Here is a 45,393-nt window from a genome sequence, read left to right as displayed (position 1 = left end):
CCGACGGCGGGCGGCTTCACCCTGCGCGCCACGTCCTACGGCGGCGGCCGGTCCTTCACGGTCCAGTTCACCGGAACGGTGGCACCCAAGCCGGTGCCGGTCGCTGACGAGGTCGCCCGTACGAGTGACAAGGTGCTGGAGACCGTCGCGGGCAGCAGCTTCACCGGGGTGGAGCTGAAGACCCTGGCCAAGGGCAAGCCGGTCGCGGGCACGGTGCTGACCGCCGAGACGGTCGTGAAGGACCGGGCGACGGACAAGTGGGTCGTCGCCGAGGCCGGGCCGTTCTTCAAGGACAAGGACGGCAAGGAGCTGCGCAGCCTGGAGCTGCCCGCGACGGACAAGAACGGCCTGGTCACCCTGCCGGAGCTGTTCACCTCGGCCACGGCCGAGCCGGGCACGTACCACCTGCGGCTGCGGACCAAGGACGGCCTGGAGAAGATCTTCGACCTCACGGTCACCAAGGCCCCGGCGCCCACGCCGGCCCCGACGGACCCGCCGAAGGAGACCCCGAAGGAGTCCCCGAAGCCGACCGCGACCGTGGCCGCGACCCCGTCCCGCAAGGCCTGATCAAGGGCCTGGAAGGCCCGGGCACGGGCCGGAAAGGCCCGGAAAAGGGCAGGAGCCCCGCCGGAAGGCGGGGCTCCTTGGGTACTGCTGGATCAGAAGATCAACCCACGACGACGTTCTCGGCCTGCGGGCCCTTCGGGCCCTGGGTGACGTCGAAGGTGACGGCCTGGTTCTCCTCGAGGGAGCGGAAGCCAGACGCGTTGATCGCGGAGTAGTGGACGAAGACATCCGGGCCGCCGCCGTCCTGGGCGATGAAGCCGAAGCCCTTTTCAGCGTTGAACCACTTCACGGTTCCGGTAGCCATGAGCCCTCCTATGGGCCAAAGGGTCGCCCTGCTCCAGAACCTGCTAAGAAGTCTGAAAACTACAAAAGCCCGCGGTCACAAGCTCCGCAGGCTCCGTACTGCAAGGGAAACCAAACTGCAACTTGCTTCGAGCGTAGCACGCGGGGTCCGTACGAGACCAGAGGGAAAGATCACGTCACCCGGACGTTTGAGACCCGCGCGGATGCTGACGCCGGCCGGGGTCTAGTCTCACGACGTGGACGCCAATCGCCGCCGGCCCCGGGTCGGCCACATTCAGTTCCTGAACTGCCTCCCCCTCTACTGGGGCCTGGCCAGGACCGGCACTCTGCTGGACCTGGAGCTGACCAAGGACAGCCCCGAGAAGCTCAGCGAGAGCCTGATCGCGGGTGATCTCGACATCGCGCCCGTCACCCTCGTGGAGTTCCTGAAGAACGCCGACGACCTGATCGCCTTCCCCGATCTGGCGGTGGGCTGCGACGGCCCCGTCATGTCCTGCGTCATCGTCTCCCAGGTGCCCCTGGAGCAGCTCCACGGGGCCCGGGTCGCCCTCGGCTCGACCTCCCGGACCTCGGTCCGGCTGGCGCAGCTGATGCTGACCGAGCGCTACGGCGTGCAGCCCGACTACTTCTCCTGCCCGCCCGACCTCGGGCTGATGATGCAGGAGGCCGAGGCGGCCGTGCTGATCGGCGACGCGGCGCTGCGGGCCTCCCTGCACGACGCACCGAGGCTCGGCCTGGACGTCCACGACCTGGGGAGCATGTGGAAGGAGTGGACCGGGCTGCCGTTCGTCTTCGCGGTCTGGGCGGCCCGCCGGGACTACGCCGAGCGCGAGCCGGAGACCGTCCGGCAGGTCCACGAGGCCTTCCTCGCCTCCCGCGACCTGTCCCTGGAGGAGGTCGCCAAGGTGGCCGAGCAGGCGGCCCGCTGGGAGGCGTTCGACGCCACGCTGCTGGAGCGCTACTTCACCACGCTGGACTTCCGCTTCGGGGCCGACCAGCTCGCCGGCGTAAGGGAGTTCGCGCGCCGGACGGGTCCGACGACGGGCTTCCCGGCGGACGTCGACGTGACCCTGCTGACGCCCGTGCCCGCGGTGGCGCCGACGGCCTGAGGGCGGGGGCCGGACCGGCCCCTACGGGGTGGCGATGGGCGCCTGGAACCACTGGCTGTACCACTCCATGGTGCCCTCGCCCATGCCCCGGATGTAGCTCTTGGCGTCGTGCTGGCCGTCCTTGATCACCTGAAGGTTGGTCTTGATCGGGCCCCGGCCGTAATTCTTGATGAAATTCTTGATATTCGGCATAACCGTGGGCTCCAGTGTGCCCACCTGGAAGGCCAGATACACCTCCGGCCCGCCCTTCTCGATCAGTGCCGCGGCGAGCTTCTCCGGATTGTTCGCCGCCTTCTCCTCCTCGTAGTGCTTCCACAGGGGGGAGTCGGGCCGGGTGTCGGGGCCCGAGGCGATCACGGCCTTGAATTGGTCGGGCTTCTGCAGGACGAACTTCAGCGCGGCGAAACCACCCGACGAGGAGCCCATCCACCCCCATCCGTCACGGGACTTGAAGGTGCGGAAATTCTCCTTGACGAGTTGCGGCACGTCCTCCGACAGCCACGTGCCCATCTTCGCCTGCTCGGGGATGTCACTGCCGTCCTGGTAGTAGACCTTGCTCGGGTTCAGCACCGGCATCACCACGATGAAGGGCTGGCTCCTGCCCTCGTGGGACCACTTGTGGATACCCGTCTGCAGGCCGAGACCCGTTTCCGTCCAGTACGGCTTGGGGAAGCCCTTGCCGCCCGGCAGCGAGATCATCACGGGGAAGCCGCTCTGGCTGTACTTCGGATCGAAGTACTGCCGGGGGACCCAGACCCAGACCTGACCGGTGAAGCCCGACTTCCGGCCCACGAGGGTGGTCACGCTGATGGTCGTGCCCCCGTCGACGTCCGTCTCCTTGGCCCACTGCGCCTGCGGCCCGGTGGGGAGCTGCGTCAGCTCCCGGGCCTTGCGCTCCGCCTCGGTCGGCTGCTTGACCGAGGCACCCTTGGGGCGGGCCGCGGGGGTGTCGTAGCTGACCTTGTCGCCCTTGCCGGAGCAGCCGGTGACGAGGGTGGATATCAGGGCCGTGAGCAGGACAGCTGCCATGGCCGCCGGAGCGGTCTTGGGTCTCATGAGGGCCACCGTGCCATGCAACACGCCGCGGCGCGCAGCGGGGTGGCACTAGGGTGCGTGTCGTCGTGCATCCGCCACGTACCGGTCACGCGGCCGTCGTCCGGTGTGCAGACAAGGGGTCGTAGGACTGCTCGCAGAGCTCGTACAGGGGGAACCATGCAGCCGCTGGAGGCCGGGGAGCCGCGCGCGATCGGCCCGTACCGACTGCTGGGCCGGCTCGGCGCCGGCGGGATGGGCCGGGTCTACCTGGGGCGCAGCGCGGGCGGCCGGACGGTCGCGGTCAAGATCGTCCACCCGCACTTCGCGACCGACGCCGAATTCCGGATCCGGTTCCGCCGCGAGGTGGACGCGGCCCGCCGGGTGGGCGGCGAGTGGACCGCGCCGGTCCTGGACGCCGACCCGGACGCGGAGGTGCCGTGGGTGGCCACCGGCTACGTCGCCGGGCCCTCCCTGGACCGTGCGGTCGCCTCCTACGGACCGCTGCCCGAGCCGACCGTCCGGGCCATCGGCGCGGGGCTGGCGCGGGCCCTGGTGGCCGTGCACGGCCTGGGGCTGGTGCACCGGGACGTCAAGCCCTCCAACGTGCTGCTCACCCTCGGCGGGGCCGGCGGGGCCGGGGGAGACGCGGGCGGGCCCCGGCTGATCGACTTCGGCATCGCCCGGGCCACGGACGGCACGGCCTCGCTGACCTCGACCGGGGTCTCCATCGGCTCGCCGGGCTACATGTCGCCCGAGCAGATCCTCGGCAAGGGCGTCACGGGCGCCTCGGACGTGTTCTCCCTGGGCGCGGTCCTGGCCTTCGCGGCGACCGGCCGCCCGCCGTTCTCCGGCGACAACTCGGCGACGCTGCTGTACAAGGTCGTGCACGAGGAACCGGACCTGACGGACGTCCCGGCCCCCCTGGTGCCGCTGGTCGCGGAATGCCTGGCCAAGGCGGCGGCGGACCGGCCGGCGCCGCAGGACGTGGCGCAGCGGCTCGGGGACGCCCTGGGCGCGCCGGGCTGGCTGCCGGCCCCGCTGGTGGAGGAGGCCTCGCGGGCGGCCGTACGGCTGCTGGACCTGGACGCGGAGGACGCCGGGCCGGGCGGCGGCGGAGCGGGCGCGTCCGCGTCCTCGGCCCCGTACAGCCCGACCGCGTCCTCGGGCGGGTACGGCTCGGGCGGGTACGCCTCCGGCCCCTACGGCCCGGGCCCCGGCCCGGGCTCGTACGGCTCCGGCTCGTACGGCTCCGGCCCCGGCGGCTCCGGCTCCGGCTCCGGCGGCTTCGGCGCGCCGGACCCCTCCTACGGCGGCCCGGCCGGCGCCGTACCGGTGGCGGCGGGCCCGTACGGGGCACCGACCGAGACCGGTGGCCGGGCGGCCGGCCAGGTCCCCGGCCAGCGGACGGGCACCCCGGCCGACGCCGGCCCGGGCGGCGGCTCCGGCGGGGGCACCGGCGGCGGCCGCCAGGTGACGATGACCGCCGCGGGGCGCCGCTTCAGCTGCACGCTGGTCGTGGCGGGGGCGGCGGCCTTCGCCCTGGTCCTCGGCGGGCTGTGGCGGGCGGGCGTGCTGCCGGGCACGGGCGAGAAGGACCACAGCGGCGGCGACGCCGCGGCCCGGCCGCCGGTGACGGCCTCGTCGCCCGCGCCGCCGTCGGCCTCGGGACAGGGCTCGCCGGCCCCGTCGGCGTCGGCCCCCGCGCAGGACACGGTCCCGCAGGCCCTGATCGGCACCTGGAAGGGCACGGTGACGACGAACCTCGGGGTCCCCACGAAGTTCGAGATCACCATCAAGGCGGGCCGCAAGGGCGAGGCGGTCGGCCGGGACAAGGCGCTCCTGGATCTCTTCGGGACCACCTACGACTGCAGCGGCCAGTGGAAGCTCAGCTCCGCCACGGACCGTTCGGTGGTCCTGGACTCGACCGGCAACACCAACCCGCACCCCGGCATCTGCGCGGACGGCTCCGCCGACGAGCGCTTCACCCTCAACGAGGGCGGCAGCCTGCACTACAAGTCGGGCGACCGGGCGGCGGGCAACCCGGAGGGCGACCTGACGCGAAGCCCCTGAAACGGGACAAGCCCCTGGAACGAGGCGGCGGGGTGCCCTGGCGTAGGCTGTCGAGGTCGTAGCCCTTGACACGTGAAGTTTGTCGACCCCGCCGAAAGGTGACGCACCGGTGACCGACCAGGCCGCTCTCCAGTCTGTCCTCGACCGTGCCGCCGAAGGGGGCCGGATCACGCCGGAGGAGGCGCTCGACCTCTACCGCCACGCGCCCCTGCACGCCCTCGGCTCCGCCGCGGACGCCGTGCGCCGGCGCCGCTACGCGGGGACCGAGCACATCGCGACGTACATCATCGAGCGCAACATCAACTACACCAACGTGTGCGTCACGGCGTGCAAGTTCTGCGCCTTCTACGCGGCCCCCAAGGACACCAAGAAGGGCTGGAGCCGCGACCTCGACGACATCCTGCGCCGCTGCGCGGAGACGGTCGAGCTGGGCGGCACCCAGATCATGTTCCAGGGCGGCCACCACCCGGACTACGGCGTGGAGTACTACGAGAAGCACTTCGCCGCGATCAAGCAGGCCTTCCCGCAGCTCGTCATCCACTCCCTCGGCGCCTCCGAGGTCGAGCACATGGCCCGCATCTCCGGAGTCACGGCGGAGGAGGCGATCCGCCGGATCCACGCCGCCGGCCTGGACTCGTTCGCGGGCGCGGGCGCCGAGCTGCTGCCGGAGCGGCCGCGCAAGGCCATCGCGCCGCTGAAGGAGTCGGGCGAGCGCTGGCTGGAGATCATGGAGCTCGCGCACAACCTCGGCGTGGAGTCCACCTCCACCATGCTGATGGGCACCGGCGAGACCAACGCCGAGCGGATCGAGCACATGCGGATGATCCGCGACGTGCAGGACCGGACCGGGGGCTTCCGGGCCTTCATCCCGTACACGTACCAGCCGGAGAACAACCACCTCAAGGGCCGGACCCAGGCGACGGTCTTCGAGTACCTGCGGATGATCGCGATCGCGCGGCTGTTCCTGGACAACGTGGCGCACATCCAGGGCTCCTGGCTGACGGTCGGCAAGGAGGCCGGTCAGCTCTCGCTGCACTACGGCGCCGACGACCTCGGTTCGGTGATGCTGGAGGAGAACGTGGTCTCCTCGGCGGGCGCCAAGCACCGCTCCAACCGCATGGAGCTCATCGACCTGATCCGCAAGGCGGGCCGGGTGCCGGCGCAGCGCGCGACCACGTACGAGCACCTGCTCGTGCACGACGACCCGGCGAACGACCCGGTCGACGACCGCGTGGCCTCGCACATCTCCTCGACGGCGATCGAGGGCGGCACCGCCCACCCGGAGCTGAAGCTGCTCTCGGCCACCTGAGGCCCGGGATGCTGACGCTGCACACCGCCGACCTGGCCCTGCCGGGGCCCGCGGGGGACCCGGTGCCCGGCGGGGCGGTCCTGGTGCGGGGCGCGGTCGTCGAGGCGGTCGGCCGCTCCGAGGACCTGGCCGCGGCCTGGCCGGGGGCCCGGGTACGGCGCTGGCCGGGCCTGCTGGCCCCGGGACTGGTGCACGCCCGCGGGGTGGAACTCCTGGAGGAGACCTACCACCCGGACCCCCGGGAGGCGGAGGATCCGCTCCCGGCGCCCACCGCGCAGGACACCGCCCGCTGGGGCGGCAGCGCCCGCCGGGGCGTCCAGCGCCTGCTGGCGCACGGCGTGGTGGCCGTGGCGGGGACCCTCCGCCACCGCTGGGCGGCCGAGGCCGTGACCCGCTCGGGCCTGACCCTGCTGCCGGCGACGGCGACGGCTTCCCGTGCCCCGGGCGCGGACCCGGCTGAGGGCCCGACGGCCCTGGACCCGGCTCTCCCGGCCCTGGCTCCGGGGTCCTCCGCCCCGGTGGTCTCCCTCGATCCGCTGGCCGGCCTCGGCGCGGCCGTGCCGCTGCCCTTCCACGGCGGCCTGGTGCCGGGCGCCCCGGCCCGCTTCGCGGTGTTCGCGGTCCCGGACGAGCCGGCCCTGCGGGCGGCGGGCGCGGGCACCTGCGTGGCCACGGTGGTCGCGGGCCGGCTCCTGCACCGCCGCCGCTGACCCCGCCCGACGGCAGCCCCTGCGGTCACTGCGGCTACGGCACCGCCGGGCCGGACAGGTAGGTGCCGCTGCTGTCGTACGGCCAGGCGTTGGAGCGGCAGCCCAGGAGGCCCTTGAGCTGCTGCATCATCGCGGGGGCCGGCTTGCCCGGCCCGGGGCAGGTCTCGTGGCCGCGGCCGATCTCGTGGCCCACCTCGTGGTTGACGATCAGGGCGCGGTACTCGGCGACCGGCCCGTCGAACTGGGGCGAACCCTGCTGCCAGCGCTTGAGGTTGACCACGACGTCGTGGCCGGCCCGGCAGTTGGTCTCGCCGACCAGCTCGGGGGTGGTGACCTCGCAGAGCCGGTCGGTGGTGGTGGGAGTGGCGATCCGGACGGTGAAGTCCACCTCGCCCTGCCCGGTGAGCCGGAAGGCGTACTGCGGGTCCCGTATCCAGCCGCGCCGGTCGGCGAGGATCGCCTCGACCTCCCGGGCCGCCTGGTCGGGCTCCACCCCGGAGCCTTCCTCGACCTCGACGCGGTAGCGCCGCACCGTCCCGCTGCCATGGCTGTCGCCCGAGAGCCGGGAGGCGGTGAAGGTGCCGGGACCGGAGCGGGGGACCTCGCCCCGGGACGCCCGGGAGGCGCCGGGCCCGGCCGTGTGCGCGGCGCCCGGATCGTGGGACGGCGACCCGGGGGCCCGGGCCCCGGGGGCCTGGGCGGAAGGGGCGGCCGAGGGGCGCTGCTCCGTGTCCGTGGCCGTGTCCGTGGCCGTGCTCCGCGGCTCGGGGCGCAGGGCCGCCGCGGAGCCGGCGGACGGGGCGTCCTGCGGCGCCAGCAGGGCGGCGAGGCCGGCCGCCGCGCCGGCCGCGCAGGCGGCGGCGGTCAGCAGGGTCCGGCGCATCCGGCGGCGGCGCTCGGCGCGGCGCCGGGCGCGGGGGGAGCGGCGGTTCGCGGACGGGGTACTGCGGTGGCGATGGTGCATGTTTCCGCCGCGCGGGGTCGGGCCCGGGCGGCTTCCCCCAGTTTCGTTCGGTACGGGTGGGTCGGGAGGTAGGACGGGCAAAGGCGGCCGGGCGGTTCACTCCGGACCGAAGCCGGGCGCGGGCGGCGGGGGGCCGCCTGCCAGAATGACCAGGAGAACCACCCGGACCGACACGAGCGAGGCCGAACGCCAGTGACCCGCGCATCCCTGGACAAGCAGCCGCACGAAGTGGCCTCCATGTTCGACGACGTGGCCGCCAAGTACGACCTCACCAACGACGTGCTCTCCCTCGGCCAGGCCCGCCTGTGGCGCAAGGCCGTCGCCGCGGCCGTCGACGCCCGGCCCGGGCAGAAGGTGCTCGACCTCGCCGCGGGGACCGCGACCAGCTCGCTGCCCTTCGCCGCCACCGGCGCGTACACGGTGCCCTGCGACTTCTCCCTCGGGATGCTGCGCGAGGGCAAGAAGCGGCACCCCTGGCTGCCGCTGACCGCCGGTGACGCCACCCGGCTGCCGTTCCGCGACGACGTCTTCGACGCCGTCACCATCTCCTTCGGGCTGCGCAACGTCCAGGACACCGACGCCGCCCTGCGCGAGCTGTACCGCGTGACCAAGCCCGGCGGCCGGGTGGTCATCTGCGAGTTCTCCGAGCCGACCTGGGCGCCGTTCCGCACGGTGTACATGGAGTACCTGATGCGCGCGCTGCCCCCGGTGGCGCGTGCCGTCTCCTCCAACCCCGACGCCTACGTCTACCTCGCCGAGTCCATCCGCGAGTGGCCGGCCCAGCCGGAGCTGGCCCGCCTGCTGCAGAAGGCCGGCTGGGGCGAGGTCGCCTGGCGCAACCTGACCGGCGGGGTCGTGGCCCTGCACCGCGGTTCCAAGCCCCGGGGCTGACACGTTGCCGAGCACCACACCGCCGGACTACCAGGCCCTGCTGGAGCGGATCGCGGCCGATGTCGCCCCGCTCGTGGGCTCGGGCACCCCGGCCGAGTACATCCCGGCGCTGGCCGGCGTCGACCCGCGGCAGTTCGGCATGGCGGTCGCCGACCTCGACGGCCGGGTCCACGGCGTCGGCGACTGGCGGGTGCCGTTCTCCGCGCAGTCCGTCACCAAGGTCTTCGCGCTGGCGCTGGCCCTCGCCGAGGGCGGCGACAGCCTCTGGGAGCGGGTCGGCCGGGAGCCGTCCGGCAACCCGTTCAACTCCCTGGTGCAGCTGGAGTACGAGAACGGCATTCCGCGCAATCCGTTCATCAACGCGGGCGCGCTCGTCGTCACCGACCGGCTCCAGACCCTCACCGGCGACGCCAGCAGCGAGCTGCTGGAGTTCCTGCGGCAGGAGAGCGGCAACCCCGGCCTCGGCTTCGACGCCGAGGTCGCCGCCTCCGAGCACGAGCACGGCGACCGCAACGCGGCCGTGGCCCACTTCATGGCCAGCTACGGCAACATCGACAACCCCGTGCCGGCCCTGCTCGACCACTACTTCTGGCAGTGCTCGATCGAGATGAGCTGCGCCGATCTGGCCCTGGCGGCGGGCTTCCTGGCCCGGCACGGGATCCGCGCGGACGGCACGCGGCTGCTGACCCGCAGCGAGGCCAAGCAGGTCAACGCGGTGATGCTGACCTGCGGGACGTACGACGCGGCGGGCGAGTTCGCCTACCGCGTCGGCCTGCCCGGCAAGAGCGGGGTGGGCGGCGGCATCGTCGCCGTCGTGCCCGGCCGGTGCACCCTGGCCGTGTGGAGCCCCGGCCTCGACTCCCGCGGCAACTCGGTCGCGGGCGTGGCCGCCCTCGACCGCTTCACGACCCTGACGGGCCTGTCCGTCTTCTGAGGCGGCCCGACCGCCGTCCGATGCCACCACCGCCGCGGCCCGGGGCCGCGGCGGTGCCTCAGACCGCGTCCAGCGCCAGCCCGTAGGTGCGCCCCCGGCCCGTCCCCTTCGGCAGCGGCAGCGGCGCCTCGGCGGTCATGCCCAGGCGGTGCGCCACCGCGATCGAGCGGGCGTTGCCCTCGTCGATCACCGCGACGACCCGGCCGACCCCGGCCGTCCGCAGCCGCCGCAGGGACTCGGTCAGCGCCGCGGCGACGTAGCCCTTGCCCCAGTGGGCCCGGCCCAGGCGCCAGCCGATCTCTATCTCGCCCACCGGACCCCAGGCCTTCTCCGCCGGCCACGGCTGGGCCCCGGTGAAGCCGAGCACCTCACCGTCCGCGTCGAGCAGGGTCCACAGGCAGTACCCCAACCGGGCGTCGTGCAGCCGCTGCCGGGCGGTGAGCTCCTCGTACGCCGAGAGTTCGGCGGGGCCGCCCAGGAACTCCATGACGTCCCGGTCGGCGAACACCCGGTGCCAGGCATGGGCGTCCTCGTCGGTGGGAACGCGCAACTGGACGGCGGGGAGCGGCTTGGTCATCGGTGCGGCCCTTCTCGGTGGCGATCACGCTTCGCTGCATAGACTGCCCATGTCCTGTGCCTACGGCACGCAGAATTCCGAGCCCTCGGGAGACCCCGCAGTGACCGAGCCCCTGTCCGAACACACCGCGGATGTGATCGTCGTCGGGGCCGGGCCCGCCGGCTCCACCACCGCCTACTACCTGGCCAAGGCGGGTCTCGACGTCCTGCTGCTGGAGAAGACGGCGTTCCCGCGCGAGAAGGTGTGCGGCGACGGGCTCACCCCGCGGGCCACCAAGCAGCTCGTGGCCATGGGCATCGACGTCTCCGAGGAGGCCGGCTGGCTGCGCAACAAGGGGCTGCGCATCATCGGCGGCGGTCAGCGGCTCCAGCTCGACTGGCCCGAGCTCGCCTCGTTCCCGGACTACGGACTGGTCCGCAAGCGCGACGACTTCGACGAGACCCTCGCCCGGCAGGCCCAGAAGGCCGGCGCCCGGCTGTACGAGCGCTGCACCGTCGGCGAGCCCGTCCGTGACCCGCGCACCGGCCACATCACCGGCGTGCACGCCAAGCTCGGCGAGGAGAAGACCCCGGTCACCTTCCACGCCCCCCTGGTGGTCGCCGCCGACGGCAACTCCTCCCGGCTGTCCCTGGCCATGGGTCTGCACCGGCGCGAGGACCGTCCCATGGGCGTGGCCGTCCGGACGTACTTCCACTCGCCGCGGCACGACGACGACTACCTGGAGTCCTGGCTGGAGCTGTGGGACCGGCGCGGTCCGCAGGACCGGCTGCTGCCTGGCTACGGCTGGATCTTCGGCATGGGCGACGGTACCTCCAACGTCGGCCTGGGCATCCTCAACTCCTCCTCCGCCTTCCGCGAGCTGGACTGGCGCGAGGTCCTCAAGGCGTGGTGCGCGTCCATGCCCGAGGACTGGGGCTACACCCCGGAGAACATGACCCAGCCGATCCGTGGCGCGGCCCTGCCGATGGCCTTCAACCGCCAGCCGCACTACACCAAGGGCCTGCTGCTCGTCGGTGACGCGGGCGGGCTCGTCAACCCGTTCAACGGCGAGGGCATCGCCTATGCGATGGAGTCCGGGAAGATCGCGGCCGACGTGATCGTCCAGGCCCACGCCCGGGCCACCCCGGCCCAGCGCGAACTGGCCCTGCACAGCTACCCGAAGGTCCTCAAGGAGACCTACGGCGGCTACTACTCGCTGGGCCGCGCCTTCGTGAAGCTGATCGGCAACCCGAAGGTCATGAAGGTGGCCACCCAGCGCGGCCTGACCCACCCCGTGCTGATGCGCTTCACGCTGAAGATGCTGGCCAACCTGACCGACCCGACCGGCGGCGACGCCATGGACCGGATCATCAACGGCCTGTCGAAGGTGGCCCCGCGCGCCTAGCGGGCCCGCTTGCGGCGCCGGGGACGGTGGACGACCTCGTCGGACCAGGTGACGGGGACATCCCCGGCGAACAGGGACAGACCACCCGCCAGTTCGGCCCCGACGAGGATCTCGCCGGGGCGGTGGGTGACGTACTCGTGGCGGCTGCCGTCGTGCAGGGTCACCCACACGGCGCGGTGCCGTAGCGGGCGGGCCTCCTGCGGGCCCGTCCCGCCGTGCGCGGCGCCGTCGCGGTGACCGAGTTCCACCGTGCCGACCTCGACCTCCCGTATGTCCCGCCAGGCGGCGTGGAAATGGTCGGCCGGCAGGCACAGTCCGGCGGCGTCGGCCCGGACCAGCGGCCGCAGGGCCGCCAGGACGCATCCGGTGGTCAGGACGAGCCCCCAGACCAGCACGAGCAGCGAGATGCCCCAGCCGGCCAGCAGCATGGCCAGGTCGAACGCGTGGGACCACGGGCGGGTGGTGGTGAGCAGCCAGCCGCCGAACGCCAGGGAACCCAGGCCGAGGGCGGCGGGGAGGCCGACTCCCTCCGCGTAGACCTCGTACGCGTCGTTCGAGTGCGGTGTGTCCATGTGCGCCCACCCCTTTCGCATGGATGGTAGGGCCTGGGGGCGGACATGGCGAAGGGCCGGTACTCCGCCCCCGAGCGGGGGAGTACCGGCCCTTGGCGGACCGTCAGGGTGGCGTCGCGTCAGAGGATGCGGCGGGCGCCCGTCGGCGGGTCGTAGCTCAGGGACTTCAGTGCCACACCGGTGCTGGAGTTCTGCGCGCCGACGAACTTGCCGCCGCCCACGTAGATGGCGACGTGGTAGGCGCTGCCCGCGCTGCCCCAGTACAGGACGTCGCCGGGCTGCAGGGCGTCCAGGGAGACCTTGGTGCCCTTCAGCGACTGGTCCTGCGAGACGCGCGGCATGGTGACGCCGATCGACTTGTACGCGGCCTGGACCAGGCCGGAGCAGTCGTACGCGCCCGGGCCGGTGCTGCCGGAGATGTAGGCCTTGCCGACCTGCGCCTTGACGAAGGCCACCACGGCGGCGGCGGAGCCGGACGCGGGGGCCCGCACACCGCTGCCGACCTCCTCGGCGGTGCCCGAGTCGTCGGAGGCGGAGCCGGAGAGGGTGGTGCGGGCGGAGTCGCGGGAGGCGCGGGCGGAGGCGGTCTGCGCCTCCTCCTTGGCCTTCTTCTCCGCGTCGGCCTTCTTCTGCGCCTCTTCCTTGGCCTTCTTGGCCTCGGCGGCGGCGCCGGTGCGGGCGCTCTCCTCAAGGGTGTTCAGCTCGCCCTGGAGGGCGGCGGCCTTGGAGTTGTCCGCGGCCGTGGTGACGGCGGAGGAGACCTCGGCGCTCAGGTCCAGGTCGAGGACCGGCATCTCGAGGGTCTCGGTCACCGGCTCGGCCGAGGGGGACGCGCTCGCCGTGCCGGCCATCGCCAGGGTGCTGAGAACGCCACCGGCAACTCCGGCGCGGACCGCGAGCTTCGTGGCGCTACGACGGGGCTTCCGGTGGCTGGGTATGTGAGCGGTGTGGGACATGGGACAACCGCTATCAGGGGGCCGGGCCTCGCTTCAAGAAACGTGGTCTGCGCCACAGTTGTGCCGCAACGACGACAACCGGGCGCGTCGCGGAGCTTATTGACGCCGTAACGGGCGAATCGGACACCCCCGTGCAGGCCTGTGATCATGGGCTTTCTCTAATAAGTCCGTTTTGATCTGGCGCCTACCATTCCTTTACACGGATGGCCAAGCCCGGTTTTCCCGGCGCGAAGTCGACGTGACGCACGTCACAGAAACCTCCCGTCGTGTCGGCCCCGTGCCCCTGTCGTGGCCGGCCCGTGATCTGGTCGTGCGGTGTTCGTGAGGCTCCGGCGGGTCGTCACGGGGCGTCCGTCGGCGGGCACGGACCGTCGCCGCGCTCCGCTCGTGAACGGGTGCACGCGCGGCGGCCGCGTCCACGTCCGTACCGGGCTCCTCCCTCGACCGGGTGAGGCGAGTGTCCATATCACCTGTCCTGCGGAGATCCAAATTTGCCTGCAAGCCCCATGGTTTGGTAGGGCAAGACCCTTCCTACCTGCGGTAACGGCCTTGGATGTCACCTTTGGTGATCAAGTGGATGCTTCGCGTACGTAGATCACCACTCATCGGACTTGATGATCGTTCGTCAGGTGGTGGAGATCACAAACTCGGTGTTGTTACCCGTGTCGCAGATCACAGACCGGCGGGCATAGGATGCGCACCAGCCGGGCTTGTGAACTGCCTCACATGCAAGCCGGCGCGGCGGTCCAACGGTCAAGGACGACTGGAAGGAGCGAGGGAGCGTGAATGCGTACGCACCCATCCTCGTGCTCGGCGCCCTAGGCGCAGGGTTTGCGATCTTCTCCGTGGTCATGGCCACGCTGATCGGTCCAAAACGGTACAACCGGGCCAAGCTCGACGCCTACGAGTGCGGTATCGAGCCGACCCCGCATCCGGCCGGCGGCGGCCGCTTCCCCATCAAGTACTACCTGACGGCGATGCTCTTCATCGTCTTCGACATCGAGATCGTCTTCCTCTACCCCTGGGCCGTCACCTTCGACGCCCTGGGGATCTTCGGGCTCGTCGAGATGCTGCTCTTCGTGCTCACCGTCTTCGTCGCCTACGCGTACGTCTGGCGGCGCGGCGGCCTGGAATGGGACTGAGGGGCTGAATTCCCATGGGACTGGAAGAGAAGCTGCCGAGCGGCTTCCTGCTGACCACCGTCGAACAAGCCGCGGGCTGGGTGCGCAAGTCATCCGTCTTCCCCGCGACCTTCGGCCTGGCCTGCTGCGCCATCGAGATGATGACCACGGGCGCCGGCCGGTACGACCTGGCGCGCTTCGGCATGGAGGTCTTCCGCGGCTCTCCGCGCCAGGCCGACCTGATGATCGTGGCCGGCCGGGTCAGCCAGAAGATGGCGCCGGTGCTGCGCCAGGTCTACGACCAGATGCCCGAACCCAAGTGGGTCATCTCCATGGGCGTCTGCGCCTCGTCGGGCGGCATGTTCAACAACTACGCGATCGTCCAGGGCGTCGACCACATCGTCCCGGTGGACATCTACCTGCCCGGCTGCCCGCCCCGCCCCGAGATGCTGATGGACGCGATCCTCAAGCTCCACCACAAGATCCAGACGTCCAAGCTCGGCGTGAACCGGGAAGAGGCGGCCCGTGAGGCGGAGGAGGCGGCCCTCAAGGCGCTCCCCACCATCGAGATGAAGGGGCTGCTGCGGTGAGCCAGACCCAAGAGCCGGAGAACGGCCACCTGCCGGCCCCGCGCGGCTCCGCCGGCGAGGTCATCGGCGTCCGCAAGGGCATGTTCGGCGCGAACGAGGGCGGCGACACCAGCGGCTACGGCGGCCTGGTCCGCCCGGTGGTCCTGCCCGGCGCCTCCGCCCGCCCGTACGGCTCGTACTTCGACGAGGTCGCCGACGAGCTCGAAGGGGCCCTGGAGGAACACGGCCTGGTCCCGGAGAACGCGATCGAGAAGACGGTCGTCGACCGCGGCGAGATCACCTTCCACATCGCCCGCGAGCACCTCCTCCGCGTCGCCCGCACCCTGCGCGACGACCCGGCCCTGCGCTTCGAGCTGTGCACCGGCGTCTCGGGCGTGCACTTCCCGCACGACAAGGGCCGCGAGCTGCACGCCGTCTACCACCTGCGCTCGCTCACCCACGGCCGGCTCATCCGGCTGGAGGTCACCGCCCCCGACACCGACCCGCACGTCCCCTCGTTGGTCGAGGTCTACCCGACCAACGACTGGCACGAGCGGGAGGCGTACGACTTCTTCGGCCTGATCTTCGACGGGCACCCGGCCCTCACCCGGATCATGATGCCGGACGACTGGCAGGGCTTCCCGCAGCGCAAGGACTACCCGCTCGGCGGCATTCCCGTCGAGTACAAGGGCGCCCAGATCCCGGCTCCCGACCAGCGGAGGTCGTACAGCTGATGTCCACGTCGAACCACACGGCCCACGACGCCGGCCACGCGGCGTCCCGCGAGACCACCGAGGGCACCGTCTACACGGTCACCGGCGGGGACTGGGACGAGATCGTCCGCTCGGCGGCCAAGGCCGACGACGAGCGGATCGTCGTCAACATGGGTCCGCAGCACCCCTCCACCCACGGAGTGCTCCGGCTGATCCTGGAGATCGACGGCGAGACGGTCACCGAGGCCCGCTGCGGCATCGGCTACCTCCACACCGGGATCGAGAAGAACCTCGAATTCCGCAACTGGACGCAGGGCACCACCTTCGTCACGCGCATGGACTACCTGACGCCGTTCTTCAACGAGGCGGCGTACTGCCTGGGCGTGGAGAAGCTGCTCGGCATCACCGACCAGGTCCCCGACCGGGCCTCGGTCATCCGGGTGCTGCTGATGGAGCTCAACCGGATCTCCTCGCACCTGGTGTGCATCGCCACCGGCGGCATGGAGCTGGGCGCCACCACCATCATGATCTACGGGTTCCGGGACCGCGAACTGGTCCTCGACCTCTACGAGCTGATCACCGGCCTGCGCATGAACCACGCGTTCATCCGCCCCGGCGGCCTCGCCCAGGACCTGCCCCCGGGCGCCATGGAGCGGCTGCGCGAGTTCGTGAAGACGTTCAAGAAGAACCTGCCGGAGTACGACAAGCTCGCCACCGGCAACCCCATCTTCAAGGCCCGCATGCAGGACGTCGGCTACCTCGACCTCACCGGCTGCATGGCCCTCGGCGCCACCGGCCCGATCCTGCGCTCCGCCGGACTCCCGCACGACCTGCGCAAGTCCGACCCGTACTGCGGCTACGAGACCTACGAGTTCGACGTGCCGACCACCGAGACCTGCGACTCCTACGGGCGGTTCCTGATCCGCCTGGAGGAGATGCGCCAGTCCCTGCGGATCGTCGAGCAGTGCCTGGAGCGGCTGGAGCCCGGACCGGTCATGGTCGCCGACAAGAAGATCGCCTGGCCGGCGCAGCTGGCCATGGGCCCGGACGGGCTCGGCAACTCCCTCGACCACATCAGGAACATCATGGGCACCTCCATGGAGGCCCTCATCCACCACTTCAAGCTGGTGACCGAGGGCTTCCGGGTGCCGGCCGGCCAGGCGTACGCGGCCGTCGAGTCCCCCAAGGGCGAGCTCGGCGTCCACGTCGTCTCCGACGGCGGCACCCGTCCCTACCGGGTCCACTTCCGCGACCCGTCCTTCACCAACCTGCAGGCCATGGCCGCGATGTGCGAGGGCGGCCAGGTGGCCGACGTCATCGTCGCCGTCGCCTCCATCGACCCCGTGATGGGAGGCGTCGACCGATGACAGAGATCGGCCCCACGCGTCTGGGCATGCCGCAACTCCCGGCCCCGGACTACCCGGCGGACGTCCGCGCCCGGCTGGAGGCGGACGCCGCGGAGGTCGTCGCCCGCTACCCCGACAGCCGGTCCGCCCTGCTGCCGCTGCTGCACCTGGTGCAGTCGGAGGAGGGCCACGTCACGCGCACCGGCATGCGGTTCTGCGCCGAGGTGCTGGGACTGACCACCGCCGAGGTCACCGCGGTCGCCACCTTCTACACCATGTACCGCCGCAAGCCCTCGGGCGACTACCAGGTCGGCGTGTGCACCAACACCCTGTGCGCGGTCATGGGCGGCGACGCCATCTTCGAGGAGCTCAAGGAACACCTCGGCGTCGGCAACAACGAGACCACCGCCGACGGCAAGGTCACGCTGGAGCACATCGAGTGCAACGCGGCCTGCGACTTCGCCCCCGTGGTGATGGTCAACTGGGAGTTCTTCGACAACCAGACCCCCCAGTCCGCCAAGGCCCTCGTGGACGACCTGCGGGCCGGCCGCCCCGTCTCCCCGACCCGCGGCGCCCCCCTGTGCACGTACAAGGAGACCGCCCGGATCCTGGCCGGCTTCCCCGACGAGCGCCCCGGCGCGGTCGAGGCGAGCGGCGGCGCCGGCCCGGCCTCCCTGGTGGGCCTGCGCATCGCGCGCGGGGAGAACCCGCACCCGTCGATCGTGCACCCGCGCGGTGAGAGCAGCGCCGAAGGAGGGGAGTGATGACCGTGGATTCCAGGGAAAGTCATGGGGGTACCTCCCAGCCGGCGGCCGGGGGAGGGACGAGCCCGGACAAGCTCCTCGCGCCCGTCCTGTCGGCGTTCTGGGACGACCCGCGGTCGTGGACGCTGGAGACCTACCGGCGCCACGAGGGCTACGAGGGCCTGCGCAAGGCCCTGGCGATGACCCCGGACGAGGTCATCGCCTACGTCAAGGACTCCGGGCTGCGCGGCCGCGGCGGCGCCGGCTTCCCCACGGGCATGAAGTGGCAGTTCATCCCGCAGGGCGACAACAAGCCGCACTACCTCGTGGTCAACGCGGACGAGTCCGAGCCGGGCACCTGCAAGGACATCCCGCTGATGTTCGCCAACCCGCACTCGCTCATCGAGGGCATCGTGATCGCCTGCTACGCGATCCGCTCCCAGCACGCCTTCATCTACCTGCGCGGCGAGGTCGTCCCCGTGCTGCGCCGCCTGCACGAGGCCGTGCGCGAGGCGTACGAGGCCGGCTTCCTCGGCAAGGACGTGCTCGGCAGCGGCCTGGACCTCGACCTCACCGTGCACGCGGGCGCGGGCGCGTACATCTGCGGCGAGGAGACCGCCCTGCTGGACTCCCTCGAAGGCCGGCGCGGACAGCCCCGGCTGCGTCCTCCCTTCCCCGCGGTGGAAGGCCTCTACGCCTGTCCCACCGTGGTGAACAACGTGGAGTCCATCGCGTCGGTTCCCGCGATCCTGAACCGGGGCAAGGAGTGGTTCAAGTCGATGGGGACCGAGAAGTCCCCCGGCTTCACCCTCTACTCCCTGTCCGGCCACGTCGCCGGCCCCGGCCAGTACGAGGCCCCGCTCGGCATCACGCTGCGCCAGCTCCTCGACATGAGCGGCGGGATGCGGCCCGGGCACCGGCTGAAGTTCTGGACCCCCGGCGGCTCCTCCACCCCGATGTTCACCGACGAGCACCTCGACGTCCCGCTGGACTACGAGGGCGTGGGCGCGGCCGGCTCGATGCTCGGCACCAAGGCCCTGCAGTGCTTCGACGAGACCACCTGCGTGGTGCGGGCCGTCACCCGGTGGACCGAGTTCTACGCCCACGAGTCCTGCGGCAAGTGCACCCCCTGCCGCGAAGGAACGTACTGGCTGGTGCAGTTGCTGCGCGACATCGAGGCCGGCAAGGGCGTCATGACCGACCTCGACAAGCTGGCCGACATCGCCGACAACATCAACGGCAAGTCCTTCTGCGCCCTCGGCGACGGCGCGGCCAGCCCCATCTTCTCCTCGCTGAAGTACTTCCGCGAGGAGTACGAGCAGCACATCACGGGCAAGGGCTGCCCCTTCGACCCCAGGAAGTCGACCCTCTGGGCCGACACGGAGGTGAACGCATGACCGTCGCCACTGATGCGCCCTCCGGGGGCGGCGAGGCCCAGGTCCCGCCCGAGGAGCTGGTCTCGCTCACCATCGACGGCGTCCAGCTCTCGGTGCCCAAGGGCACGCTGGTCATCCGGGCCGCCGAGCAGATCGGCGTGGAGATCCCCCGGTTCTGCGACCACCCCCTGCTCGACCCGGCCGGCGCCTGCCGGCAGTGCATCGTGGAGGTGGAGGGCCAGCGCAAGCCGATGGCCTCCTGCACCATCACCTGCACCGACGGCATGGTGGTCAAGACCCAGCTCACCTCGGAGGTCGCCGACAAGGCGCAGCGCGGGGTGATGGAGCTGCTGCTCATCAACCACCCGCTGGACTGCCCGGTCTGCGACAAGGGCGGCGAGTGCCCGCTGCAGAACCAGGCCATGTCGCACGGCAACGCCGAGTCCCGGTTCGAGGGCCGCAAGCGGACCTACGAGAAGCCGGTCCCGATCTCCGCGCAGGTGCTGCTGGACCGCGAGCGGTGCGTGCTGTGCGCGCGCTGCACCCGCTTCTCCCACCAGGTCGCCGGCGACCCGATGATCGAGCTGCTGGAGCGCGGCGCCCTGCAGCAGGTGGGCACCGGTGAGGGCGACCCGTTCGAGTCGTACTTCTCCGGCAACACCATCCAGATCTGCCCGGTGGGCGCGCTGACCTCGGCGGCGTACCGGTTCCGCTCCCGCCCCTTCGACCTGGTCTCCTCGCCCGGCGTGTGCGAGCACTGCGCCGGCGGCTGCGCCACCCGCACCGACCACCGCCGCGGCAAGGTGCTGCGCCGGCTCGCCGCGGAGGACCCGGAGGTCAACGAGGAGTGGATCTGCGACAAGGGCCGCTTCGCCTTCCGCTACGCCCAGCGCCCGGACCGGCTGACCAAGCCGCTGGTCCGTAACGCCGCGGGCGTGCTGGAGGAGGCGAGCTGGCCGGAGGCGCTGGAGGCGGCCGCCCGGGGCCTGACGGCCGCGCGCGGCCGGGCGGGCGTCCTGACCGGCGGCCGCCTCACCGTCGAGGACGCGTACGCCTACGCCAAGTTCGCCCGGGTCGTGCTCGACACCAACGACATCGACTTCCGGGCCCGGGTGCACAGCTCCGAGGAGGCCGACTTCCTCGCCTCCGCCGTGGCCGGCCGCGGGGTCGACCTCGGCGGGGCCGGGGTCACGTACGCCGCGCTGGAGGCGGCCCCGGCCGTGCTCCTGGCCGGTATCGAGGCCGAGGAGGAGGCCCCCGGGGTCTTCCTGCGGCTGCGCAAGGCCCACCGCAAGCACCGCCAGCAGACCTTCGCGCTGGCGCCGTTCGCGACCCGCGGGCTGGAGAAGGCCGGCGGCACGCTGCTGGCCGCGGCCCCCGGCACCGAACCGGAGTGGCTCGACGCCCTGGCCTCCCGGACCGGGCTGGAGCAGGGCGGCGAGGCGGCCGCCGAGGCGCTGCGCCGGCCGGGCGCGGTCCTCGTGGTCGGCGAGCGGCTCGCCGGGGTGCCCGGCGCGCTGACCGCCGCCGTCCGCGCGGCCACCGCGACCGGGGCCCGGCTGGTGTGGATCCCGCGCCGGGCCGGTGAGCGGGCCGCGGTCGAGGCGGGGGCGCTGCCCTCGCTGCTGCCGCACGGCCGCCCGGCCACCGACCCGCGGGCCCGCGAGGAGGTGGCCCGCGCCTGGGGCCTGTCCGAACTGCCGCACCGCTACGGGCGCGACACCGGCCAGATCGTCGAGGCGGCGGCCGGCGGCGAACTGGGCGCGCTGCTCGTCGGCGGCGTGGAGATCGCCGACCTGCCCGACCCGGCCCGGGCCCGGCAGGCACTGGCCGAGGCCTTCGTGGTCTCGCTGGAGCTGCGCCCGAGCGAGGTCACCGCGCACGCGGACGTGGTGCTGCCGGTGGCCGCGGTCGCCGAGAAGCCGGGCACCTTCATCAACTGGGAAGGCCGGGTGCGGATGTTCGAGGCCGCCCTCAAGCCCGACCAGATGACCCGCCCGCTGGCCCCGCCGGACGTCCGGGTCCTGGACCGGCTCGCCGACGCCGCGGACCGGCGCCTGGGCCTGCCCGACGTGCACGCCGTACGCCGTGAGCTGGACGCGCTCGGACCGTGGACCGGTGAACGGGCCTCGGAGCACCGTGCGGACGCCCGGCCCGTGCCCCGGCCGGGCCGCGGCGAGGCGGTCCTCGCGGGCCACCGGATGCTGCTCGACCTGGGCCGGCTCCAGGAGGGCGACGAGGCGCTGGCGGCCACCCGGCACGAGGCCCCGGCCCGGCTGTCGGCGGCCACCGCCGAGGAGTCGGGGGTCAAGGACGGCGACGTCCTGGCCGTCACCGGCCCGGCCGGCACGGTCACCTTCCCGCTGCGGGTGACGGCCATGCCGGACCGGGTGGTCTGGCTCCCGATGAACTCCACCGGCGGCGGGGTCACCGCGGACACCGGCGCCCGCCCGGGCGAGCTGGTCCGCATCGGTCCGGCGGTCCCGCCCGCCGGCAGCAGCGACGCCACAGCGGAGGTGGAGGCGTGAACCCCGTACCCGGTCACTTCGTACCGCTCGCGGCCGAGGACCTTTCCCTGTTCGGCCGGGACGTCTGGTGGCTCGTCGTCCTGAAGGCCGCGTTCTGCTTCGCCTTCCTGATGGTCACCGTGCTGGTGTCCATCGTGTGGGAGCGCAAGGTGGTGGCCTGGATGCAGCTGCGCATCGGGCCCAACCGGCACGGACCCTGGGGCATGCTCCAGTCGCTCGCCGACGGCGTGAAGCTGATGCTCAAGGAGGACGTGGTCGTCAAGCGGGCCGACAAGGTCGTCTACGTGCTGGCCCCGATCGTCGCGGCGATCCCGGCCTTCATGGCGATCGCGGTCATCCCGTTCGGCCCGCCCGGCAACGAGATCTCCATCTTCGGCCAGCGCACCACGATGCAGCTGACCGACCTGCCGATCGCCGTCCTCTACATCCTGGCGGTCGCCTCGGTCGGCATCTACGGCATCGTGCTCGCCGGCTGGTCGTCCGGGTCGACGTACCCGCTGCTCGGCGGTCTGCGCTCGTGCGCGCAGATGATCTCCTACGAGATCGCCATGGGCGCGGCCTTCGCCTCGGTCTTCCTCTACTCCGGCTCGATGTCCACCTCGGCCATCGTCGAGGCGCAGGCGGACCGCTGGTACATCGTGCTGCTGCCGGTGTCGTTCCTCATCTACATCGTCACGATGGTCGGCGAGACCAACCGGGCGCCGTTCGACATGCCGGAGTCCGAGGGCGACCTGGTCGGCGGCTTCAACACCGAGTACTCGTCGATCAAGTTCGCGATGTTCATGCTCGCCGAGTACGTCAACATGGTCACCGTCTCGGCCGTCGCCACCACCCTGTTCCTGGGCGGCTGGCGGGCCCCGGCGCCGATCTCCACGTACTGGGAGGGCGCCAACCACGGCTGGTGGCCGCTGCTCTGGTTCGTGATCAAGGTGCAGCTGCTGCTGTTCTTCTTCATCTGGCTGCGCGGCACGCTGCCGCGCGTGCGCTACGACCAGCTGATGAAGCTCGGCTGGAAGGTGCTCATCCCGGTCTCCGTGGTCTGGCTGATGCTGGTCGCCACCGTCCGGGCGCTGCGCAACGAGCGCTACGAGTTCGGCGACATCGTGCTGTACGTGGGCGGAGGCGTGGTGGCCGTGCTGCTCCTCTCCCTCGTCGTGGACCTGTTCCGCGACCGCAAGGAGAAGGCCGGGGCCGCCCGGCAGTCCGGCGCGCAGCCGCAGGGCGAGGTCTTCGACCCGATGGAGGGCGGCTTCCCGGTCCCGCCGAAGCCCGGCCAGCAGGCCGCACCCGTACCGCGCCGCCGGCCGCGTACGGACCGGGAACTGATCGCCAGCGGCGGGGCGAACGCCGACAGCGACCGAGAGGAGGGCTGAGAGGTGTCTGACGAACAGTGGCAGAACCCCGTGGCCGGCTTCGGCGTGACCTTCAAGGCCATGTTCAAGAAGCGGCTCACGGAGCAGTACCCGGAGCAGAAGAAGACCACGGCGCCGCGTTTCCACGGACGCCACCAGCTCAACCGGCATCCGGACGGGCTGGAGAAGTGCATCGGGTGCGAGCTGTGCGCCTGGGCCTGTCCCGCCGACGCGATCTACGTGGAGGGCGCGGACAACACGGAGGAGGAGCGCTACTCCCCGGGCGAGCGCTACGGCCGCGTCTACCAGATCAACTACGCCCGCTGCATCCTGTGCGGGCTGTGCGTCGAGGCGTGCCCGACCCGGGCGCTGACCATGACCAACGAGTTCGAACTGGCCGACTCCAGCCGCGCCTCGCTCATCTACACCAAGGAGCAGCTGCTGGCCGGACTGACCGAGGGCATGGTCGAGGCCCCGCACGCGATGTTCCCCGGCACGGACGAGCAGGACTACTACCGCGGCCAGGTGACGGGCGCCGCGCCCGGCACCGAGCGGCAGGTGGCCGTCTCCAAGGGCGAGCAGCCCTCCGGAGAGGAGGTGGAGGCGTGAGCCCGCTGGCCGCACCGCTCGCCGCGGCGGCCTCCACCGGTGAGGCCGTGCAGTTCTGGATCCTGGGCACCGTGGCCGTGATCGGCGCGCTGTGCACGATCCTGATGAAGAAGGCGGTGCACAGCGCCCTGTGCCTGGCCGGGACGATGATCATCCTGGCGGTCTTCTACCTCGCCAACGGGGCGTACTTCCTGGGCGTGGTCCAGGTGGTCGTCTACACCGGCGCCATCATGATGCTCTTCCTGTTCGTGGTCATGCTGGTCGGTGTCACCGCCGCCGACTCGCTGAAGGAGACCCTCAAGGGCCAGCGCTGGCTGGCCCTGCTGTGCGGGCTCGGCTTCGGCATCCTGCTGGTCGCCGGTATCCGGCACGCCCAGCTGAACCACTCCAACGGGCTCGGCAAGGTCAACTCCGCCGGCCAGGTGGAGGGTCTGGCGGAGCTGATCTTCACCAAGTACGTCTTCGCCTTCGAGATCACCGGCGCCCTGCTGATCACCGCGGCCGTCGGTGCGATGGTGCTCACCCACCGCGAGCGCACCGAACGGGCCGCCACCCAGCGGGAGCTGTCCGAGCGGCGCGTGCGCGAGGGCGTCCAGCTCCCGCCGCTGCCCGCCCCCGGCGTCTACGCCCGGCACAACGCCGTGGACGTCCCCGCCCTGCTGCCCGACGGCACCCCGGCCGACCTCAGCGTCAGCCGGACCCTGCGCGAGCGCGGCCAGGTCCGCGACGTGTCGGGGCAGGCGCTGGAGGACCTCAAGGCCCTGGAGCAGCGTGCGGCCGAGCGCCTGGGCCGGGACAACTCCCGTGAGGAGGCCTCGAAGTGAATCCGGTCAACTACCTGTACCTCGCGGCGCTGCTGTTCACCATCGGCGCGGCCGGCGTGCTGATCCGGCGGAACGCGATCGTGCTGTTCATGTGCATCGAGCTGATGCTCAACGCCTGCAACCTCGCGTTCGTCACCTTCTCCCGGATGCACGGCAACCTCGACGGGCAGGTCATCGCCTTCTTCACGATGGTCGTCGCCGCCGCGGAGGTCGTGGTGGGCCTGGCGATCATCGTGTCGCTGTTCCGTACCCGCCACTCGGCCTCGGTCGACGACGCCAGCCTGATGAAGCTGTAAGGGGTCCCTGACAGTGGAGAATCTGATTGCGCTGCTCGTCGCGGCGCCCCTGCTCGGAGCGGCGGTGCTGCTCTGCGGCGGCCGCCGCCTCGACAAGACCGGCCACTGGCTCGGCACCCTGCTCGCCGCCGTCTCGTTCGGCATCGGCGTGGTCCTCTTCGCGGACATGCTCGGCAGGAGCGCCGACGACCGGGCCCTGTACCAGAAGCTGTGGACCTGGATCCCGGTCGAGGGCTTCCGGGCGGACGTCGCCTTCCAGCTCGACCAGCTCTCGATGACCTTCGTGCTGCTGATCACCGGGGTGGGCACGCTCATCCACGTGTACTCGATCGGGTACATGGAGCACGACGAGCGCCGGCGCCGCTTCTTCGGCTACCTGAACCTGTTCCTCGCGGCCATGCTGCTGCTGGTCCTCGCCGACAACTACCTGCTGCTGTACGTCGGCTGGGAGGGCGTGGGCCTGGCCTCGTACCTGCTCATCGGCTTCTGGCAGCACAAGCCCAGCGCGGCCACCGCCGCCAAGAAGGCCTTCCTGGTCAACCGGGTCGGCGACGTGGGCCTGTCGATCGCGATCATGCTGATGTTCACCACGTTCGGCACCTTCACCTTCGGGCCGGTGCTGGCGAGCGTCGGCAGGACCTCCGAGGGCACGCTGACGGCGATCGGCCTGATGCTGCTGCTCGCCGCGTGCGGCAAGTCGGCGCAGGTCCCGCTGCAGTCCTGGCTCGGGGACGCGATGGAGGGCCCGACCCCGGTCTCGGCCCTGATCCACGCGGCCACCATGGTCACCGCCGGCGTCTACCTGATCGTCCGCTCCGGAGCGGTCTTCAACGCCTCGCCGGACGCCCAGCTCGTGGTGGCGATCGTGGGCGCGGTCACGCTGATCTTCGGTGCGGTCGTCGGTTGCGCCAAGGACGACATCAAGAAGGCGCTGGCCGGCTCGACCATGTCGCAGATCGGCTACATGGTGCTGGCCGCCGGCCTCGGCCCGATCGGCTACGCCTTCGCGATCATGCACCTGGTCACGCACGGCTTCTTCAAGGCCGGGCTCTTCCTCGGCGCCGGGTCGGTCATGCACGGCATGAACGACGAGGTGGACATGCGCAAGTACGGCGGCCTGCGGAAGTACATGCCGGTCACCTTCGTGACCTTCGGCCTGGGCTACCTGGCCATCATCGGCTTCCCCGGCCTGTCCGGCTTCTGGTCCAAGGACAAGATCATCGAGGCCGCCTTCGCCAAGGGCGGCACCGAGGGCTGGATCCTGGGCGGGGTCGCCCTGCTGGGCGCGGCGATCACCGCGTTCTACATGACCCGCGTGATGCTGATGACCTTCTTCGGCGAGAAGCGCTGGCAGCCCGCCCCCGACGCGGACGCGGTGGCGAGCGCCGAACCGGCCGCCGAGCACCACGCCGGGCAGCTGCCCCACCCGCACGAGTCGCCGAAGTCCATGACGATCCCGATGATCGTGCTGGCCTTCGGATCGGTCTTCGCGGGCGCCCTGTTCAGCTTCCACAACTCCTTCGTGACCTGGCTGGAGCCGGTCACCTCCTTCGAGCACGGCCACCCGCCGATCGGCGCGGCGGCCATCACCGGCGCCACCGTCGTGGCCCTGGTCGTCGGCGTGGCGATCGCGTACGCCATGTACGGCCGCAAGCCGGTCCCGGTCGTCGCCCCGCGCGGCAGCGTCCTCACCCGGGCCGCCCGCCGCGACCTGCTCCAGGACGACTTCAACCACGTGGTGCTGGTGCGCGGCGGCGAGCACCTGACCCGCTCGCTCGTGTACGTCGACCACAGCCTGGTCGACGGAGTGGTCAACGGCACGGCCGCCTCGGTCGGCGGACTGTCGGGCCGGCTGCGCAGGCTGCAGAACGGCTACGCCCGCAGCTACGCGGTGTCGATGTTCGGGGGCACGGCGGTCCTGATCGCCGCGACCCTCCTGATGAGGGGGGTGTGAGATGAGTTTCCCGCTGCTCACCCTGACGGCCGCGGTCCCCGCGGCCGGCGCGGTCCTCACGGCGGCCGTCCCGGCCGCCCGCCGGACCGCCGCGAAGTGGCTGGCCCTGGTGGTCTCCCTCGCCACGCTCGCGCTGGCCGTGCTCGTCGCGGTCCGCTTCGAGCCGGGCGGCGCCCGCTACCAGCTCACCGAGTCGCACTGGTGGATCAAGGACTTCGGGGTCCGCTACGCCCTGGGCGTGGACGGCATCGGCGTGGTGCTGATCGCGCTCACCGCCCTGCTGATCCCGTTCATCATCCTGGCCGGGTGGCACGATGCCGACCCGTTGGAGAACAAGAGTCGTCGCTGGCGTCCCACCCAGGGATTCTTCGCCCTGATCCTGATGGTCGAGGCGATGGTCGTCATCTCCTTCGAGGCCACCGACGTCTTCCTCTTCTACGTCTTCTTCGAAGCCATGCTCGTCCCGATGTACTTCCTCATCGGCGGCTTCGGGGACCGCGCCACTTCCTCCCGATCAGCCGCTGCCGCGGCGGGGGGCACCGACGAGCACGCGGCCGCGCAGCGCTCGTACGCGGCGGTCAAGTTCCTCCTCTACAACCTGGTCGGCGGCCTGATCATGCTGGCCGCGGTCATCGGCCTGTACGTGGTCGCCGGGAACTTCTCGCTCCAGGAGATCGCCGCCGCCCGCGCCGCGGGCACGCTGGACATGGCGACGAACACCGAACGCCTGCTGTTCCTCGGCTTCTTCTTCGCCTTCGCGGTGAAGGCCCCGCTGTGGCCGCTGCACACCTGGCTGCCCAACGCCATGGGTGAGGCCACCGCCCCGGTCGCCGTCCTGATCACCGCGGTGGTCGACAAGGTCGGCACCTTCGCGATGCTCCGCTTCTGCCTCGGGCTGTTCCCGGACGCCAGCAAGTGGGCCACCCCGGTGATCCTGGTCCTGGCCCTGATCAGCATCGTCTACGGCGCGCTGCTCGCGGTCGGGCAGCGGGACATCAAGCGGCTGGTCGCCTACGCCTCGATCTCCCACTTCGGGTTCATCATCCTGGGCATCTTCGCGATGACCAGCCAGGGCCAGTCCGGCGCCACCCTCTACATGGTCAACCACGGCCTGTCGACGGCGGCGCTGATGCTGGTCGCCGGCTTCCTGATCTCGCGGCGCGGTTCCCGGCTCATCGCCGACTACGGCGGTGTGCAGAAGGTGGCGCCGGTGCTCGCCGGCACCTTCCTGATCGGCGGCCTCGCCACCCTGTCGCTGCCGGGCCTCGCGCCGTTCGTCAGCGAGTTCCTGGTCCTGGTCGGCACCTTCAGCCGCTACCCGGTGATCGGCATCGTCGCCACCTTCGGCATCGTGCTCGCCGCGCTCTACACGCTGGTGCTCTACCAGCGCACGATGACCGGCCCGGTGAAGGAGGAGGTCCGCACCATGCCGGACCTGCGCCTGCGCGAACTGCTGGTGGTGGCCCCGCTGATCGTGCTGCTCATCGGCCTCGGCGTCTACCCCAAGCCGCTCACCCAGATCGTCAACCCGGCGGTGGAGCACACCATGTCGGACGTCAAGCAGAAGGACCCCGCGCCGGAAGTGGAGGCGGCCAAGTGAGCACGACAGCGGTCCACGGCCTGTGGACGGCGGCGGCCGATCCGCTCGACCGGATCCCGGCCCCGCACATCGAGTACGCCCAGCTCGCGCCCACGCTGATCGTGGTCGGCGCGGCCGTGGTCGGCGTCCTGGTCGAGGCGTTCGTCCCGCGCAGGGCCCGCTACGTGACCCAGGTGGTCCTCGCCTTCGTCGCGCTGGCCGCGGCCTTCGCGGCGGTGGTGGCGCTCGCCGGCGCCGGGTACGCCTCCGGCAAGGCGCAGATCGCCGCGATGGGCGCCCTCGCGGTGGACGGCCCGGCGCTGTTCCTCCAGGGCACCATCCTGCTGGCGTCGGTGGTCGCCGTCTTCACCTTCGCCGAACGCCGCCTGGACCCGGCCGCCCACGGCAAGCGGATCGACTCCTTCGCCGCGCAGGCGGCGTCCGTACCGGGCAGCGACAGCGAACAGGCCGCGGTCAAGGCCGGCTTCACCACCACCGAGGTCTTCCCGCTCGCCCTGTTCGCGATCGCCGGCATGCTGATCTTCCCGGCGGCCAACGACCTGCTGACCCTGTTCGTCGCGCTGGAGGTCTTCTCCCTCCCGCTGTACCTCCTCTGCGCCCTCGCCCGCCGCCAGCGGCTGATGTCGCAGGAGGCGGCGGTGAAGTACTTCCTGCTGGGTGCCTTCTCCTCCGCCTTCCTCCTGTTCGGCATCGCCCTGCTGTACGGCTACGCCGGCTCGGTCTCGTACGCGGCCATCGCGGACGTGGTCGACGGCACGGTGGGCCGGATCGACCCGGCGCTGGCCGCCACCATGGGCAACGACGTGCTGCTGCTGATCGGCGGGGCGCTGGTGCTGATGGGCCTGCTGTTCAAGGTGGGCGCGGTGCCGTTCCACATGTGGACCCCGGACGTCTACCAGGGCGCCCCGACCCCGGTCACCGGCTTCATGGCGGCGGCCACCAAGGTGGCGGCCTTCGGCGCCCTGCTGCGGCTGCTGTACGTGGCCCTGCCGGGGATGCGCTGGGACTGGCGCCCGGTGATGTGGGGCGTGGCGATCGTCACGATGCTGGCCGGCGCCGTGATCGCGGTGACCCAGACCGACGTCAAGCGGCTGCTGGCCTACTCCTCGATCGCCCACGCGGGCTTCATCCTCGCGGGTGTGATCGCCACCTCCAAGGACGGCGTCTCGTCGGTCCTGTTCTACCTGGGCGCCTACTCCTTCGTGACCATCGGCGCCTTCGCCGTGGTCACGCTGGTCCGCGACGCGGGCGGCGAGGCCACGCACCTGTCCAAGTGGGCCGGCCTGGGCCGGCGTTCGCCGCTGACCGCGGCGGTCTTCGCCGTCTTCCTGCTCGCCTTCGCGGGCATTCCGCTGACCTCGGGCTTCGCGGGCAAGTTCGCGGTGTTCTCGGCGGCGGCGGAGGGCGGCGCGGGTGCCCTGGTCGTGGTCGGTGTGATCTCCTCGGCGATCGCGGCGTTCTTCTACATCCGGGTCATCGTCCTGATGTTCTTCAGCGAGCCGAAGGCGGACGGCCCGACCGTCGCCGTCCCCTCGTTCCTGACGATGACCACCATCGCCGTCGGCGTGGCGGTCACGGTGGCCCTGGGGCTGTTCCCCCAGTACTTCCTGGACCTGGCGGGCAGCGCGAGCACCTTCGTCCGCTGACCCCCACCGCACGGCCCGCAGGGCCCGGCTCCTCCGTGGAGCCGGGCCCTGCTGCCGTGCGGGGACGCGGCGGGTCAGCCGTGCGCGTGGGGGTGGGCCGCGGCGGCGGGACAGGTGACGGACGGGTTCCAGTTGTGGAAGGGGCCCGCCGGGTTCTTCTTGTACGCCCACATGTGGAGGTCGTAGTGCTTGGGCATGCCCGCCCAGTGGCCGGGCATGGGCCCGTCGAAGTCCAGGCCGAACATCTTCGGGCGGTCGTTCTTGGTGGTCAGGTCCTGGTCGCCGTCGGAGACCATCCATTCGACGGCGTACAGCTTGCGGCCGCCGCGCGGGCCCTTCTCGGGGCCGTAGACCAAGGTGGTGGGGCGCGCGGGGTCGGTGGAGCCCCAGTTGGACCACTTCACGTAGTGGTAGCCCATGGCGCCGGTGCCCTTGGGGTCGTTGAGGCAGTCGTCGCGGCGCTCGTAGCCGTCCTTGATCGCGGTCGCCTCGTCCACGTACCTGGCCGTCACCCGCAGGGCGGTCGCCATGTCCTGCATGGCCTGCCGGTCCCGGCGGTCGGGCGCGGGGCCGTCGACGGACTCGGCCGGCTGGGCGGCGGCCAGGGCTATGGACGCGGCTGCCGCGACGATCAGCGCGGCCTTCACGGGACGTGCGGGCATCGGGACTCCTTGGCCGGAGGGAGGCGGTGCGGGCTCCCCGGCCCGCCCCTTCCGTCCACCTTGTGGGGGACGGACCCGTACCCGCACGTGGCGCGCCCCCAAATGGGGGGCGCGCCCGGTGCGCTCCCTACCGGCCGCCGACGATGCGGCCGGTCACCTCGCCGAGCCCGACGCGGGTGCCGTCCGGGCCCGGGGCCCAGGCGGTCAGGGTGACCTCGTCGCCGTCCTCCAGGAAGGTGCGCTTGCCGTCGGCGAGCTCGATCGCGTCGCGGCCGTTCCAGGTGAGCTCCAGCAGGGAACCGCGCTGGGCCGTCTCGGGGCCGCTGACCGTGCCCGAGCCGAAGACGTCACCGGTGCGCAGCGAGGCCCCGTTGACGGTCATGTGGGCGAGCTGCTGGGCGGCGGTCCAGTACATGGTGGCGAACGGCGGGTGCGCCACCTCCTGACCGTTGATCGCGACGGTGATGCGCAGGTCGAAACCGCCCTCCTCGATGCCTTCGGCGGAGTCGTCCAGGTACGGCAGCAGCGGGAGGTCCCGCGCCGGCGGCGCCACCCGGGCCGCGTCCAGGGCCTCCAGCGGGGTCACCCAGGCGGAGACCGAGGTGGCGAAGGACTTGCCCAGGAAGGGGCCCAGCGGCACGTACTCCCAGGCCTGGATGTCGCGCGCGGACCAGTCGTTGAGCAGGAACAGCCCGAAGACGTGGTCGCGGAAGTCGCCCAGCGCGACGGGGGAGCCGAGCGCGGAGGGGGTGCCGACGACGAAGCCGACCTCGGCCTCGATGTCGAGCTTGACGGAGGGCCCGAAGACGGGCGCGGCGTCGGTGGGGGCCTTGCGCTGGCCGGAGGGCCGTACGACGTCGGTCCCGGAGACCACGATCGTGCCGGAGCGGCCGTGGTAACCGATGGGCAGGTGCTTCCAGTTGGGGGTGAGCGGCTCGCCGTCCGGGCGGAAGATGCGGCCCACGTTGGTCGCGTGGTGCTCGCTGGCGTAGAAGTCGACGTAGTCGGCGACCTCGTACGGCAGGTGCAGGGTGACGTCGGAGAGGGCGTACGTGTGCGGCTCGACGGTGGCCCGGTGGCCGGGGTCGGTGACCCAGGCGGTGAGCGCCCGGCGCACGTCGTGCCAGGTGGTGCGCCCGGCGGCCAGCAGGGGGTTGAGCGTAGGCGCGGTCAGCACTTCGGCGTACGGCGAACCGAGCGCCAGGGCCACCGCACCCGCGTCGATCACATGCCCGCCGAGCCGTACACCGATACGGCGCCGCACGGAGTCCTGCGTGGTGTCCCGCGCCGTCGAGAAGACGCCGTAGGGCAGGTTGTGCGGGCCGAACGGGTCGCCCTCGGGCACGTCCAGGGGGCTCTGCTGGGGCATGGGTGCCGCCTCGCTTTCCACACGATCCGGGGGTGTCCCGGGAGACAGGCCACACGTTACGTGGCGGGTGGGGTCTGTGGGAGGCCGGATTGGGGCGCGATTTGTAGGACTTGTCCGAGGGGGTCCGTATCCTTGCCGGGTGACTTCCGCCCTCCCCTACGCCTTGATCGCCACCGACCTGGACGGGACTCTGCTGCGCGCCGGGGACACCGTCTCACGCCGCTCGTACACGGCGCTCGCGACGGCGCGCGCCGCGGGCGCCCAGCACATCATCGTCACCGGCCGCCCGGTCCCGCAGGTACGGCACGTGCTGTACGGCCTTGGGTACCGGGGGCTCGCGGTGTGCGGCCAGGGCGCGCAGGTGTACGACGCGGCGCGCGGGCGGGTGATCCACTCCGTGGCCCTGGACCGGGACCTGGCGGAGGTCGCACTCGGGAAGATCGAGGCGGAGATCGGCGAGGTCTACGTGGCGGTCAACCGGGTGGGCGTGGACGTGGAGATGCGGATGGGCCCCGGCTACCGGATGCCGCACCCGCACCTGGCGACGGTGCGGGTCGGCCGGCGGGCGGAGCTGTGGGCGGCGCCGATCAACAAGGTGCTGCTGCAGCATCCGGAGCTGGACGACGACGAGTTGACCCGGGTCGCCCGGAGCGTGGTCGGCGACCTGGTGAACGTCACCATGGCGGGCGAGCACACGGTGGAGCTCCAGCCGCCGGGCGTGGACAAGGGCAGCGGCCTGGCCCTGGCCGCGGACCGGCTGGGCATCGCCGCCCCGGAGACCATCGCCTTCGGGGACATGCCGAACGACATCCCGATGTTCGCGCGGTCGGGGCACGGGGTGGCGATGGCGAACGCCCACCGCGAACTGAAGGCGGTCGCGGACGAGGTGACCTCGTCCAACGAGGAGGACGGCGTCGCGGTGGTCCTGGAGCGGCTGTACTCCTGAAGGAGGCGGACCGCGCCCTCGGCTCCCCGCCGGCGTGCGAGCGCACCGGGGCGGGCCGGATCCATCCAGCCCGTGCGGCGTTTGGACGCACCCGGCGCGGAGCGCCCGGACGGGGTCCGGGGCGGAGCCCCGGTCTCCGGTCGTGTCAGGTCGCGGTACGCGGCAGGCGCCGCTCCCAGGTGCGGTGGAACACCACCTCCTTGCCCTCCGGCGTGACCTCCTCGCAGACCAGCTCGTTCGTCGCCACGAACGCCCCCGCCTCGCACGCCAGCGCCGAGTGGGACGTGATCCGCACGTCCCACCCCCGCTTGGGCCGGTGCAGCCGGATCCGCCGGTCCGACCGCGCCCGCGCGGACAACGCGTCCGACTCCTGGATCTCGTACACGTCCCGCGCCTCCTCCTCGACCTCCAGGCCGTCCGGATGGACCCGGGTCCCGCCGGGGCGAGGGTCCACCTCCAGCCGCCGGACACCCTTGGCCACGTCCCGCACCACCACCCGCTCCGGCCCCGGCTCGTCCAGCGTCACCGGCACCGACACCCCCAGCGGCTCCGCCTGCTCGGGCGGCTCGAAGCGCACCCGCGCATCGGCCGCGGACCGCGCCCGTACCGGCAGCTCCAGCGCGCTCGCCCCCGGCACCAGCGTCCACCCGGCCTCCGACCCGGCCCGCGGCCACACCCACGGCCAGTACGCCGAGGACAGCGCCAGCCGGATCCGGTGCCCGGGCGCGAAGGCGTGCCCGATCGCGTGCAGCGCGAACGACACCTCTTCCTCCGCCCCCGGCGGGGTCCACGGCACCGCCCGGTCCGGCCCCCGGCGCGCCGACAGGTTCAGCACGCCCCGCGTGACCAGCGTCGAGGCGCCGTCGGGCGCCACGTCGCACAGCCGGGCCGCGACCTGCCCGTACGGCACGTCCATCCGCAGCCGCAGCGTCACCCGGGGGTGGCCCAGGATCTCCAGCGGGGCGTCGGCGGGCACGGCGAACTCGAAGCACGCCGACTTCGCGTCCTCCTCCCGCTGGTCCGGCGGCAGGTCCGCCTCGTTGCCGAGCGGGAGGAAGCGGCCCGCGTCCAGCCCCGTGTGCTGAGGCGACGCCACCCGTACCGGCTCGCCCCGCAGGCCGTACGCCACCGGGGTGACCTGCGGCGAGGGCCAGGCCGGGTCCGCGACCCAGCGGCCGGGCAGGACCTCGTACGTCGTCGCCGGGCGGTGGGCGTCGCTGATCCACGAGCGCAGCAGCGGGTCCGCCGCCACCCCCGTGTCCACCCCCTTGAGCCAGTGGTCCCACCACCGCAGCGTCTCCTGGAGGAAGCCGATCGCCGGTCCGGGCGGCTGCGCCCGGTCCGGGTACTGGTGCGACCAGGGCCCGACGATCCCGCGCACCCGCTCGGCCGGCAGGTGCTCGACCAGCCGCAGCACCGCGTCCCGGTAGGGGTCGTGCCAGCCGCCCACGGCCAGGACGGCGGCGCGCACGGCCCCGTAGTCCTCGCGGACGCCGCCGCGGCGCCAGTAGTCGTCCCGGGTCTGGTGCGCCAGCCAGGTGTGCAGCAGCGGCTCCACCGCCTCCAGGCGGCCCAGCCACTGCTGCCGCCAGTCCTCGCCCGCGTACCGCGGGTCCGGGGGCCGGGCGGTGAACGCCAGCACGGCCGCGGCCCACGCGTGCATGTCCACGGCGAGCAGCGAGCCGCCCGTGTAGTGGACGTCGTCGTCGAAGCGGTCGTCGGTGGCGCAGACCGTCACGACCGCCTCCAGCGGCTCCGGCGCCAGGGCCGCGATCCGCAGGGCGACGGCGCCGCCCCAGGAGATCCCGAACATCCCCACCTTGCCCGTGCACCACGGCTGTCGCGCCAGCCACTCCACCACCGCCACCCCGTCGGCCAGCTCCTGCGCGTCGTGCACGTCCCCCGGCCGTCCGCCGCTGTTGCCGTGCCCGCGCACGTCCACCCGTACGGAGGCGTAGCCGTGGCCGGCGTACCAGGGGTGGCGCTGGGCGTCGCGCGCGGCGGTACGGTCGGTGAGCCGGTACGGCGTGTACTCCAGCAGGGCCGGCACCGGCTCCTCGGTCAGCGGCCGCCAGATCCGGGCGTAGAGGCGGGTCCCGTCGGGCAGGGGGATGCGGACGTCGTCATGGGTGGTGCCGCCGGCGACGGGGACGAGGTGGACCATGCTTTCCGTACCCTTCGGTCAGGGTTCTGGACGAAACACGCTCTCCGGATACAGGTGAAGAATTGCGCCGTTCACGAACATACCGGGGCCCTTCGGGCGGAGCTCCCGACAGGACCGGACAGGCGCTCTCCGTGATCGAAAACGGACGGGATACGCTGGCTTGAGTGATGGCAGCGACACATCGACAATCCAGGTGATCGTCAACGTGATCGGCAGCAGACAGGAGTACCCCTCGTGACCGTCGTCGGGCCGTTCGGACTGAGCGTGCGGGACCAGGCTCTCGAGACCGATGTCCAGGCGGGACTGGCCGCCGTCGAGGCGGGTCTGCTGGAGGCCACCAAGAGCGAAGTCCCCTTCATCACCGAGGCCGCCCAGCACCTGGTGCGGGCCGGAGGCAAGCGCTTCCGCCCCCTGCTGGTGATGCTGGCCGCGCAGTTCGGCGACCCCTACGCGCCGGGCATCGTGCCCTCCGCGGTGGTCGTGGAGCTGACCCACCTCGCCACGCTGTACCACGACGACGTCATGGACGAGGCGGAGGTCCGGCGCGGCGTCGACAGCGCCAACGCGCGCTGGGGCAACTCCGTTGCCGTCCTGACGGGTGACTTTCTGTTCGCCCGCGCCTCACACATTCTGGCGGACCTCGGCCCGGAGGCCGTCCGCATCCAGGCCGAGGCGTTCGAACGCCTGGTCACCGGCCAGATCCTGGAGACCGCGGGCCCGCGCGACGGCCGCGACCCGGTGGAGCACTACCTGGAGGTCATGGCCGGCAAGACCGGTTCGCTCGTCGCGGTCGCCTGCCGCTTCGGCGCCATGATGTCCGGCGCCGACGAGCGCGTGGTCGACATCCTCACGCAGTACGGCGAGCGGCTGGGCCTGGCCTTCCAGCTCGCCGACGACGTCCTGGACGTGGCCTCCGACTCCCACGAGTCCGGCAAGACCCCCGGCACCGACCTGCGCGAGGGCATCGCCACCCTGCCCGTGCTCCGGCTGCGCGAGGCGGCCGCCCGCGAGGGCCGGGCCGAGGACCTGGACCTCGTACGCTTGCTGGAGGGCGACCTGACGGACGACGCCCGGCACGCCGAGGCCCTGGCGCGGCTGCGCGCGCACCCCGCCCTGGAGCAGGCCCGCCGGGACACCGTGCGCTACGCCGAGGACGCGCGGGCGCTGCTGGCACCGCTGCCGGAGTGCACCGCGAAGGCGGCCCTGGTGGAGCTGTGCGACGCGGTGGTGCACCGCGCCGGCTGACGGCCGGCCGACCGCCGGGTGAGAGCACGTACAGGCCCCTCCGCCCCCTCCCTACCCCTACGGGAGGAGGGCGCAGGGGCCGCGTCGTGTCATCCCAGGGTTGTACGCGGAGTTGGCTCCGCGGGCTGACGCCCCGACCCGTCCGGGTTTGGTCCCATGGATGTACCAACCCCACCGGATCGGGTGAGCGCGGCGACACGGGGGTCGTCGCCCCAAACACAGAGGGCAGGTCACTGACATGGCAGGCAGCACGAAGACTTCTCGCAAGGCCGCGCGGTACGCCGTACCGGTCGCGGTGGCGGGCGTGGCCGCGGCGACCGTCGCGATGGTCCCGGCCTTCGCGAACGCCGGCAGCCCGGACCTGCCGAAGATCACGGCGCAGCAGCTCATCGAGAAGATCGCGGCCTCGGACGTGCAACAGCTGTCCGGCACGGCCAGGGTCACCACCGACCTCGGGCTGCCGAAGATCGCGAGCGGGCTGCTGGGCGGCGCCGGGATGACCGGCGGCTCGGCCGCGCCCGAGGACAAGCTCGCGCAGCTGGCGAGCGGCTCCCACACCTTCAAGGTGGCCGCGGACGGCCCGGACCGGCAGAAGGTGACCTTCCTCGACGGCAAGGACGAGTACAGCCTCGTCCACAACGGCGCGGACGTCTGGGGCTACGACTCCAAGTCCGACGAGGTCTTCCACGAGAAGGACCCGTACGCCGGCCAGGGCGAGAAGGGCAAGGGCGGCAAGGACGGCAAGTCCGGCAAGGAGCACAAGACCGCGGACCGGATGCCGACGACGCCCCAGCAGTTCGCCGAGGAGGCCCTCAAGGCCGCCGGCCCGACCACCGAGGTGAGCGTCGGCGAGAGCGCGCAGGTGGCCGGCCGGGACGCGTACCAGCTGGTGCTCAAGCCCAAGCAGGCCGGTTCCACGGTCGGTTCGGTCCAGATCGCCGTCGACGCCAAGAACGGCGTGCCGCTGCGCTTCCAGCTGCTGTCCAGCCAGGGCGGCAAGCCGATCGTGGACGCGGGCTTCACCAAGGTGGACTTCGCCGCCCCTGCGGCCGGCACCTTCGACTTCACCCCGCCCAAGGGCGCGAAGATCACCGAGGGCGGCGGCGAGCACCGCGCCGGGGACCACGCCGGCAAGGACGCCGACAAGGGCTTCAAGGGCCTGGAGATGCTGCCCGGGTTCGACGGCCTGGCCGGCGCCGGCGGCAAGGGCGGCGAGACCAAGGTCATCGGTGAGGGCTGGTCCACCATCGCCCGCATCGACTCCGGCACGGGCAAGGGCCTGAAGGAGCTGGAGAACGACAAGAACGCGCCGAAGCAGGCCAAGGACTTCCTGAGCTCCCTCGGCGAGAAGGTCTCCGGGAGCTTCGGCGAGGGCCGCGTCCTGTCGACCCGCCTGGTCAACGCCCTGGTCACGGACGACGGCAAGGTCTACGTCGGCGCCGTCACCAAGGACGCGCTGGTGAAGGCGGCCGAGGCGAACAAGTAGCACGGGCGACCGTACCGCCAGGAGGAGCCGATGGGCCGGGACCGGGTGTCCCGGCCCATCGGCGTGCCGTACCGTGAACGGCATGTCGAGACACGTCACCATCCGCCTGGACGAGGAGTTCCACGACCGCCTCAAGGCGCGTGCGGCGGCCCTGGGGACGACCGTGTCCGCGCTGATCACCGAGGTCACGGAACGCGAACTGGACGAGGACCGCAAGGACTTCCTGTCCGGCATAGAGGAGTTCGCGGTCCACTGGGGCTACTTCCAGGAACGGTTCGGCAATTGAAGATCACGATGGAGTGGGCCTGGACCGCTCTGGCCCACCACCTCCCGTCCGACCCCGCCGTGTGGGACCCCTCCGGGGTGGAGGCCGCCGTCGCCCGGCACCAGAGCGACCTGGTGCTCGTACCGGAGCAGCCCGCCCCCGACATCGCGTGGCGGGCCGCGGCGTTCCTGCACACGCTCGCGGTGTGCCCGGCGCTGGAGTCGCCGATGAACGAGTTCTACGCGGCCGCCGCCACCCGCTCGTACCTGCGGGTGGCGGGCGCCGAGCAGCTCCCCTCGCCCGAGGTGCTCGGCGACCTGGTGGAGGCGGCCAAGCTGGGCCGCGCGGACGTGGCGGCCGTGGCCGAGGAACTGCGCGCGCACATACAGGAGCCGCCGCCGCTGGACGCGGCGACGGCTCCGGGTGAGGTGCCGGGCTGAGTCAGAAGGTGATCTTCCAGCTGTTGATGTAGCCGACGTCCACCGCGGCCACGTCCTTGACCTGGAGCTTCCAGACGCCGTTGGCGACCTCGCTGGAGGCGTTGACCGTGTAGGACGCGATCACGTTGTCGGCCGAGTCCGAGCTGGAGGAGTTCTTCAGCCGGTAGGCCGTCCCGTCCGGGGCGATCAGGTCGATCACCAGGTCACCGCGGTAGGTGTGGACGATGTTGACGTCGACCTTGGTGGTGGCCGGGGCGTTGCCCGCGACACCGGAGACCGTGATCGGCGAGGTCACCGCGGCACCGGGGGAGTCCGGGATGGTCACGTCCGTGGTGTTCTCGAACGAGGGGCCGGGCGGGACCGTGGTGCCGGCGCCCAGGTTCCAGATCGCGTAGGCGATGGCGTCGCTGTTGCGGTCCAGGGCGGTGTCGTTGATGTTCGCCGTGGTGTCGCAGGACGAGTGGTAGCAGCGGTCGAAGGCCTGGCCGGCGGTGCCGCCCCACTTCTGGGCCTGGGCCGCGGTCTTGGTGTAGTCGGCGCCGGTGAACAGGCCGCCGACGGGTATGCCGACGTTCTTGAACGGCGCGTGGTCGGAGCGGCCGTCACCCTCGGTCTCGATCTCCGTGGGGATGTTCAGGCCCGCGAAGTACGTCTTGAAGGTCTGCTCGATCGTCGGGTCGTCGTCGTAGACGAAGTAGCCCGGGTTCGGCGAGCCGATCATGTCGAAGTTCAGGTAGCCGGAGATCTTCGCGCGCTCGGCGCTCGGCAGGTTGTTCACGTAGTACTTCGACCCGACCAGGCCCAGCTCCTCCGCGCCCCACCAGCCGAACCGCAGGTGCTTGGTGGGCTGCAGGCCGGCCCGCGAGACCGCCAGGGCCGTCTCCAGGACGGCGGCCGAGCCGGAGCCGTTGTCGTTGATGCCGGGGCCGGAGGTGACCGAGTCCAGGTGCGAGCCGGCCATCAGCACGGAGTTGGGGTCGCCGCCGGGCCAGTCGGCGATCAGGTTGTAGCCGGTGGCGCCGGAGGAGGTGAAGGTCTGGATCGTGGTCGTGTAGCCGGCCGCGTCCAGCTTGGCCTTCACGTAGTCGAGCGAGGCCTTGTAGCCCGCGCGGCCGTGGGCGCGGTTGCCGCCGTTGCTGGTGGCGATGGACTGGAACTGCGCCAGGTGGGCCTTGACGTTGGCCACCGGGATGTCGGGCGGCGTGGGCGCCGCCGTGACGGCCGTCGGCGCGGCGAGGGCCGCGGGGGCGGTGGAGGCGAACAGGCCGGCGACCGCGAACGCGGTCACCGCGGCCAGCCGCCGGGAGACGGAGAGGCTCATGTGGGGGCTCCGTGATTCCGAACGGGGATGGGAACGGAACGTACGAGGTTGGAGCGTCAGTGCGAGCCCGATCGTCAGCGACGGTATGACAGACCGTCAAGGTCGCGATTCGGTCAGCGTAGTTCGCATAACGGACGATCCCCGCTACGCATGCTGCGTAGCGGGGACCGTGGGGCGGAGGGGGGCGGATCTACGCCGGTTCGCGCGCGGCCTTCGTCGGGGCGGGAGAGGCGGCAGGGGCGGACGGTGCGGTCGCCGTGGCGGCGGTCGCGGCCAGCGCGAGCCGGGACCGGTGGGCCGTGCGCAGGGCGTCCCAGGTGAGGACCGTCAGCGCGAGCCAGACCAGCGAGAAGCCGGCCCACCGCTCGGGCGGCATGGCCTCGTGGAAGTACAGGACGCCGAGGCTGAACTGGAACACCGGCGCGAGGTACTGCAACAGGCCGAGCGTGGACAGCGGGACCCGGATCGCCGCGGCGCCGAAGCAGATCAGCGGCACCGCCGTGACCAGGCCGGTCGCGGCCAGCAGGGCCGCGTGCCCGGTGCCCCCGGTGGTGAACGTCGACTCGCCCCGCGAGCCCAGCCAGAGCAGGTAGGCCAGGGCCGGCAGGAACTGCACGGCGGTCTCGGCCGCCAGCGACTCCAGACCGCCCATGTTGATCTTCTTCTTGATCAGCCCGTACGTCCCGAACGAGAAGGCCAGCACCAGCGAGATCCACGGCGGCCGCCCGTAGCCGACGGCCAGGACCGCCACCGCCACGATGCAGATGCCGACCGCCACCCACTGGGCCCGGCGCAGCCGCTCACCGAGGAGCAGGACCCCGAGGGCGATGCTGACCAGCGGGTTGATGAAGTAGCCGAGGCTGGACTCGACGACCGCGCCGTGGTTCACGGACCAGATGTAGACGCCCCAGTTCACGGTGATCACGGTGGCGGCCAGCGCGGTCAGGGCCAGCTTGCGCGGCTCCGCGAGCAGCTCGCGCATCCAGCCCCAGCGGCGCATCACGAGCAGGATCAGGGCGACGACGCCCAGTGACCAGGTCATCCGGTGGGCGAGGATCTCGACGGCTCCGGCGGGCTTCAGCAGTGGCCAGAACAGGGGCACCAGACCCCACATCCCGTACGCGCCGAATCCGTAGAGCAGGCCGGCGCGCTGCTCGGTGGTCTCTGCCTTCACGTGGCCTCCTGGGCGAGTTCAAGCCAACCTCACGAAGGTAGCGCCGGGAGGCCCGGATGTCATGCCCGTACAACGGAGACAGTCATGACATCTGCTCGACCGCACCGGGACGGGACGCGGAGGGGCCCGGAGCGCCGTGCGCGCTCCGGGCCCCTCCGCGTGGTGTCCGGGTGTCCGGGTGTCCGGTTCTCCGTGGGTGCCGGGGTGGTGCCGGTCAGCCCACGACGGTCCAGGTGTCGTTGCCGGCCAGCAGCGCGGCCAGGTCGCCCTTGCCGTTCTGCTCGACCGCCGTGTTGAGCTGCTCGGCCATCAGCGTGTCGTAGACGGGCCGCTCGATGCTGCGGAAGACCCCGATCGGGGTCTGGAACAGCGTGTCGGGGTCGGCGAGGCGGGAGAGGGCGAAGGCGGTGGTCGGGGACGCGGCGTGCGCGTCGTGGACCAGGATCCGCGCCTCGTTCTCGGGGGTGACCTCCACGACCTGGAGGTCGCCGGTGGCCTGGTCCCGGACCACGCCCTTGTGGCCGTCGGCCCCGAACCGGATCGGCTTGCCGTGCTCCAGCCGGATCACGGCCTCCTGGGCCTGCTCCTGGTCCTTGAGGACCTCGAAGGCGCCGTCGTTGAAGATGTTGCAGTTCTGGTAGATCTCGATCAGGGCGGTGCCGTTGTGGTCGGCGGCGGCGCGCAGGACCTCGGTGAGGTGCTTGCGGTCGGAGTCGACGGTGCGGGCGACGAAGGAGGCCTCGGCGCCCAGGGCGAGGGAGACGGGGTTGAAGGGGGCGTCCAGGGACCCCATGGGGGTGGACTTGGTGATCTTGCCGAGTTCGGAGGTGGGGGAGTACTGGCCCTTGGTGAGGCCGTAGATCCGGTTGTTGAACAGCAGGATCTTGAGGTTGACGTTGCGGCGCAGGGCGTGGATGAGGTGGTTGCCGCCGATGGAGAGGGCGTCGCCGTCGCCGGTGACGACCCAGACGGACAGGTCGCGCCGGGAGGTGGCCAGGCCGGTGGCGATGGCGGGGGCGCGGCCGTGGATGGAGTGCATCCCGTAGGTGTTCATGTAGTACGGGAAGCGGGAGGAGCAGCCGATGCCGGAGACGAAGACGATGTTCTCCTTGGCCAGGCCCAGCTCCGGCATGAAGCCCTGGACCGCGGCCAGGACGGCGTAGTCCCCGCAGCCCGGGCACCAGCGGACCTCCTGGTCCGACTTGAAGTCCTTCATGGACTGCTTGCCCTCGGCCTTGGGCACGAGGGACAGGAGTGGGCTGCCGGCCGGAACCGTGACCTCAGTCATTGATGGCCTCCTTCAGGACCTTCGCGAGCTGTTCCGCCTTGAAGGGCATGCCGTTGACCTGGTGGTACGACTGGGCGTCGACCAGGTACTTCGCCCGCACCAGGTGGGCGAGCTGCCCCAGGTTCATCTCCGGCACCACGACCTTGTCGTACCGCCCGAGGACCTCGCCGAGATTGCCCGGGAAGGGGTTGAGGTGGCGCAGGTGCGCCTGCGCGATGGGGGAGCCGGCGCTCCGCAGCCGCCGTACCGCGGCGGTGATGGGGCCGTAGGTGGAGCCCCAGCCCAGGACGAGGGTGCGGGCGTCGCCGGAGGGGTCGTCGACCGTCAGGTCGGGGACCTCGATGCCGTCGATCTTGGCCTGGCGGGTACGGACCATGAAGTCGTGGTTGGCCGGGTCGTAGGAGATGTTGCCCGTGCCGTCCTGCTTCTCGATCCCGCCGATCCGGTGCTCCAGCCCCGGCGTGCCCGGCACCGCCCACGGACGGGCCAGGGTCTGCGGGTCCCGCTTGTAGGGCCAGAACACCTCGGTGCCGTCGGCCAGCGTGTGGTTCGGGCCGGTCGCGAACCTCGTACGCAGGTCCGGCAGGTCCGCCGGGTCCGGGATCCGCCACGGCTCGGAACCGTTGGCCAGATAGCCGTCGGACAGCAGGAACACTGGCGTGCGGTAGGTCAGCGCGATCCGGGCCGCGTCCAGCGCGGCGTCGAAGCAGTCCGCCGGGGTCCGCGGCGCCACCACCGGCACCGGCGCCTCACCGTTGCGCCCGTACATCGCCTGCAGCAGGTCCGCCTGCTCGGTCTTGGTCGGCAGACCCGTCGACGGGCCACCGCGCTGGATGTCCACGACCAGCAGCGGCAGCTCCAGCGACACCGCCAGCCCGATCGTCTCCGACTTCAGTGCCACGCCCGGCCCGGAGGTGGTGGTGACCGCCAGCGCCCCGCCGAAGGCGGCGCCCAGGGCGGCGCCGATCCCGGCGATCTCGTCCTCGGCCTGGAAGGTCCGCACCCCGAAGTTCTTGTGCTTCGACAGCTCGTGCAGGATGTCCGAGGCCGGCGTGATCGGGTAAGAGCCCAGGTAGAGCGGCAGATCGGCCTGCCGGGACGCGGCGATCAGACCGTAGGCCAGCGCCAGGTTGCCGGAGATGTTGCGGTACGTACCCGTCGGGAACGCGGCGGTGGCCGGGGCGACCTCGTAGGAGACGGCGAAGTCCTCGGTGGTCTCCCCGAAGTTCCAGCCCGCCCGGAACGCCGCCACGTTCGCCTCGGCGATCTCCGGCTTCTTCGCGAACTTCTGCCGCAGGAACTTCTCCGTGCCCTCCGTCGGCCGGTGGTACATCCACGACAGCAGACCCAGCGCGAACATGTTCTTGCTCCGCTCGGCCTCCTTCCGCGACAGCCCGAACTCCTTCAACGCCTCCACGGTGAGGGTCGTCAACGGCACCGGATGGACGTTGTAGGCGTCGAGCGACCCGTCCTCCAGCGGGGAGGTCTCGTAGCCCACCTTGGCCATCGGGCGCTTGGTGAACTCGTCCGTGTTGATGATGATCTCCGCCCCGCGCGGCACGTCGGCGAGGTTCGCCTTGAGCGCGGCCGGATTCATCGCCACCAGGACGTTCGGGGCGTCACCCGGAGTGAGGATGTCGTGGTCGGCGAAGTGGAGCTGGAACGAGGACACGCCCGGCAGGGTGCCGGCGGGCGCCCGGATCTCGGCCGGGAAGTTCGGCAGCGTCGACAGGTCGTTCCCGAAGGAAGCCGTCTCCGACGTGAACCGGTCACCGGTGAGCTGCATCCCGTCACCCGAGTCACCCGCGAACCGGATGATCACGCGATCGAGGCGCCGTACCTCCTTGCCGCCCGCCCCCTCGGGCGAACGCTGTCCACCGACAACAGCCCCTTCTGTCCCCTCCGCGCCGTCGGCGTGCTCGGCTGGGCTACTGACCTGGCTGGTCACTGAACTGGACCTCCTTCGAGGCATGGGTTCCAAGGCCAACCCTACGTCCGTAAGGGTGCCCTTCCCTGGACCTCTCACATGGTGGAACTCCGAATGAGACGGTCGCCCGACCGGCCTGAAAAACCTGATCTGACAGTGTGTCAGCTACTCATGAGTTCAGATAGGTGAGGACGGCCAGCACGCGGCGGTGATCCCCCTCACTCGGTGAGAGGCCCAGCTTCATGAAGATATTGCTCACGTGCTTCTCGACCGCGCCGTCACTGACCACAAGCTGCCGGGCAACGGCCGAATTGGTGCGGCCTTCAGCCATCAGGCCCAGTACCTCGCGCTCCCGGGGGGTCAGCCCCGCCAGCACGTCCTGCCTGCGGCTACGGCCCAGGAGCTGGGCCACGACCTCGGGATCCAGGGCGGTTCCGCCCCGGGCCACTCTCACCACGGCGTCAAGGAACTCTCGAACGTCGGCTACCCGATCCTTGAGCAGATAGCCCACTCCGGTGCTGGAACCGGCCAGGAGTTCGGTGGCGTAGCGCTCCTCCACGTACTGCGACAGCACCAGCACGCCTATGCCCGGATGCTCCCGGCGCAGCTCCACGGCCGCCCGGACGCCCTCGTCCGTATGGGTGGGCGGCATCCGTACGTCGGCCACCACCACGTCGGGCAGCGCGTCCTGCCCCGCCAGGTCGGACACCGTCTTGAGCAGGGCCTCCGCGTCCCCGACGCCGGCCACGACGTCATGCCCCCGGTCGGTCAGCAACCGGGTCAGACCCTCGCGCAACAGCACGGAATCCTCGGCGATGACCACCCGCACCCTGTCCTCCACGGCTCCGGTGCTCCTGTTCCCTCGATCGACACGCACGGCACTCCACGGCGCTCCACGGCGCACGCTGTGCCAAGCATGCCGGTCGGCGGCGGCGGTGTCCACGACGACGCCTCGGTCCGTCTCCAGCTCGGTGACCCGCGAGTCCAGCCGGGACGGGCCGAGCAGGCCCCGGATCAGCACCTGGTCGACGGTGACGAGGGCGCGGAC

The 45,393-nt window shown here is 71.6% G+C and carries 40 protein-coding genes and 1 pseudogene; 27 read left to right on the top strand and 14 right to left on the bottom strand.

Going from position 1 to position 45,393, the window contains the following annotated elements; genetic code table 11:
* Positions 1 to 567 (top strand): annotated as a pseudogene (locus tag EF918_RS36740) (hypothetical protein); the annotation flags it as partial.
* A 100-nt stretch (positions 568 to 667) separates the two neighbouring features.
* Here the strand turns inward: EF918_RS36740 and EF918_RS04655 are convergent.
* Positions 668 to 871, bottom strand: a complete 204-nt coding sequence (locus tag EF918_RS04655; protein ID WP_125641132.1) for a cold-shock protein — start codon at positions 869 to 871, stop codon at positions 668 to 670.
* A gap of 235 nt (positions 872 to 1,106) precedes the next feature.
* On the opposite strand from EF918_RS04655, the gene EF918_RS04650 reads away from it, so the two are divergent.
* Positions 1,107 to 1,979: a menaquinone biosynthetic enzyme MqnA/MqnD family protein gene (locus tag EF918_RS04650; RefSeq protein WP_125641129.1), complete on the top strand. Its 873-nt coding sequence runs from the start codon at positions 1,107 to 1,109 to the stop codon at positions 1,977 to 1,979.
* 21 nt (positions 1,980 to 2,000) lie between these two features.
* Here the strand turns inward: EF918_RS04650 and EF918_RS04645 are convergent, their stop codons facing one another.
* Positions 2,001 to 3,035 (bottom strand): esterase family protein, encoded by a 1,035-nt coding sequence (locus EF918_RS04645; protein WP_260609784.1) that lies wholly within the window; start codon positions 3,033 to 3,035, stop codon positions 2,001 to 2,003.
* 156 nt (positions 3,036 to 3,191) lie between these two features.
* On the opposite strand from EF918_RS04645, the gene EF918_RS04640 reads away from it, so the two are divergent.
* The 3 genes from EF918_RS04640 (at position 3,192) to EF918_RS04630 (ending at position 7,103) form a co-directional block, all read left to right on the top strand.
* On the top strand, positions 3,192 to 5,084 hold the full coding sequence (locus tag EF918_RS04640; RefSeq protein ID WP_125641126.1) for a serine/threonine-protein kinase: 1,893 nt from the start codon (positions 3,192 to 3,194) through the stop codon (positions 5,082 to 5,084).
* 109 nt (positions 5,085 to 5,193) lie between these two features.
* Positions 5,194 to 6,393, top strand: coding sequence for a cyclic dehypoxanthinyl futalosine synthase (mqnC, locus tag EF918_RS04635; RefSeq protein WP_125641122.1), 1,200 nt, complete (start codon positions 5,194 to 5,196; stop codon positions 6,391 to 6,393).
* 8 nt (positions 6,394 to 6,401) lie between these two features.
* The gene (locus EF918_RS04630) at positions 6,402 to 7,103 is read left to right on the top strand and encodes a hypothetical protein (RefSeq protein WP_125641119.1); all 702 of its coding nucleotides are present in this window, start codon (positions 6,402 to 6,404) and stop codon (positions 7,101 to 7,103) included.
* A gap of 34 nt (positions 7,104 to 7,137) precedes the next feature.
* On the opposite strand, the gene EF918_RS04625 is transcribed toward EF918_RS04630, so the two are convergent.
* Complete coding sequence (locus EF918_RS04625; protein WP_125641115.1) at positions 7,138 to 8,067, bottom strand: DUF3152 domain-containing protein; 930 nt, start codon at positions 8,065 to 8,067, stop codon at positions 7,138 to 7,140.
* A 192-nt stretch (positions 8,068 to 8,259) separates the two neighbouring features.
* On the opposite strand from EF918_RS04625, the gene EF918_RS04620 reads away from it, so the two are divergent.
* Together EF918_RS04620 and EF918_RS04615 are read left to right on the top strand one after the other, a co-directional pair.
* A complete protein-coding gene (locus EF918_RS04620) occupies positions 8,260 to 8,958 on the top strand; it encodes a demethylmenaquinone methyltransferase (protein ID WP_125641112.1) in 699 nt (232 codons plus the stop codon).
* Between the two features lie 4 nt (positions 8,959 to 8,962).
* Positions 8,963 to 9,892 (top strand): glutaminase, encoded by a 930-nt coding sequence (locus tag EF918_RS04615; RefSeq protein WP_125641109.1) that lies wholly within the window; start codon positions 8,963 to 8,965, stop codon positions 9,890 to 9,892.
* Between the two features lie 58 nt (positions 9,893 to 9,950).
* Here EF918_RS04615 and EF918_RS04610 read toward each other — a convergent pair whose 3' ends face one another.
* Positions 9,951 to 10,469, bottom strand: coding sequence for a GNAT family N-acetyltransferase (locus EF918_RS04610; protein ID WP_125641106.1), 519 nt, complete (start codon positions 10,467 to 10,469; stop codon positions 9,951 to 9,953).
* Between the two features lie 100 nt (positions 10,470 to 10,569).
* On the opposite strand from EF918_RS04610, the gene EF918_RS04605 reads away from it, so the two are divergent.
* Positions 10,570 to 11,853: a geranylgeranyl reductase family protein gene (locus EF918_RS04605; RefSeq protein WP_125641103.1), complete on the top strand. Its 1,284-nt coding sequence runs from the start codon at positions 10,570 to 10,572 to the stop codon at positions 11,851 to 11,853.
* Here the strand turns inward: EF918_RS04605 and EF918_RS04600 are convergent.
* A complete protein-coding gene (locus EF918_RS04600) occupies positions 11,850 to 12,425 on the bottom strand; it encodes a hypothetical protein (protein WP_125641100.1) in 576 nt (191 codons plus the stop codon). The genes EF918_RS04605 and EF918_RS04600 overlap by 4 nt on opposite strands.
* Before the next feature lie 119 nt (positions 12,426 to 12,544).
* The gene (locus EF918_RS04595) at positions 12,545 to 13,381 is read right to left on the bottom strand and encodes a C40 family peptidase (protein WP_125641097.1); all 837 of its coding nucleotides are present in this window, start codon (positions 13,379 to 13,381) and stop codon (positions 12,545 to 12,547) included.
* Between the two features lie 782 nt (positions 13,382 to 14,163).
* Here EF918_RS04595 and EF918_RS04590 point away from each other — a divergent pair.
* From EF918_RS04590 to nuoN, 14 genes are read left to right on the top strand one after another with little or no spacing between them, the layout of a single operon-like run.
* The gene (locus EF918_RS04590; protein ID WP_125641094.1) at positions 14,164 to 14,523 is read left to right on the top strand and encodes an NADH-quinone oxidoreductase subunit A; all 360 of its coding nucleotides are present in this window, start codon (positions 14,164 to 14,166) and stop codon (positions 14,521 to 14,523) included.
* 14 nt (positions 14,524 to 14,537) lie between these two features.
* Complete coding sequence (locus EF918_RS04585) at positions 14,538 to 15,092, top strand: NADH-quinone oxidoreductase subunit B family protein (RefSeq protein ID WP_125641091.1); 555 nt, start codon at positions 14,538 to 14,540, stop codon at positions 15,090 to 15,092.
* Positions 15,089 to 15,805 (top strand): NADH-quinone oxidoreductase subunit C, encoded by a 717-nt coding sequence (locus EF918_RS04580; protein ID WP_125641088.1) that lies wholly within the window; start codon positions 15,089 to 15,091, stop codon positions 15,803 to 15,805. Before EF918_RS04585 ends, EF918_RS04580 begins: the two co-directional genes overlap by 4 nt.
* Positions 15,805 to 17,151, top strand: a complete 1,347-nt coding sequence (locus EF918_RS04575; protein ID WP_125641083.1) for an NADH-quinone oxidoreductase subunit D — start codon at positions 15,805 to 15,807, stop codon at positions 17,149 to 17,151. The genes EF918_RS04580 and EF918_RS04575 overlap by 1 nt, the downstream gene beginning before the upstream one ends.
* Positions 17,148 to 17,894, top strand: a complete 747-nt coding sequence (gene nuoE, locus EF918_RS04570) for an NADH-quinone oxidoreductase subunit NuoE (protein WP_185921591.1) — start codon at positions 17,148 to 17,150, stop codon at positions 17,892 to 17,894. Before EF918_RS04575 ends, nuoE begins: the two co-directional genes overlap by 4 nt.
* Positions 17,894 to 19,270 carry an NADH-quinone oxidoreductase subunit NuoF gene (gene nuoF / locus EF918_RS04565; protein WP_125641080.1) on the top strand — a complete coding sequence of 459 codons (1,377 nt, stop codon included), beginning with the start codon at positions 17,894 to 17,896 and terminating at the stop codon, positions 19,268 to 19,270. Before nuoE ends, nuoF begins: the two co-directional genes overlap by 1 nt.
* Positions 19,267 to 21,777, top strand: coding sequence for an NADH-quinone oxidoreductase subunit G (locus EF918_RS04560; RefSeq protein WP_125641077.1), 2,511 nt, complete (start codon positions 19,267 to 19,269; stop codon positions 21,775 to 21,777). The genes nuoF and EF918_RS04560 overlap by 4 nt, the downstream gene beginning before the upstream one ends.
* Positions 21,774 to 23,150 carry an NADH-quinone oxidoreductase subunit NuoH gene (nuoH, locus tag EF918_RS04555; RefSeq protein ID WP_125641074.1) on the top strand — a complete coding sequence of 459 codons (1,377 nt, stop codon included), beginning with the start codon at positions 21,774 to 21,776 and terminating at the stop codon, positions 23,148 to 23,150. Before EF918_RS04560 ends, nuoH begins: the two co-directional genes overlap by 4 nt.
* 3 nt (positions 23,151 to 23,153) lie before the next feature.
* The gene (gene nuoI / locus EF918_RS04550; protein WP_125641070.1) at positions 23,154 to 23,738 is read left to right on the top strand and encodes an NADH-quinone oxidoreductase subunit NuoI; all 585 of its coding nucleotides are present in this window, start codon (positions 23,154 to 23,156) and stop codon (positions 23,736 to 23,738) included.
* Between the two features lie 5 nt (positions 23,739 to 23,743).
* Complete coding sequence (locus EF918_RS04545) at positions 23,744 to 24,562, top strand: NADH-quinone oxidoreductase subunit J (protein ID WP_125641141.1); 819 nt, start codon at positions 23,744 to 23,746, stop codon at positions 24,560 to 24,562.
* Positions 24,559 to 24,858 carry an NADH-quinone oxidoreductase subunit NuoK gene (nuoK, locus tag EF918_RS04540; RefSeq protein WP_125641067.1) on the top strand — a complete coding sequence of 100 codons (300 nt, stop codon included), beginning with the start codon at positions 24,559 to 24,561 and terminating at the stop codon, positions 24,856 to 24,858. Before EF918_RS04545 ends, nuoK begins: the two co-directional genes overlap by 4 nt.
* A 13-nt stretch (positions 24,859 to 24,871) precedes the next feature.
* The gene (nuoL, locus tag EF918_RS04535) at positions 24,872 to 26,812 is read left to right on the top strand and encodes an NADH-quinone oxidoreductase subunit L (RefSeq protein WP_125641063.1); all 1,941 of its coding nucleotides are present in this window, start codon (positions 24,872 to 24,874) and stop codon (positions 26,810 to 26,812) included.
* Position 26,813: 1 nt separating this feature from the next.
* Entirely contained in the window at positions 26,814 to 28,412 is a 1,599-nt protein-coding gene (locus EF918_RS04530) for an NADH-quinone oxidoreductase subunit M (protein WP_125641060.1), read from the top strand.
* Positions 28,409 to 30,058, top strand: coding sequence for an NADH-quinone oxidoreductase subunit NuoN (nuoN, locus tag EF918_RS04525; protein ID WP_125641057.1), 1,650 nt, complete (start codon positions 28,409 to 28,411; stop codon positions 30,056 to 30,058). Before EF918_RS04530 ends, nuoN begins: the two co-directional genes overlap by 4 nt.
* A 74-nt stretch (positions 30,059 to 30,132) precedes the next feature.
* On the opposite strand, the gene EF918_RS04520 is transcribed toward nuoN, so the two are convergent.
* Together EF918_RS04520 and fahA are read right to left on the bottom strand one after the other, a co-directional pair.
* Positions 30,133 to 30,720 (bottom strand): hypothetical protein, encoded by a 588-nt coding sequence (locus EF918_RS04520; RefSeq protein ID WP_125641054.1) that lies wholly within the window; start codon positions 30,718 to 30,720, stop codon positions 30,133 to 30,135.
* A 127-nt stretch (positions 30,721 to 30,847) separates the two neighbouring features.
* On the bottom strand, positions 30,848 to 32,089 hold the full coding sequence (gene fahA, locus EF918_RS04515; RefSeq protein ID WP_125641051.1) for a fumarylacetoacetase: 1,242 nt from the start codon (positions 32,087 to 32,089) through the stop codon (positions 30,848 to 30,850).
* A gap of 139 nt (positions 32,090 to 32,228) precedes the next feature.
* On the opposite strand from fahA, the gene EF918_RS04510 reads away from it, so the two are divergent.
* On the top strand, positions 32,229 to 33,035 hold the full coding sequence (locus EF918_RS04510; RefSeq protein ID WP_185921590.1) for an HAD family hydrolase: 807 nt from the start codon (positions 32,229 to 32,231) through the stop codon (positions 33,033 to 33,035).
* A gap of 145 nt (positions 33,036 to 33,180) precedes the next feature.
* Here the strand turns inward: EF918_RS04510 and EF918_RS04505 are convergent, their stop codons facing one another.
* Positions 33,181 to 35,199, bottom strand: coding sequence for a CocE/NonD family hydrolase (locus EF918_RS04505; RefSeq protein WP_125641045.1), 2,019 nt, complete (start codon positions 35,197 to 35,199; stop codon positions 33,181 to 33,183).
* A gap of 234 nt (positions 35,200 to 35,433) precedes the next feature.
* Here EF918_RS04505 and EF918_RS04500 point away from each other — a divergent pair, with 234 nt between their 5' ends.
* The 4 genes from EF918_RS04500 to EF918_RS04485 all read left to right on the top strand — a co-directional run bounded on the left by EF918_RS04500 (position 35,434) and on the right by EF918_RS04485 (position 38,635).
* On the top strand, positions 35,434 to 36,444 hold the full coding sequence (locus EF918_RS04500) for a polyprenyl synthetase family protein (RefSeq protein ID WP_125641042.1): 1,011 nt from the start codon (positions 35,434 to 35,436) through the stop codon (positions 36,442 to 36,444).
* A gap of 238 nt (positions 36,445 to 36,682) precedes the next feature.
* Positions 36,683 to 37,930: a DUF2092 domain-containing protein gene (locus tag EF918_RS04495; protein ID WP_125641038.1), complete on the top strand. Its 1,248-nt coding sequence runs from the start codon at positions 36,683 to 36,685 to the stop codon at positions 37,928 to 37,930.
* A gap of 82 nt (positions 37,931 to 38,012) precedes the next feature.
* Positions 38,013 to 38,216 (top strand): hypothetical protein, encoded by a 204-nt coding sequence (locus EF918_RS04490; protein WP_125641035.1) that lies wholly within the window; start codon positions 38,013 to 38,015, stop codon positions 38,214 to 38,216.
* A complete protein-coding gene (locus tag EF918_RS04485) occupies positions 38,213 to 38,635 on the top strand; it encodes a hypothetical protein (RefSeq protein ID WP_260609772.1) in 423 nt (140 codons plus the stop codon). The genes EF918_RS04490 and EF918_RS04485 overlap by 4 nt, the downstream gene beginning before the upstream one ends.
* Position 38,636: 1 nt before the next feature.
* Here the strand turns inward: EF918_RS04485 and EF918_RS04480 are convergent, their stop codons facing one another.
* The 5 genes from EF918_RS04480 to EF918_RS04460 all read right to left on the bottom strand — a co-directional run bounded on the left by EF918_RS04480 (position 38,637) and on the right by EF918_RS04460 (position 45,174).
* Positions 38,637 to 39,956, bottom strand: coding sequence for a M28 family metallopeptidase (locus EF918_RS04480; RefSeq protein WP_125641032.1), 1,320 nt, complete (start codon positions 39,954 to 39,956; stop codon positions 38,637 to 38,639).
* Positions 39,957 to 40,146: 190 nt separating this feature from the next.
* Positions 40,147 to 41,130, bottom strand: coding sequence for an EamA family transporter RarD (gene rarD, locus EF918_RS04475; RefSeq protein WP_125641028.1), 984 nt, complete (start codon positions 41,128 to 41,130; stop codon positions 40,147 to 40,149).
* A gap of 214 nt (positions 41,131 to 41,344) precedes the next feature.
* Positions 41,345 to 42,418: a 2-oxoacid:ferredoxin oxidoreductase subunit beta gene (locus tag EF918_RS04470; protein ID WP_125641025.1), complete on the bottom strand. Its 1,074-nt coding sequence runs from the start codon at positions 42,416 to 42,418 to the stop codon at positions 41,345 to 41,347.
* The gene (locus tag EF918_RS04465) at positions 42,411 to 44,366 is read right to left on the bottom strand and encodes a 2-oxoacid:acceptor oxidoreductase subunit alpha (RefSeq protein WP_125641022.1); all 1,956 of its coding nucleotides are present in this window, start codon (positions 44,364 to 44,366) and stop codon (positions 42,411 to 42,413) included. Before EF918_RS04465 ends, EF918_RS04470 begins: the two co-directional genes overlap by 8 nt.
* 148 nt (positions 44,367 to 44,514) lie before the next feature.
* Entirely contained in the window at positions 44,515 to 45,174 is a 660-nt protein-coding gene (locus EF918_RS04460) for a response regulator transcription factor (protein WP_312847809.1), read from the bottom strand.
* Positions 45,175 to 45,393 lie beyond the last annotated feature (219 nt).

The sequence above is a fragment of the Streptomyces sp. WAC06614 genome (assembly GCF_003949795.1).
In the GTDB taxonomy this organism is placed as follows: Bacteria; Actinomycetota; Actinomycetes; order Streptomycetales; family Streptomycetaceae; genus Streptomyces.
The sequence above is the reverse complement of the archived record's forward strand: the minus strand, read 5'-3'. Positions and strand labels throughout refer to the sequence as shown.

Coding starts and splice junctions, on each gene's coding strand:
- EF918_RS04655 (WP_125641132.1), bottom strand. CDS start 871: ATGGCTACCGGAACCGTGAAGTGGTTCAACGCTGAAAAGGGCTTCGGC.
- EF918_RS04645 (WP_260609784.1), bottom strand. CDS start 3,035: ATGAGACCCAAGACCGCTCCGGCGGCCATGGCAGCTGTCCTGCTCACG.
- EF918_RS04640 (WP_125641126.1), top strand. CDS start 3,192: ATGCAGCCGCTGGAGGCCGGGGAGCCGCGCGCGATCGGCCCGTACCGA.
- EF918_RS04630 (WP_125641119.1), top strand. CDS start 6,402: ATGCTGACGCTGCACACCGCCGACCTGGCCCTGCCGGGGCCCGCGGGG.
- EF918_RS04625 (WP_125641115.1), bottom strand. CDS start 8,067: ATGCACCATCGCCACCGCAGTACCCCGTCCGCGAACCGCCGCTCCCCC.
- EF918_RS04610 (WP_125641106.1), bottom strand. CDS start 10,469: ATGACCAAGCCGCTCCCCGCCGTCCAGTTGCGCGTTCCCACCGACGAG.
- EF918_RS04600 (WP_125641100.1), bottom strand. CDS start 12,425: ATGGACACACCGCACTCGAACGACGCGTACGAGGTCTACGCGGAGGGA.
- EF918_RS04595 (WP_125641097.1), bottom strand. CDS start 13,381: ATGTCCCACACCGCTCACATACCCAGCCACCGGAAGCCCCGTCGTAGC.
- EF918_RS04585 (WP_125641091.1), top strand. CDS start 14,538: ATGGGACTGGAAGAGAAGCTGCCGAGCGGCTTCCTGCTGACCACCGTC.
- EF918_RS04575 (WP_125641083.1), top strand. CDS start 15,805: ATGTCCACGTCGAACCACACGGCCCACGACGCCGGCCACGCGGCGTCC.
- nuoE (WP_185921591.1), top strand. CDS start 17,148: ATGACAGAGATCGGCCCCACGCGTCTGGGCATGCCGCAACTCCCGGCC.
- nuoF (WP_125641080.1), top strand. CDS start 17,894: ATGACCGTGGATTCCAGGGAAAGTCATGGGGGTACCTCCCAGCCGGCG.
- EF918_RS04560 (WP_125641077.1), top strand. CDS start 19,267: ATGACCGTCGCCACTGATGCGCCCTCCGGGGGCGGCGAGGCCCAGGTC.
- EF918_RS04530 (WP_125641060.1), top strand. CDS start 26,814: ATGAGTTTCCCGCTGCTCACCCTGACGGCCGCGGTCCCCGCGGCCGGC.
- EF918_RS04520 (WP_125641054.1), bottom strand. CDS start 30,720: ATGCCCGCACGTCCCGTGAAGGCCGCGCTGATCGTCGCGGCAGCCGCG.
- fahA (WP_125641051.1), bottom strand. CDS start 32,089: ATGCCCCAGCAGAGCCCCCTGGACGTGCCCGAGGGCGACCCGTTCGGC.
- EF918_RS04505 (WP_125641045.1), bottom strand. CDS start 35,199: ATGGTCCACCTCGTCCCCGTCGCCGGCGGCACCACCCATGACGACGTC.
- EF918_RS04495 (WP_125641038.1), top strand. CDS start 36,683: ATGGCAGGCAGCACGAAGACTTCTCGCAAGGCCGCGCGGTACGCCGTA.
- EF918_RS04490 (WP_125641035.1), top strand. CDS start 38,013: ATGTCGAGACACGTCACCATCCGCCTGGACGAGGAGTTCCACGACCGC.
- EF918_RS04480 (WP_125641032.1), bottom strand. CDS start 39,956: ATGAGCCTCTCCGTCTCCCGGCGGCTGGCCGCGGTGACCGCGTTCGCG.
- EF918_RS04470 (WP_125641025.1), bottom strand. CDS start 42,418: ATGACTGAGGTCACGGTTCCGGCCGGCAGCCCACTCCTGTCCCTCGTG.